52 protein-coding genes and 2 pseudogenes are annotated in these 56,987 nt (G+C 69.3%); 18 read left to right on the top strand and 36 right to left on the bottom strand.

The window, feature by feature from the left end:
• Window positions 1-64 precede the first annotated feature (64 nt).
• The gene (locus BM362_RS13700; protein ID WP_067575842.1) at window positions 65-1,222 is read left to right on the top strand and encodes a cystathionine gamma-synthase; all 1,158 of its coding nucleotides are present in this window, start codon (window positions 65-67) and stop codon (window positions 1,220-1,222) included.
• 1,144 nt (window positions 1,223-2,366) lie between these two features.
• Here the strand turns inward: BM362_RS13700 and BM362_RS13695 are convergent.
• Complete coding sequence (locus tag BM362_RS13695) at window positions 2,367-2,630, bottom strand: hypothetical protein (protein ID WP_067575844.1); 264 nt, start codon at window positions 2,628-2,630, stop codon at window positions 2,367-2,369.
• A 95-nt stretch (window positions 2,631-2,725) separates the two neighbouring features.
• Here BM362_RS13695 and ilvA point away from each other — a divergent pair, with 95 nt between their 5' ends.
• Complete coding sequence (gene ilvA, locus BM362_RS13690; RefSeq protein ID WP_067575846.1) at window positions 2,726-3,931, top strand: threonine ammonia-lyase; 1,206 nt, start codon at window positions 2,726-2,728, stop codon at window positions 3,929-3,931.
• A gap of 467 nt (window positions 3,932-4,398) precedes the next feature.
• Here the strand turns inward: ilvA and BM362_RS50890 are convergent.
• The 7 genes and pseudogenes from BM362_RS50890 to hppD form a co-directional block, all read right to left on the bottom strand.
• A pseudogene (locus tag BM362_RS50890) lies at window positions 4,399-4,755 on the bottom strand (ferredoxin); the annotation flags it as partial.
• 821 nt (window positions 4,756-5,576) lie between these two features.
• A complete protein-coding gene (locus BM362_RS13680; protein ID WP_093573317.1) occupies window positions 5,577-6,503 on the bottom strand; it encodes an immunity 49 family protein in 927 nt (308 codons plus the stop codon).
• A complete protein-coding gene (locus tag BM362_RS13675) occupies window positions 6,500-7,057 on the bottom strand; it encodes a hypothetical protein (RefSeq protein ID WP_093573316.1) in 558 nt (185 codons plus the stop codon). The genes BM362_RS13680 and BM362_RS13675 overlap by 4 nt, the downstream gene beginning before the upstream one ends.
• Window positions 7,057-11,037, bottom strand: a complete 3,981-nt coding sequence (locus BM362_RS13670) for a hypothetical protein (RefSeq protein WP_093573315.1) — start codon at window positions 11,035-11,037, stop codon at window positions 7,057-7,059. The genes BM362_RS13675 and BM362_RS13670 overlap by 1 nt, the downstream gene beginning before the upstream one ends.
• The gene (locus BM362_RS13665) at window positions 11,037-11,342 is read right to left on the bottom strand and encodes a type VII secretion target (protein WP_067575856.1); all 306 of its coding nucleotides are present in this window, start codon (window positions 11,340-11,342) and stop codon (window positions 11,037-11,039) included. Before BM362_RS13665 ends, BM362_RS13670 begins: the two co-directional genes overlap by 1 nt.
• A gap of 30 nt (window positions 11,343-11,372) precedes the next feature.
• Window positions 11,373-11,933 carry a YbaB/EbfC family nucleoid-associated protein gene (locus BM362_RS13660; protein WP_093573314.1) on the bottom strand — a complete coding sequence of 187 codons (561 nt, stop codon included), beginning with the start codon at window positions 11,931-11,933 and terminating at the stop codon, window positions 11,373-11,375.
• A gap of 200 nt (window positions 11,934-12,133) precedes the next feature.
• Window positions 12,134-13,333, bottom strand: a complete 1,200-nt coding sequence (hppD, locus tag BM362_RS13655) for a 4-hydroxyphenylpyruvate dioxygenase (RefSeq protein WP_037816724.1) — start codon at window positions 13,331-13,333, stop codon at window positions 12,134-12,136.
• 121 nt (window positions 13,334-13,454) lie between these two features.
• Between hppD and BM362_RS13650 the strand changes: the two genes are divergently transcribed.
• Window positions 13,455-13,925, top strand: a complete 471-nt coding sequence (locus tag BM362_RS13650; RefSeq protein WP_009083170.1) for an Lrp/AsnC family transcriptional regulator — start codon at window positions 13,455-13,457, stop codon at window positions 13,923-13,925.
• Here the strand turns inward: BM362_RS13650 and BM362_RS13645 are convergent.
• From BM362_RS13645 to BM362_RS13635, 3 genes are all read right to left on the bottom strand, one after another.
• Window positions 13,909-14,712 carry an MBL fold metallo-hydrolase gene (locus BM362_RS13645; RefSeq protein WP_067575861.1) on the bottom strand — a complete coding sequence of 268 codons (804 nt, stop codon included), beginning with the start codon at window positions 14,710-14,712 and terminating at the stop codon, window positions 13,909-13,911. The genes BM362_RS13650 and BM362_RS13645 overlap by 17 nt on opposite strands.
• 97 nt (window positions 14,713-14,809) lie before the next feature.
• Window positions 14,810-15,310: a transcription elongation factor GreA gene (greA, locus tag BM362_RS13640; RefSeq protein WP_037816721.1), complete on the bottom strand. Its 501-nt coding sequence runs from the start codon at window positions 15,308-15,310 to the stop codon at window positions 14,810-14,812.
• A 187-nt stretch (window positions 15,311-15,497) separates the two neighbouring features.
• Entirely contained in the window at window positions 15,498-15,917 is a 420-nt protein-coding gene (locus BM362_RS13635; protein WP_232791464.1) for a DUF4307 domain-containing protein, read from the bottom strand.
• A 216-nt stretch (window positions 15,918-16,133) separates the two neighbouring features.
• Between BM362_RS13635 and mca the strand changes: the two genes are divergently transcribed.
• Both mca and BM362_RS13625 read left to right on the top strand, forming a co-directional pair.
• Window positions 16,134-17,048, top strand: coding sequence for a mycothiol conjugate amidase Mca (gene mca / locus BM362_RS13630; RefSeq protein WP_067575863.1), 915 nt, complete (start codon window positions 16,134-16,136; stop codon window positions 17,046-17,048).
• Window positions 17,045-17,374 (top strand): hypothetical protein, encoded by a 330-nt coding sequence (locus tag BM362_RS13625; protein WP_093573313.1) that lies wholly within the window; start codon window positions 17,045-17,047, stop codon window positions 17,372-17,374. Before mca ends, BM362_RS13625 begins: the two co-directional genes overlap by 4 nt.
• A 20-nt stretch (window positions 17,375-17,394) precedes the next feature.
• On the opposite strand, the gene BM362_RS13620 is transcribed toward BM362_RS13625, so the two are convergent.
• From BM362_RS13620 to BM362_RS13590, 6 genes are all read right to left on the bottom strand, one after another.
• Window positions 17,395-18,114, bottom strand: coding sequence for an ESX secretion-associated protein EspG (locus tag BM362_RS13620; RefSeq protein WP_093573312.1), 720 nt, complete (start codon window positions 18,112-18,114; stop codon window positions 17,395-17,397).
• 21 nt (window positions 18,115-18,135) lie between these two features.
• Complete coding sequence (locus BM362_RS13615) at window positions 18,136-19,332, bottom strand: hypothetical protein (RefSeq protein ID WP_093573311.1); 1,197 nt, start codon at window positions 19,330-19,332, stop codon at window positions 18,136-18,138.
• On the bottom strand, window positions 19,332-19,946 hold the full coding sequence (locus BM362_RS13610) for a DUF3558 domain-containing protein (protein WP_244287139.1): 615 nt from the start codon (window positions 19,944-19,946) through the stop codon (window positions 19,332-19,334). The genes BM362_RS13615 and BM362_RS13610 overlap by 1 nt, the downstream gene beginning before the upstream one ends.
• Window positions 19,943-20,332: a PE domain-containing protein gene (locus BM362_RS13605; RefSeq protein WP_067575871.1), complete on the bottom strand. Its 390-nt coding sequence runs from the start codon at window positions 20,330-20,332 to the stop codon at window positions 19,943-19,945. Before BM362_RS13605 ends, BM362_RS13610 begins: the two co-directional genes overlap by 4 nt.
• Window positions 20,333-20,775: 443 nt before the next feature.
• Window positions 20,776-20,976 carry a hypothetical protein gene (locus BM362_RS48195; protein WP_208865178.1) on the bottom strand — a complete coding sequence of 67 codons (201 nt, stop codon included), beginning with the start codon at window positions 20,974-20,976 and terminating at the stop codon, window positions 20,776-20,778.
• 473 nt (window positions 20,977-21,449) lie between these two features.
• The gene (locus tag BM362_RS13590; protein WP_093573309.1) at window positions 21,450-21,692 is read right to left on the bottom strand and encodes a hypothetical protein; all 243 of its coding nucleotides are present in this window, start codon (window positions 21,690-21,692) and stop codon (window positions 21,450-21,452) included.
• Window positions 21,693-21,812: 120 nt separating this feature from the next.
• Here BM362_RS13590 and BM362_RS13585 point away from each other — a divergent pair.
• Window positions 21,813-22,646 (top strand): annotated as a pseudogene (locus BM362_RS13585) (IS5 family transposase); the annotation flags it as partial.
• 229 nt (window positions 22,647-22,875) lie between these two features.
• On the opposite strand, the gene BM362_RS50255 reads toward BM362_RS13585, so the two are convergent.
• Complete coding sequence (locus BM362_RS50255; RefSeq protein WP_093573307.1) at window positions 22,876-23,823, bottom strand: cold-shock protein; 948 nt, start codon at window positions 23,821-23,823, stop codon at window positions 22,876-22,878.
• A 235-nt stretch (window positions 23,824-24,058) separates the two neighbouring features.
• On the opposite strand from BM362_RS50255, the gene BM362_RS13575 reads away from it, so the two are divergent.
• From BM362_RS13575 to BM362_RS13560, 4 genes are all read left to right on the top strand, one after another.
• Complete coding sequence (locus BM362_RS13575; protein ID WP_093573306.1) at window positions 24,059-26,050, top strand: thioredoxin domain-containing protein; 1,992 nt, start codon at window positions 24,059-24,061, stop codon at window positions 26,048-26,050.
• Between the two features lie 94 nt (window positions 26,051-26,144).
• A complete protein-coding gene (locus tag BM362_RS13570) occupies window positions 26,145-26,699 on the top strand; it encodes a hypothetical protein (protein ID WP_093573305.1) in 555 nt (184 codons plus the stop codon).
• A 58-nt stretch (window positions 26,700-26,757) separates the two neighbouring features.
• Window positions 26,758-28,653: an acyl-CoA dehydrogenase family protein gene (locus BM362_RS13565; protein ID WP_093573304.1), complete on the top strand. Its 1,896-nt coding sequence runs from the start codon at window positions 26,758-26,760 to the stop codon at window positions 28,651-28,653.
• A gap of 19 nt (window positions 28,654-28,672) precedes the next feature.
• Entirely contained in the window at window positions 28,673-29,359 is a 687-nt protein-coding gene (locus BM362_RS13560) for a class I SAM-dependent methyltransferase (protein WP_244287138.1), read from the top strand.
• Window positions 29,360-29,386: 27 nt separating this feature from the next.
• On the opposite strand, the gene BM362_RS13555 is transcribed toward BM362_RS13560, so the two are convergent.
• On the bottom strand, window positions 29,387-30,007 hold the full coding sequence (locus BM362_RS13555; protein ID WP_067575885.1) for a TetR/AcrR family transcriptional regulator: 621 nt from the start codon (window positions 30,005-30,007) through the stop codon (window positions 29,387-29,389).
• A 134-nt stretch (window positions 30,008-30,141) separates the two neighbouring features.
• Between BM362_RS13555 and BM362_RS13550 the strand changes: the two genes are divergently transcribed.
• Window positions 30,142-30,804 (top strand): peroxiredoxin-like family protein, encoded by a 663-nt coding sequence (locus BM362_RS13550; RefSeq protein WP_093573303.1) that lies wholly within the window; start codon window positions 30,142-30,144, stop codon window positions 30,802-30,804.
• Window positions 30,805-30,909: 105 nt separating this feature from the next.
• Here the strand turns inward: BM362_RS13550 and trhA are convergent, their stop codons facing one another.
• Entirely contained in the window at window positions 30,910-31,578 is a 669-nt protein-coding gene (trhA, locus tag BM362_RS13545; RefSeq protein WP_425285701.1) for a PAQR family membrane homeostasis protein TrhA, read from the bottom strand.
• A 111-nt stretch (window positions 31,579-31,689) separates the two neighbouring features.
• On the opposite strand from trhA, the gene BM362_RS13540 reads away from it, so the two are divergent.
• A complete protein-coding gene (locus BM362_RS13540) occupies window positions 31,690-32,448 on the top strand; it encodes an isoprenyl transferase (RefSeq protein WP_093573302.1) in 759 nt (252 codons plus the stop codon).
• A 73-nt stretch (window positions 32,449-32,521) separates the two neighbouring features.
• Here the strand turns inward: BM362_RS13540 and BM362_RS13535 are convergent, their stop codons facing one another.
• Window positions 32,522-32,770, bottom strand: coding sequence for a hypothetical protein (locus tag BM362_RS13535; protein ID WP_067576545.1), 249 nt, complete (start codon window positions 32,768-32,770; stop codon window positions 32,522-32,524).
• 735 nt (window positions 32,771-33,505) lie between these two features.
• Here BM362_RS13535 and phoH2 point away from each other — a divergent pair.
• Entirely contained in the window at window positions 33,506-34,792 is a 1,287-nt protein-coding gene (gene phoH2 / locus BM362_RS13530) for an RNA 5'-3' helicase PhoH2 (RefSeq protein ID WP_093573301.1), read from the top strand.
• Between the two features lie 54 nt (window positions 34,793-34,846).
• On the opposite strand, the gene guaB1 is transcribed toward phoH2, so the two are convergent.
• Window positions 34,847-36,286 carry a GMP reductase gene (guaB1, locus tag BM362_RS13525; RefSeq protein ID WP_067575893.1) on the bottom strand — a complete coding sequence of 480 codons (1,440 nt, stop codon included), beginning with the start codon at window positions 36,284-36,286 and terminating at the stop codon, window positions 34,847-34,849.
• Between the two features lie 67 nt (window positions 36,287-36,353).
• On the opposite strand from guaB1, the gene BM362_RS13520 reads away from it, so the two are divergent.
• On the top strand, window positions 36,354-36,821 hold the full coding sequence (locus BM362_RS13520) for a DUF309 domain-containing protein (protein ID WP_067575894.1): 468 nt from the start codon (window positions 36,354-36,356) through the stop codon (window positions 36,819-36,821).
• A 339-nt stretch (window positions 36,822-37,160) separates the two neighbouring features.
• On the opposite strand, the gene BM362_RS13515 is transcribed toward BM362_RS13520, so the two are convergent.
• Window positions 37,161-37,784: an MBL fold metallo-hydrolase gene (locus tag BM362_RS13515; protein WP_067575896.1), complete on the bottom strand. Its 624-nt coding sequence runs from the start codon at window positions 37,782-37,784 to the stop codon at window positions 37,161-37,163.
• Between the two features lie 94 nt (window positions 37,785-37,878).
• On the opposite strand from BM362_RS13515, the gene BM362_RS13510 reads away from it, so the two are divergent.
• Window positions 37,879-39,099 carry an NADH:flavin oxidoreductase/NADH oxidase family protein gene (locus BM362_RS13510; RefSeq protein WP_093573300.1) on the top strand — a complete coding sequence of 407 codons (1,221 nt, stop codon included), beginning with the start codon at window positions 37,879-37,881 and terminating at the stop codon, window positions 39,097-39,099.
• Here the strand turns inward: BM362_RS13510 and BM362_RS13505 are convergent.
• The 5 genes from BM362_RS13505 to pdxR all read right to left on the bottom strand — a co-directional run bounded on the left by BM362_RS13505 (window position 39,059) and on the right by pdxR (window position 46,056).
• On the bottom strand, window positions 39,059-39,706 hold the full coding sequence (locus BM362_RS13505) for a Pr6Pr family membrane protein (protein WP_067575900.1): 648 nt from the start codon (window positions 39,704-39,706) through the stop codon (window positions 39,059-39,061). The two genes, BM362_RS13510 and BM362_RS13505, sit on opposite strands and share 41 nt — an antisense overlap.
• A 114-nt stretch (window positions 39,707-39,820) precedes the next feature.
• Window positions 39,821-41,125 carry a S53 family peptidase gene (locus tag BM362_RS13500; RefSeq protein WP_232791466.1) on the bottom strand — a complete coding sequence of 435 codons (1,305 nt, stop codon included), beginning with the start codon at window positions 41,123-41,125 and terminating at the stop codon, window positions 39,821-39,823.
• Window positions 41,126-41,282: 157 nt separating this feature from the next.
• The gene (locus BM362_RS13495) at window positions 41,283-42,854 is read right to left on the bottom strand and encodes an ATP-dependent DNA ligase (protein WP_093573299.1); all 1,572 of its coding nucleotides are present in this window, start codon (window positions 42,852-42,854) and stop codon (window positions 41,283-41,285) included.
• A gap of 69 nt (window positions 42,855-42,923) precedes the next feature.
• Window positions 42,924-44,603 carry a PstS family phosphate ABC transporter substrate-binding protein gene (locus BM362_RS13490; protein ID WP_093573298.1) on the bottom strand — a complete coding sequence of 560 codons (1,680 nt, stop codon included), beginning with the start codon at window positions 44,601-44,603 and terminating at the stop codon, window positions 42,924-42,926.
• Between the two features lie 91 nt (window positions 44,604-44,694).
• A complete protein-coding gene (gene pdxR / locus BM362_RS13485; protein WP_093573297.1) occupies window positions 44,695-46,056 on the bottom strand; it encodes a MocR-like pyridoxine biosynthesis transcription factor PdxR in 1,362 nt (453 codons plus the stop codon).
• Window positions 46,057-46,144: 88 nt separating this feature from the next.
• Between pdxR and BM362_RS13480 the strand changes: the two genes are divergently transcribed.
• Window positions 46,145-47,044 (top strand): DMT family transporter, encoded by a 900-nt coding sequence (locus BM362_RS13480; RefSeq protein ID WP_244287137.1) that lies wholly within the window; start codon window positions 46,145-46,147, stop codon window positions 47,042-47,044.
• Window positions 47,045-47,047: 3 nt separating this feature from the next.
• On the opposite strand, the gene BM362_RS13475 is transcribed toward BM362_RS13480, so the two are convergent.
• The gene (locus BM362_RS13475; RefSeq protein WP_067575908.1) at window positions 47,048-48,445 is read right to left on the bottom strand and encodes a class II fumarate hydratase; all 1,398 of its coding nucleotides are present in this window, start codon (window positions 48,443-48,445) and stop codon (window positions 47,048-47,050) included.
• Window positions 48,446-48,556: 111 nt separating this feature from the next.
• On the opposite strand from BM362_RS13475, the gene BM362_RS13470 reads away from it, so the two are divergent.
• Window positions 48,557-49,528, top strand: a complete 972-nt coding sequence (locus BM362_RS13470; RefSeq protein WP_067575911.1) for an NAD(P)/FAD-dependent oxidoreductase — start codon at window positions 48,557-48,559, stop codon at window positions 49,526-49,528.
• 1 nt (window position 49,529) lies between these two features.
• On the opposite strand, the gene BM362_RS13465 is transcribed toward BM362_RS13470, so the two are convergent.
• The 6 genes from BM362_RS13465 to BM362_RS13440 form a co-directional block, all read right to left on the bottom strand.
• On the bottom strand, window positions 49,530-50,282 hold the full coding sequence (locus BM362_RS13465) for a S1 family peptidase (protein WP_093573296.1): 753 nt from the start codon (window positions 50,280-50,282) through the stop codon (window positions 49,530-49,532).
• A gap of 19 nt (window positions 50,283-50,301) precedes the next feature.
• Window positions 50,302-51,360, bottom strand: coding sequence for a class II fructose-bisphosphatase (gene glpX, locus BM362_RS13460; RefSeq protein ID WP_167545281.1), 1,059 nt, complete (start codon window positions 51,358-51,360; stop codon window positions 50,302-50,304).
• Window positions 51,361-51,449: 89 nt separating this feature from the next.
• Window positions 51,450-51,671 carry an exodeoxyribonuclease VII small subunit gene (locus tag BM362_RS13455; protein ID WP_067575915.1) on the bottom strand — a complete coding sequence of 74 codons (222 nt, stop codon included), beginning with the start codon at window positions 51,669-51,671 and terminating at the stop codon, window positions 51,450-51,452.
• Window positions 51,668-52,123, bottom strand: coding sequence for a hypothetical protein (locus BM362_RS13450; protein WP_093573295.1), 456 nt, complete (start codon window positions 52,121-52,123; stop codon window positions 51,668-51,670). Before BM362_RS13450 ends, BM362_RS13455 begins: the two co-directional genes overlap by 4 nt.
• The gene (gene xseA, locus BM362_RS13445) at window positions 52,123-53,388 is read right to left on the bottom strand and encodes an exodeoxyribonuclease VII large subunit (protein ID WP_067575919.1); all 1,266 of its coding nucleotides are present in this window, start codon (window positions 53,386-53,388) and stop codon (window positions 52,123-52,125) included. The genes BM362_RS13450 and xseA overlap by 1 nt, the downstream gene beginning before the upstream one ends.
• On the bottom strand, window positions 53,385-54,005 hold the full coding sequence (locus BM362_RS13440; protein ID WP_067575921.1) for a lipid droplet-associated protein: 621 nt from the start codon (window positions 54,003-54,005) through the stop codon (window positions 53,385-53,387). The genes xseA and BM362_RS13440 overlap by 4 nt, the downstream gene beginning before the upstream one ends.
• A 150-nt stretch (window positions 54,006-54,155) precedes the next feature.
• On the opposite strand from BM362_RS13440, the gene BM362_RS13435 reads away from it, so the two are divergent.
• Entirely contained in the window at window positions 54,156-55,166 is a 1,011-nt protein-coding gene (locus BM362_RS13435; protein WP_167545280.1) for a 4-hydroxy-3-methylbut-2-enyl diphosphate reductase, read from the top strand.
• A 353-nt stretch (window positions 55,167-55,519) separates the two neighbouring features.
• On the opposite strand, the gene BM362_RS13430 is transcribed toward BM362_RS13435, so the two are convergent.
• Window positions 55,520-56,422: a DUF6542 domain-containing protein gene (locus tag BM362_RS13430; RefSeq protein WP_167545279.1), complete on the bottom strand. Its 903-nt coding sequence runs from the start codon at window positions 56,420-56,422 to the stop codon at window positions 55,520-55,522.
• Window positions 56,423-56,987: the final 565 nt, after the last annotated feature.

Genomic DNA, 56,987 nt, shown 5'->3' with positions numbered 1-56,987 from the left:
TCCCGCATGGTGAGTTTCCTCCCAGCTGATGGGATTGTCAGGGGTGCCCCGTACCCTGGGAACCATGGCCGACGACTACTCCGTCCTGGGTTTTGAAACACGCGCGATCCACGCCGGGCAGCAGCCCGATCCCCGCACGGGTGCCGTTATCGTGCCGATTTACCAAACGTCCACGTACGCGCAGGACGGCGTAGGCGGCACCCGCGAGGGCGGCTACGAATACTCGCGCACCGCGAACCCCACGCGGACCGCGCTGGAGGAAGCCCTCGCTTCGCTTGAGGGCGCTCGGCACACGCTGGCGTTCGCGTCCGGCATGGCCGCGTCCGACGCGGTGCTGCGCACGGTCCTGCGCCCCGGCGACCACCTGGTCCTCGGCAACGACGCGTACGGCGGCACGTTCCGGCTGATCGACAAGGTGCTCAGCCTGTGGGGTGTCGAGCACACGGTCGCCGACCTGAGCCGCATCGACGACGTACGGGCCGCGATGCGTCCGGAAACCAAGCTGATCTGGTGCGAGTCGCCGACCAACCCGCTGCTGGGCGTCGCCGACATCGCCGCGCTGGCCGGCGCCGCCCACGACGCGGGCGCGAGGCTGGTCGTGGACAACACCTTCGCCACGCCGTTCCTGCAGACTCCGCTGGCCCTCGGTGCGGACATCGTGGTGCACTCGACCACCAAGTACCTCGGCGGCCACTCGGACGTCGTCGGCGGCGCGGTCGTCACCAACGAGGACGAACTGCGCGAGCAGCTCTTCTACCTGCGCAATGCTGCGGGTGCCGTCCCCGGCCCGTTCGACGCGTGGCTGACCCTGCGCGGCCTCAAGACGCTGGCCCTGCGGATGGAACGGCACAGCGACAACGCCGACCTGGTCGCCCGCACCCTGGCGAAGCACCCGAAGGTCACCAAGGTCTACTACCCCGGCCTGCCAGAACATCCCGGCCACGAGGTAGCGGCGAAACAGATGCGCCGCTTCGGCGGAATGGTGTCATTCCGCGTCGCGGGCGGCGAGGCGGCAGCGTTGGAGGTCGCGTCCCGCACGAAGCTGTTCGTGCTGGCGGAGTCGCTCGGCGGCATCGAGAGCCTGATCGAGCACCCGGGCAAGATGACGCACGCCTCGACGGCAGGTTCGACGCTGGAAGTCCCGGAAGACCTGATCCGGCTGTCGGTGGGCATCGAGGACGGTCGCGATCTGGTGGCGGACCTTACGCAGGCGCTCGGCTGACTCTGGCTGGACGGGCCGCTGGTTTCCGGTGCCCCCCGTCCACGGCCAGCGGATTGGTCTTGCCTGACCACAGCCTGTCCCATGGTTGTGTCTAGGCCGGTCGCCGCGTGGCTGCCGACCGGCCTCCGCGCTGAATGACGGGTCGTCGCAACCAGGCTTGCCCGGCAGCGCTGTCGTGCGACGGGTTCTGAAGCGACCGCGTTTTCGCTTGCTCCCAGTCGCTGGTGCATCGGATCCCGCATAATTTGCCACCCGGCGAACCACTTCCCGGTATCGGCTGGCGGGTGTGGTGAGGTTGTCGTTGTTGGGCGAAGTGCTTATCTGTCTCGCTTGGCGAGCCTGGTGAGGTCGTCGTTGTTCGGCGAAGTGCTTATCCGTCTCGCTTGGCGGGTGTGGTGAGGTTGTCGTTGTTGGGCGAAGTGCTTATCTGTCTCGCTTGACGAGCCTGGTGAGGTCGTCGCCGTCCGGCGAACCGCTTCCGCGTCTCGCCTGGCGAAGCCCTTGCCGCCCCAAGCCTCAGCTGCTCAACTCAGCCGAAGTTCGGCCGGGCCAGGCGGCCAGGGCTTGCCCGGCCGCGCAAGTCTGCCCTCTGTCATCGCCGAAACTGCCGGGGCGAGGGCCAGTTCCAGAGCTAGGCGTGGCCGTCCTCGTCGAAGTCGCCTGCTGGCGTGGGCCCTGGGCTGTCTCGCTTGGCTTGGTCAAGCCGCGTCAGCGGTCGAATCACGCATAAACCGCCGCCCCGGCGAACCATTTCCCAGCTCGCGAACCCAGTGCCATCCCGCGAGCCGCTTCCGTGCCGCGCCTGACGAGTCCGTCGCAACCCGGCGAACCGCTTACCGGCCTCGCTTGGCGAGCCCGGCGAACCGCTTACCGGCCTCGCTTGGCGAGCCCGGCGAAATCTTTGCCACCTGGCGAGCCGTTTACCAGTCGCGCCTGGCGAGCCCGTCGCAACCCGACGAGCCGCTTACCGGCCTCGCTTGGCGAGCCCGTCGCAACAACCCGGCGAGCCGCATACTCGCCCCGCCTGGCGAGCCCGCCGAAACCTTTGCCACCCGGCGAGCGCTTCCGTGCCGTGCCTGACGAGTCCGGCGAAACCATCGCCGCCCAGGCTCAAGACCAGTGCGGCCGAAACCCGGCCAGTTGGTCAGGGCTTGCTGTCCTCCGGCAGCGCAGTGGCGTGCCGGGTGCCGGTCGTAGCGGGGAGTTCGGTGCCGTTGACGCAGCCGCCGACCAGTTCGATGTGGTTGTCGTGCCGGATGTACTGGGCGGGGCCCTCGCATCCGGCCGCTTCGACGGTCGCGAAGGCGGCTCCGGTGAGGGCCACTGCGGACAGGATGCCGGCGGCGAGCGGCAGCAGACCGGTGCGGGACTTCACCCGGGCGGTGGTCCCGTGCTGCGCGCGTGCCATGGTCGCACTCCCTGATCATGTGTGGCTGCCGTAACCAGGGTACCGGTCCGGCGGGCGGCGCACCCCGGCCGTCCGTCGGTGGCATCATCGGCGCCATGGAACTGGTCAGCGTCGAGCGCATCCAGGAAGCGCGCAAGCTTCTCGAGGGCATCACCCGCGTCACGCCGATGGAGCATGCCCGCGACCTGCGCCGGCTGCACGGCGGCCCGGTGTATCTCAAGTGCGAGAACCTCCAGCGCACCGGTTCCTTCAAGATCCGCGGCGCCTACACCCGCATTCACGGCCTGACCGCCGAGGAACGCGCGCGCGGCGTCGTCGCGGCCAGTGCCGGCAACCACGCGCAGGGGGTCGCGCTGGCCTCGTCGCTGCTCGGCATTTCCTCGACCGTCTTCATGCCGCTGCGCGCTCCGCTGCCGAAGCTCGCCGCGACCCGCGGTTACGGTGCCGAGGTCCACCTCCACGGCGCGGTTGTCGACGAAACTCTTGCCGAGGCCATCGCGTTCTCGGAACGCACCGGCGCGGTCTTCATCCATCCGTTCGACCACGCCGACGTCATTGCCGGCCAGGGCACTGTCGGGCTGGAGATTCTCGAGCAGGTGCCGGGCGCGAAAACGATCCTCGTCCCGACGGGCGGCGGCGGGCTGGTCGGCGGGGTCGCGGCGGCGGTGAAGGCGCTGCACCCGGAGATCCGGGTGGTCGGCGTACAGGCCGAAGACGCCGCCGCGTATCCGTCCTCGCTGACGGCGGGCGCGCCGGTCCGGCTTCGCGAGGTGCACACGATGGCGGACGGGATCGCGGTCGGCGAGCCGGGCAAGGTCAGCTACGCGCACGTCGAGTCCTTGGTCGACGACGTCGTCACGGTCACCGAGGAATCCTTGTCCCGCGCGGTACTGCTGTGCCTGGAGCGGCGGAAGCTGGTCGTGGAACCGGCCGGTGCCGCTTCCCTGGCCGCGCTTTTGCAGCACCCCGGCGCTTTCGAGCCGCCGGTGGTGGCGATCCTGTCCGGCGGCAACGTGGATCCCGTGCTGCTGCAGCAGATTATCCAGCACGGCATGACCGCGGGCGGGCGCTACCTGAAGCTGCACCTGCGTGTGCCGGACCGGCCGGGCTCGCTGGTTTCGGTGCTGTCGTGCGTGAAGGACCTGGGTGCGAACGTCCTCGACGTGGAGCACTCCCGCATCTCCGGCAGCCTCGCCCTCGGCGAGGTCGACGTCGCCCTCGCCCTGGAAACCCGCGGCCCGGAACACTGCAAGGACGTCGAGGCCGCGCTCGCCGACGCCGGGTTCACCATCGTCAGCTGAAGAGTCTACTGTGGACTTTCCGGCAGCCGGGCGCTGAACCACAGCGGGAGATAGTCCTCTTCGCGTGGGTAAAGTTCCTGGTCCAGCGCGTAATCCTCGGGCCGGGGCGGCGTGTGGAAGGCCGGTTCGTCGTCCTCGTTGAAGCGGGCCTGGTAGGTCGACGGCGGTTCGATGACCAGCGAGAGCGCGTACCAGGTGCCCCGTCCTTGGACGTACTTGGCGCGCCGCAGTTCCGCCAACGGCCTCGACAGTTCTCGCGCGACGGGAACCTGGTGCGTGCTCCCGTCCGCCATCCGCGCGCCGCAGGCCAGGTTCGCGTGCCTGCCCAGCGTCATGAAGTCGAAGACGATCTGCTGCCATCCCTGCGGAGCCGCGGCGATGAGGGCCGTCGAGATCTCGCTTACCAGCTGCTCTGGATCCTTCGGCGGTTCCGCTTGGCTGGGACGGCTTTCCTCGGCGGGCATGCTGGTCAACGCCGCGAGCATCCGTTCCTGGGTCGCTTCGTCCACCTCCGGCACGGCGAATCCGGCCGCCCGGATGTGCCCGACCAGCTCCGGGTCCGGCGAAATCCCGTGCTCGCGCAGGTAATAGGCGACCGCGCCGGGCCACACCCAGCTGCCGTCGGTGCGGAAGTTCAGCGGAACAGCGTCCGTGCGCGACGGGTCGAAGACGTCGGTGTCCTTGCTGCGGGACGCCAGGATGACCGGCGCGCTGTCGAGATAGCCGAGGACTCGCTCGCGCTCCTCGGCCGACAACGCTTCCCGCTCGACGACCGGATTCCCCGCCTCGTCGAACCCGTCGTAGACCCGCGGAGTACGCAGCTCGACTGCCGGGCTCGCTGAATCCTCTTCGGACGCAACGGCTTCCGGCCCGGTCGGTGGGGCTTCCGCGGGAACCTTTTCTTGCTCGGCCGGTGCTCCGCCTTCCGGTTCGGAGGTCTCGGGAGCGGTCGCCGCGATCTCGCTTGGCCCGGACTGCGCCTCGTCGCCAGCCGATACCGACGCGGCCTGCTCCAGGCCGGGCATCGGCGGCGCAGTGGCGGGCGGAGGCGAGCTGGTCTCGTCCACCGGGAGCGCGGGAACCGAGTGCTCAGCGGCCTGCTCTGGAGGAGCAGCAGGTGGATTCTCGGTGCCTGGCAACGGCGGAGGCACTGCCGGGCTCGCGCTGGGGACGGGCGGCGGGACCGGCTGCCCCGGAGCGGCTCCCGGCGTCGCCGCACCGGCCCGCTGCCGCAGCCACGGCGGCACGAACCGGTCCTCGCGCGGGAAGAACCGCAGCTCGTCCTGGAAACCGATCGGTGGCGGCGGCTGCCGCCACCGCGGTTCGACGTCCGGCTGATAGTCCGCGAACGGCGGCCGTTGCGGGGAGAACACCAAGGTCGCGGTCAGCCAGGTGCCGCGGCCCGGCTGGTACATCCCGGTGCGCAGCACGCCGAACAGGCGCGGCAGCTCCGGATGCGGCTGGACCGGGTAGGTCCGGTTGTCCGGGGCGAGCACGGCGACGTCGACTTCGACGTGTCGTCCCGCGGCGCGGCAGACGACCTGCAGCTGCTGCCAGCCCGCGGGCAGCGCGGCCGCGCCCGCCTGGCCGATCTGCTGGACGAGCTCGTGCTGCTGGGCTGCGGTGAGCGGCACCGGTGGCCGGGTCATGAGTTCAACGGCTCCTCACCGGGCGAACGCTTCATGCCGATCAACGCCTGCCGCGGCGGGAGAATGCCCGCGAGCAGGTTGGCCGGCGTGTAACCGGACTGCACATCGAACGTCATCCCGACCGAACGGGCGAGCACCGCCACCGCCAGCGGGGCCAGCGCGAGGAACCCGTCCGGGTCGGTGGCGCGATCCTCGGCGGTCCAGTACTCGCGGTGCCGCTCCAGCGCGGAGACGAACGCCTCGGCGAACTTCCCCGAGTCCCGGCGCAGCACGTAGGAGAACATCCGGATCGGCGGGTACACGAGCTGCAGCATCGCCGCCGGAGGAGTGAACTGCGCGGTGCCGGGATCGGTGCCGTCCATCGCGGGCAGGAACATTTCCGGGGTGACCTCGCGGTGCGCGAGGAACGTTCGCAGCGTCTCGACCCACGGGTACAGGTAGGCGTCGTGCTCGATGCCCGACGCGCGCAGCACGTCGAGCGGCACCGCGGCCAGCTGCTGGATCAGCACATCGTCGCGCTGGATCACGGCGAGCCAGACGGCGGTGAGCCAGGCCGCCGGGTCGGTCCGCGGCGTGGGGCCGGTGGCCGCGAAACGCCGCGGGCGGCCGACCACCGCGTCGACCTCCTGCCCCTCCGGCGCGCACGCCGCGGTGAAGGCGGCCGCCGCGGCCTGCGCGGCGAGACCGAGGTCGCCCCAGGTGTCCGGGTCCTCGGCGTCCGGGTCGACGACGCTGCGGTACTGCGCGAGCATCAGCTCCCGGCGCAGGACGTTCGCCAGCGCGCTGGTGTCCTGCGTGAGGTAGTCGAAGTAGAAGGCCGCCTGCGGCGACAACTTCTCGATCTGCTTCCACGCGACGTCGATGCTGACGGAATGCCGGGCAACGGCAATCCCGTCCTGCTGGTCTGCGAGCGGCACGGTCATCCGCCGACGACGAGGTCCTGCGCCCACGGCGGCAGGAAATCGGACCCGGTCTCGCGCATGATCTCCAGCCGCTCCCGGTAACGCTCGACGTCCGGCGTGATGGCCTTGAACCACGCGCTGACCGAAGGCCAGGCGACGCGCGCGGGCTCGTCTTCGGTGAGCAGCCAGACCTGCGGGTCGTCCTGATCGGCTTCGGCTCCGTCGACCACGTGGTAGGTGTACCCGCCGTGCGCGGCCAGCACCAGTGCGCCGTCCACATCGGACAGTTCGGCGTTCTGCGCGTTCGCGGTGGCGGCGGCGTGGTTCTTGGCCTCGCCGCGCACCGCGTCCACGCCGAGCGAACTGCCCGGCAGCCACAGTCCGTGCGTCGTGCCGATGAGGCGCAGCACTTCCCTGGCCGCGGCGGGCACCGCCCGGGCGCGCTGGTCTTCCGCCATCGCGTCGATCTCGGCATCGGATGCTCCGCGCACCGATTCCGCGCGCAAACCGGCTTCGACCGCACCGGCGAAGATCGCGCGAACCAGTTCCGCGCCGTCGCCCGGAGACGCCGTCATCACATCAACCTTTCACCGGCGAGGTTGACGACCTCGACCCGGACATTCGGGAAAAGCTGCTTGTACTGAAGGATAACATCGGTACAGGAGTCGCAGATCTGGTACTCGTTCGGAATCATGTCCCGCTTGGTCGAGGGCAGGTCCACGACCATCCGCAGGTCGCCGCTCATGTCTTCGCGCGTGACCGGCGTATAGGTCTGCCCGTTCTGGTGCGCGCGTTCCGCACCGCGCCGGTTGATTTCTTCGAGGGCACCGTCCATTCGGTCCCGGGCCCGCGCCGTGTCGCCGCGAAGTCCTTCGCGGTACATGTTTTCGTGGTTGCTCTTGAGATACGCCGCTTCCTCGCGCCGGGATTTCTCGATTTGCTTCTTGACGATGTCGTCGATCTCGCTGCGGTCGAGTCCGGAACGGGCGGCGAAATTGTGCCGCACCATTTCTTCGAGCAGCTTCGGTTCCGAGTCGTGGGTGCGGCCGAACTTGCCGTCGGGATCCGGCATGCCGAGTTCGGGCCGGTACGGACCGGCGTCCTTGGTGCCGAACAGCCGCTCGGACTTGGGCCACTCGGGACCGTCCTTCGCCGGCGCCCAGTCGTGGGACTTCCCGCTGAAGCTGTAGAGATCGACAGCGTCGCCGTTCGCGTCGCGGTACCTCGCCGTGGTGAGGGCTCGTTCGTGCGGGCGGCGCACGTCGTCGGTGAGCGGGTTGCGGTTGCCGTTCAGGTCTCGCACGTGGTCGAGACCCTCAGCACGGCGGTCGCGGTTCTCCTGCCGGAGATCACGTACGTCCTGGTCCCGCTGTTCCTGGTTGAACGGCGGCTGTCCGCGATCGACGGCGCTGTCGGCGTCGATGTCGTCCGGGTCGTGGTGCTTGCCGTCCGGGGCGAAACCGTCGTCGCCGACGTGGTGTGACGTGCCGTCCGGGCGGTGCACCGACCATTCGCCGTCCGGCGGGATCCGCGGCCGCATCCGTCCGTCCGGGCCGATTTCGTAGTCGGAGGAGAAGACGCGGCCGTGGGAATCGGTCCACGCCGGCTTGCTCGGGGCCATCACCTCGGTGTCGAGGTCGCGCGACAGCCGGTGCGCGAAATCGTTCGACCCCGCGTCGCAGCCGATCAGCCGGATCGGCCTGCCGTCGTAGTTTCCGTTGCGCCGCAGGATGTCCGCGAACTCTTCCGGCGTGTAGAGCCGGTCGCCGATGCGGGCGTGACCGTCCGCCGTGACGTGCACGTCCACCGTGTAGCGCCCGTCCGGGTCCGGCTGGACGCGGTGCGGCAGGTCGCCGAGCTCCGGGTCGCCGCGGTGGTACGAGCTGCCCGCCGGGGTGTCCTCGGCGTGCCGGTGGTTGACCTGGTCCGGCGACAGCGGCTGGTCGTGGTGCGGCGGAGTGCCGTCGTGGTCGGGGTTGTCGTGGTGGTTCGGCCCGTCCGGATCGTGATGCTTCGGGTCCTGGTGTTCCGGTTTGGGCTCCGGGCCGGCGTGGTCCGGCTTGCGCTCGGGCAAGTCGCGATCCGGTTTGTGGCCGGGCTTGTCGTTGCCCGGCTTGCCGTTCGCGTCGTCGTGCTGCCCGGGCTTCTTGTCCGGGGCGGTGTGCTCGGGCTTGCCGCCGTCCTTCGGCTTCCCCGGCTCGTCGGCGTTCGGTTTGCCGTTCTGCGCCGGGGATTCTTTCCCGGTCCGTTGTGGACTGCTGGCTTCGCCGGGTTTGGCGGGCGGCGCGTCAGTACGAGCGCCGCCGCGTGCGACGGGTTCGGGGGAGCCGTCGGGTCGCCGCGCGCCGCCTGCCTCCGGGCCGCGCTGGGCACCACCGGGACCGGTCGCGACAGCCGCCGCGGCCGGGGGTGCGGAACCGTCGCCGGACCCGCGGTTCGCCGAGGCGGGCGATCCGCCACCGGACGCCGGCGCGGGCTCCGAACGGCCGAGACCCGGTTCCGTACCAGGCCGTTTGGGCTGTCCGACGTCGCCGCCGTCGCCGGGACGCTGCGGACCGCTGCTCGATGAATCCGCCGGACGCTGCGGCGAAGACCCGCCGCCACCGGTGGAATCGCCAGTGCGCGGCTGCGTCGAACCGCCGTCCGAGGGCCGCTGCGAACCGGGCCCGCCGTCGCCAGTGCGCGGCGGCGGGGCCGAGGAACCGCCGTCGCCAGTGCGCGGCGGCGGGGCCGAGGAACCGCCGTCGCTGGGCCGCTGCGGCCCAGGCCCGGAACGATCTGGAGCGCGACTCGGCCCGCCACTGTCCGCCGGGCTCGGGCCGCCGCTTGGTCGCCGACCGGAAGGACCGCTGTCCGGAACCCGGTTTGGCGCCACGTCGGGAGCCCGCGATCCCGGCGTCCCGGTCCAGCCGCTGCCGCTGGGCCGAGGTGCCGGGCCGCCGCCGCCAGCCGGGGTGCCGCTCGGACTGCCGCCACCCTGATGAGGCATTCCGCCGCCCGCCGGACCCTGGTTCGGTGCCGAACCGCCGTCGTTCGAGCGGATGTGCTGCGGGGGAGCGGATTGCGGCGAGGGAGCGTCCGCACGAGGCGGGGCGTACCCGCTCGCGGACGTCGAATCGTTGCTGCTCGAATGATGCGGGCTCGGCTCGTTGCCACCGGAATGCGTCCCGCCGCCCGACGACGAGTGCGGGGCTCCGCTGGAGTGCGGAGAACTGGGCGGCGCGCTGACCGAGGACGGGCCATCGCTGTGCGAAGAGCTTTGCGGCGAGTAAGAACTGTCCGAGGAACTGCTTCCGCCACGGGACGTCGGGCTCGGATCACCGGCGAACGTCGACGGGCTGGGTTCGGTGTGGCTCCCGCCGGGGCTGTCGGAACCGCGCCGAGACGACGACGTCGAAGTGTCTATTGTGGACGGTCCGGTGCCGTCCGGCGACGAGGAATGCGAGCCGCCGGACGACGGGCTTTCGCTGCTCGGACTGTCGGATCCGTTGTGGCTGCTGGAATCGCCCGAGTGGTCGCCGGGTGTGTCGGAACCGTCCGAACTGTTGTGACTGCCGTCCGGGCCGTCTCCGTCAGCACTGTCCGACCCGTTGGAGCGACGCGAACCGGACGGCGAGCCGGGATCCGCGTCTCCGTCGCCGGATCCGCCGTGGTGACCGCCGCCGGCTCCGCCCGCGCCGCCGCCGGAGCCGCCGTGGTGGAAGAAGCCGCCCGCCTTGATGTTCTTCGTGCTGATCACGTCGAGGCCGGTGACCTTGCCGGCCAGCTTGCCCAGCACCTTGATGATCTTCGTGAAAACCTCGGCGAGCTTGCCGAGCAGCGGCGAGACCCGGCGCATCGTCTCGCACAGCTTCGTCAGCAGCTCGCTGATCTTCTCGCCCCACTTGGAGATCGCCGTGACGGCCTGCGCGACCACCAGCGGCGTCCCGAACCCGAGCGAGAACACCTCCTCCATGACCCAGGAGATCAGCTTGCCCACCAGGTCCGCGATGAGCTGCCGCACCAGACCGCGCACGAACGCGACGACCTGGCCCATGATCATCGTGACGGTGCCGATCGCGCTCGCGACCGTCGCCGCGCCGCCGATCGCCTCGGCCGCCTCCGCCGCGGACTTCCGGTAGGCGTCGGCGCCGTCGCCCTTCCACTCCGCGGTGCCGGTCTTGACCGCGGTTTCCAGGTCTTTCTGCCGTTCCTGCAACGCCTTCGCGACATTGCCCCAGGTGTCGGCATAGGACTGGATCACCGGCGGGTTGCCCGCGACCGAGTCCAGCATGTCCTTCAGCGGCTGCACGTGCTCCATCAGGAACGACGCCACCGACGACATCAGGTAGCCGAACGGGTCGATCGCCGCGCCCGCGATCTCGCCGGCGAGGCTCGCGACGCCGAGGCCGCCGGAAACCCAGTCGCCGTCCGCGATCCCCTTGAACGCGTCGGTCGCCGACTCGGCGATGTTGATGCCGGTGGCGTACCCGTAATCGCCGTTGCCCTCGGTGAACGGCCCCGGCCCGTCGCCGTCCTTTTTGGACTCCGCGACCAGCGGATTTCCTTCGGGCATCAGTCGCTCGCCTTCATCGAATCGGCGGCTTCGCCTTCGTAGCTGTCGTACGCCTTCGCCGCGTCGCGCACCTTCTGCGCCTGCGCGTCCATCGCGGTGACGGTGTTCTCCAGCGCGTTGATCCCGTAGTTCTCGACCGGGTCGAGCATCATCCGGAACGGCTGGCAGAGAATGCCGTACGCGTCGGTCGGCATGCTGACCTGGTTCGCGGCGTCGACAGCCTGCTTGAGCCCATCGGCGATCCCGTCGAGCTGACGGGCGTGCGCCTCGAGATCGCCGCCGATCTCATAACCCCTGGGTGCCATGGTTTTTCTTCCCCCTGGAACGGCTTGGAATCAGTGCAGGATCGATCCGCCGAAGTCGTCGTCATCGTCCGACGAGCTCCGGCGGCGGCGTTGCTGCTGAGGCGGTGGCGGGGCGGGCGGGCCTGCCGGACGCGCCGGCGGCGCTGCGGGGGCTCCGGTTTCTTCGGCGTCCTCCGGCAGGAACCGGCGCACCCGGTCGGACGCGGACTCGGCCGGTTCCTCGGCAGGAGGCGCGGGAAACGTCCGCTGCGCGTCGGCCACCAGCGTTTCCGTGGTCTCGTCGCCGCCGACGGTCTCGGCCGCGGCCTGCTGCAACAGCTCGGGAATCCGGGCCTGTGCGCGCTGCACGAGCCGCATCACCTCGGCGGAGACGTCGGCCATCTTCTTGCCTGCCGCGGAGTCCGCGAGCACCAGGTTCTTCAGCAGTCCCTTGGCGTCCACGGTGACCTCGACCGAACCGTCCTTCGACCGCTCGGTGACGGTTTGGCCCTGCATGCGCTCGGCCATCGCCTGGTAGCGGGCAGCAGTCTGCTGGAGCTGCTTGGTCCAGCCCTCGATCATCTGCTCGCTGGCGTCGACACTGTCCGGCATCGGGCCCCTTTCTCCGCGGTGGCTTCTCCAGAATGACGGACGCGCGACCCCGTCGGTTCCGCGCGGTTCCGAATTGTCCGCGCGGCGCGGTTTCCTACTCGATGTCGACTACTGTACGCGAACTTCCGGTTGCACGCCGTAAAATAAACCGGCCCGCCCGCGAGGTTCGCGGGCGGGCCGGGGAAAGGGGAGGGATCGGGTCAGAGGTTGCCGCGGCGCTCCTGCTCCCGCTCGATGGCCTCGAACAGGGCCTTGAAGTTGCCCTTGCCGAAGCCGAGCGAACCGTGCCGCTCGATGAGCTCGTAGAACACGGTGGGCCGGTCGCCGATCGGCTTGGTGAAGACCTGCAGCAGGTAGCCGTCCTCGTCGCGGTCGACCAGGATCCGGTGCTCCTTCAGCGTTTCGATCGGCACGCGCACCTTGCCGATCCGGGCGCGCAGCTCGGGGTCGTCGTAGTACGAGTCCGGGGTGTCGAGGAACTCGACGCCCGCTTCGCGCATCGCGGTGATGGTGGCGATGATGTCGTTGGTGGCCAGCGCGATGTGCTGGCAGCCCGCGCCCTCGTAGAATTCGAGGTACTCGTCGATCTGCGACTTCTTCTTCGCGATCGCCGGCTCGTTGAGCGGGAACTTGACCCGGTGGTTGCCGTTCGACACCACCTTGCTCATCAGCGCCGAGTAGTCGGTGGCGATGTCGTCGCCGACGAACTCCGCCATGTTCACGAAGCCCATGACGCGGTGGTACCAGTCGACCCAGTAGTCCATCTTGCCGAGTTCGACGTTGCCGACGCAGTGGTCGACCGCCTGGAACAGCCGCTTCGGCGCGCCCTCGGGCCGCTTGACGGTGCCCTCGCGCGGCTCGTAGCCGGGCAGGTAGACGCCGTTGTAGCGGGACCGGTCGATGAGCGTGTGCCGGGTCTCGCCGTAGGTCGCGATGGCCGCGCGGCGGATCGTGCCGTGCTCGTCGGAGACGTCGTGCGGCTCCTCGAGGATCGTCGCGCCCTCCTTGCGGGCGTGCTCGATGCACTTGTCGACGTCGGTGGTCTCCAGCGCGAGGTCGATCACGCCGTCGCCGTGGCGGCGGTGGTGGTCGAGCAGCGGGGAGTCCGGCTTCACGCCGCCGGTGATCACGAAGCGCCCGGAACCGGACTTGAGCACGAAGGCCTTGTGGTCGAGCTGTCCGGTTTCGGGGCCGGAGTACGCGACCAGCTGCATGCCGAACGCGACCTGGTAGAACCACGCGGTCTGGGTCGCGTTGCCCGCGATGAACACCACCGCGTCGAGGGCCTTGACCGGGAACGGGTCGGTCGAGGCGTCGTGGTCCACCAGTCCGACGAGCTGGCGGAGCTGGTCGTAGCTGACGTCGTCGAGTGCGCCGTGCGGATCCATCGTGGAGGTCATGCACTGAGCATGAGTTGCGCCCGGCAAGCTGCGCAACGGTTTCCGTTTCGGATGGACAATATGTTCAGCTTATCCTGGAGAAGCTCGGTCATCTTGGACAACCTGCGCAGGGAGAAAACCGGTGCTTGACTCGCTCGACGCGCGACTGCTGCTGTTGCTCACCGACTCGCCCCGCCTCGGCGTGCTCGAATGCGCGCGCCGGCTCGGCGTCGCGCGCGGCACCGTGCAGGCCCGGCTCGACCGGCTCACCGAACGCGGCATCCTCGGCGGCTTCCCGCCCGAACTCGATCTGGCCGCGATGGGGTACAGCCTCACCGCCTTCGCCGTGCTGGAAATCGCGCAGGGCAAACGCGCCGGTGTCGCGGAGGCACTGGCTGCGATCGACGAAGTGTGCGAAGTGCACGCCACCACCGGGCAAGGCGACCTCTTCGTACGCCTTGTCGCGCGCGACAACGATGATCTGCAACGCGTCATCGACGAAGTGGTTGGCGTGCCGGATGTCTTGCGTACGTCGACTTCGATCGCGTTGTCGACACCAGTGCCGCCGCGAGTGCGGCCGTTGCTCGAACGAACGGCTAGGACACGTACGTGAGATAGCGCTTCGCGGAGCGCTGTACGACGTTATGGCCGTCTGTACGCACGATGGCGTCCCACCAAGCGCCGTAGATGGCGTCAAACGCGTACGGCTCCAACAGTTCCGCGGCGTGCCGTACGACGCTCGGCCGCTCCGGGATGAGGTTCGGGTAGCTGTACATGAAACCGACGTGCGTGCGGTCCGGGACCACCTGCACGATGTCGCCGGTCAGCAGTGCGCCGCGACCTTCCTCGCCGTCCGGCCAGTGCAGGACAGTGCCACCGGCGAAGTGCACGCCGAGGTTGATCAGCTGGAGATCCGGCGAGACGTCGAGCGTCGTGCCGGTCCAGAGCTGGATCGACGGGTCCGGACGGCCGATCCACTGCTGGTCGTTCTCGTGCAGGTAGACCGGGACGTCGAAGGCGTGCGCCCACTCGGCCATCGTCGTGTAGTAGTGCGGATGGCTGATCGCGATGCCGGTGATGCCGCCGAGTTCGGTGATCTTGCCGATCAGCACGTCGTCAAGGTAGGCGGAGCAGTCCCAGAGGAAGTTGCCGCTCGCCGCGCGGACCAGCAGCGCGCGCTGGCCGATCGCGAACCTCGGGTCCGAGCCGACGCCGACGAGGCCCGGACCCTGCTCCTCGACCCGTGGCTTGAGGTTGCCCGCTGAGCGGAGCGTGGCCAGGTCGGTCCACTTCTGCCCGCCCGGCGGCACGTATTGGCGCTCGTCCTCGCAGATCGGGCAGTCCGCGCGCGGGGCGGCGTACTGCATGCCGCAGGTCAGGCAGAGCGGCTGGGTGCTCATCGGTGTCCTCCAGTGGTTTTGCTGAAAGACACGCTAGACCGCCGAACGCGCGCCGGGCCACGGAAAACCGGGCGGGCGCGCGTTCGGCGGAAACGAGTCAGGACTCGCTGTAGGGCACCGCCTTGACCAGGGTGACCTTCATGGTCTTGCCGTTGGGCAGCTCGTACTCGCGGGACTCGCCTTCCTTGGCGCCGAGCAGCGCCTTGCCGAGCGGCGACTCGGGGGAGTACACGTCGAGCGCGCCCTCCGCGCCCTCTTCACGGGTGGCGAGCAGGAACTTCTCCTCCTCGTCGTCCCCGTCGTACTTGACGGTGAGCACCTTGCCGGGGCCTGCCGTGCCGTCGTCGTCCGGAGCCTCGCCGACCTTCGCGTTGCGCAGCAGCTCCTGCAGATGCCGGATCCGGGCTTCGGCCTGGCCCTGCTCTTCGCGGGCCGCGTGGTAGCCGCCGTTCTCCTTGAGGTCGCCCTCTTCACGGCTGTCGTTGATGCGGGCGGCGATGACCGGACGATTCTCGATCATTTCGTCGAGCTCGTGCTTGAGCCTGTCGTAGGCATCCTGAGTCAGCCAGGTCACCTTGGTGTCGCTCACGGTCACCATCTCCTCGTAGGGCCTGCCAGGCTTGGGTGTACAAGCCGGCCACCGCGTACGCACGCGGTTGAGATAAAGGAAAAACACGGCCCGTCGGGGGCCGTGCTGGTGTACGAGCGTATCACGGCAGGACAGGTCGACGCCGGTCCATTTCACGCCGCGCGGACGCTCGCCGCGCATTTCACTCCGTTGGCCGCTACGGGCTTGACAGATAGCGTGGTATGGAATACGAGCAGCCGAACACGTCGGCGGTCACCGGGGTCCCGATGCTCTTCACCACTGTGTTCACCCTGCTGTGGCCGGCCCCGGCGGGAACCAGCACCTCCCGGCGGCCGCTTTCCGCGCCGGACTTGTCGCGCACCCGGACGACGCACACGCCGGGCTTGCTGTCGTCGTCCCGAGTGACGTTGAGCGTGACCTGCATCGCGTCGCCCGGCCGTTGCTCGAAGCCGATGCGCTCCGCCTCGATCGGGGTCTGGCCGAGGTTGAGGTAGTAGACGAAGCCGACCGCACCGCTCACGACCAGCGCGACGGCCACGAAAAGCCACCTCCGCCAGCGCTTCGACGGTTTGCCCTTGCCCGCGGTGCCGTACCGGTCCGCGGGCCGCGCCGGCACGGCGCCACCCTCGGCGGTCACGGTCTCCCCGCTCTGCAAATCCGGGCCTCCGGTCACACTTGTCGTACCCCTGGGGACAATAGGCAGTGCGGCCGGTCCGGGGCACCACCCTGGTCGAGTATCCGCGACCCGTTCCCGCGGCGCGGAGCCGGGGCGGTTTACCGCGGCGCAACCAGATGTCACGGAATAACAGGACAGGAAAGGGCCGTTCGGACCATGGTGGGAGCCGACGAGCTGACAACAGAAGACCGCAAGCAGCGACTGCGCCTGATGGCGGTGCACGCCCATCCCGACGACGAGTCGAGCAAGGGCGCCGCCACGATGGCCAAATACGTCGCCGACGGGCACGAGGTCATGGTCGTGACCTGCACCGGAGGTGAGGCGGGCAGCATTCTCAACCCGGCCATGGACCGGCCGGACGTGCTGGCGAACATGACCGAGGTCCGCCGCGAGGAGATGGCGCGCGCGGCGAAGATCCTCGGCGTGAGCCACCGCTGGCTGGGATTCATCGACTCCGGGCTGCCCGAGGGCGACCCGCTTCCGCCGGTGCCGGAGGGCTCGTTCGCGGTGATCCCGCTGGAGGAGTCCACCGAGGCGCTGGTGCGCGTGATCCGCGAGTTCCGCCCGCACGTCATCACGACCTACGACGAGAACGGCGGGTACCCGCACCCGGACCACATCCGCACGCACGAGGTGTCGATGGCGGCCTTCGACGCGGCGGGCGACCCGGAGCGGTTCCCGCGGGCGGGCGAGCCGTGGCAGCCGCTCAAGCTGTACTACACGCACGGGTTCTCCAAGGCCAGGATGGTGGCGTTCGACGCCGCGCTCAAGGAGGCCGGGCTGGAGTCTCCGTACGAGGAGTGGCTCAAGTCCTGGGACCCGAACCGCGCCGACATCATGGAGCGGGTGACGACCCGGATCGAGTGCGGGGAATACTTCGAGGTGCGCGACGAGGCGCTGAAGGCGCACGCCACGCAGATCGACCCGACCAGCCGCTGGTTCGCCGTTCCGCTGGAGATCCAGCGCGAGGTGTGGCCCACTGAGGAGTACGAGCTGAACCGCTCCCTGGTGGACAGCACGCTGCCGGAGGACGATCTGTTCGCAGGCATCAAGGAGAAGGTGAGCCCATGAGTTTCGGTATGCCGGCCGTCGCGGTCGTCCCGCTCACCGCGTCGGCGCTGGTGCTGGCCCAGCAGCCGGACAGCGGCGACAACGGCGGCCAGGGCGAGGACTTCGGCAAGTCCTCGCCGGTCGGCCTGCTGGTGCTGATCCTGTTCCTGATCGCGGTCGTCTTCCTGGTCCGGTCGATGAGCAAGCACCTGAAGAAGGTGCCGCAGAGCTTCGACAAGGAAGAGGCTGGTTCGGCTGAGGCTGAGCCCGCCGCCGAGGCCGAGCCGGAACCGGTGCCGGCCGCGGAGAAGGAACCGGACGCGGCGGCGGCCAAGAAGAGCGACTGACCTCCGGCGACGGGCCGGAGCTAGCCGTCCAGCCCGTCGCGGAGGGCCGCGATCTTGTCCGTGAGCAGGCGGTCCTCGCCGGGCAGCACGGTGATGTACCGGTTCCCCTCGCCTCCGGAAACCTCGAACGCTACGCGGCCGTCGGTGAGGTCGAGGTAGCTCAGCGGTCCGGCTTCCGTGCGTCCCGGCCGAGCCGGTTCGCGCACGAGGACGGTCACCTCGCCGACGCCGAACCAGCTCTGCTGCAACAGGGCGTCGACCGCGCGGGCGGCCGGGCCGCGGTCGTCGGAGTGGTCCGCCTGGAAGTCCTCCTGGGACAGGGAGAACGCGCTCAGCTGGGCCGGCCGGTACCGCGGCAAGCTCGCGACCAGCGCACCGGCCGGGGTACGGGTCCCGTCGAGCACCTTCAGCCGCACCCGGTCGCCGGAACACAACGCCTTGACGCCGGTCCTCCCCCGGACGGCGACCAGCACGCTGTAGCGGATGTCCTGATTCTCGACGTGGGCGACGTACTCGGTGTCGGCGCGGCCCAGCGCATAGAGGATGTCCTCGAACTCGTCGACGAACCGTCCGTGGTCGAGCAGGCCCAGCCAGGCCAGTTCCTCCCGGACTGCTTCGTCGAGCCGCTGGTCGCCGGGCGTGAACCGGAGCCGTCCCGAGAACACCGGATGCGGCTCGGCGAACCCGGCTTCCCGGAGCGCGCCGAGGAGGGTGTTGAGGGACAGCTCGGTCGCGCGCACCGCTGATTCCTCCCCGACGGCCTAGCGGGCCGGCCGGTCCCCGATCACTGGCGGCGTCGGTTCGCCGTCGCTCCCGCCGAACACTTCCGGATCGGTCTCCCGGAGATAGGGCGGGGCGGTTTTCTCCTTGTCCTTTTCCTTGCTTTTGCCAGGCGTTCCGCTGCCGAGCATGCCGCCGGGTTTCCCTGTGGTGCCTGGGGTCCCGCGAGCGGGCAGCGGTTCGCCGGGGAGGACGGCGCCGCCCCGGTTTCCCGCGCCGGTATTGCCGCGTGCGCCTGGCTCGCTGCCGACCTTGCCGGGGAATCCGGTGCCGTGGTAATCGATGCCTGTTCTGGGATCGCTGGAACCAGGGGAACCGGTGGGATTGATCGGCTGGCCCGACGGCCCGAATTGATAACCGGGCGGCAAGCCGGATTCGGATGAACTGGCCCGAGTCGAATCCGGTTGCGGCGCGGTTGCGTCGGGAGGCGTGGATGAAGAACCACCGCCAGTCGCGCTGTGTTCGCGGCCTTGAGTCCGCGGGGCTGGTTCGTAGCTGATCGGCTCACGCGGTCCCGGCACCGGGACGCTCGGTGCCGGGACGGAGCTTTCTGTGCCGGGCCTCGGCTCGCGTACGCCCGGGCCGTGGCTGGCGGCCGCTTTGCCGCCCGGCTCCCTGGTATTCGTGGCCGGGTGCGGTCGCGGTCCGCCGGCGAGGCGGACAGACGCGCCGAGGTAGCTCTGCTCGGTGTAGCGCGCCGGAATCCGATCGGTGTTCATGCTCGTGGCCGACTGATAGCTGGTGTAGGCGTCCACGTTGTGCTGGACATCGGCCTGCCATTGGTCGAGTTTGCCGAAGTACCCTGGTTTCCCGCTGAGTGCGTCGTAAACGTCCTGTGCGGTGATTTCCGGTCGGTTGCCGACCGGCTTCACCGCGTTCTTGATGGTCTGCAAGGCCGCTATCTGACTTTCCGCGGCGCTTTGGGTGAATGCCAGATTCGTGCTGATTTCAGCGGAGACGGCCAACAGTCTACTCGCCGAACTCGCGGCTGCCTCGGCGGAAACGCCTTGCCAACAGGCCCGCACTCTCTCCGCGAGGCTGGCGACTTCGTTGGTGCGATCCAGCAGCCGCTGAGTGAGTTCCGCCGCGGCTTGGTGGGTTTTGCCCAGTGATTCGAGTCCCTGTCCGCCAGAGAACTCGTGGTAGATCTCCGCGGCACTCAATGACTCACCGGTCATCATCGCCCTCCCCGCAGGTTCCCGAGTACTGTCTCCGCCACGCTCCGTGCCGCTTCGCACGGATCCCTCTCTCCCTTGTGCGCTGGTGATTGAGTGATCGAGACGTCAACGGTTTCCCGGTCGCTGGTTCCCAGCGCGACAGTGCATTCGCCGAAACGTGCCCGGGGATCGTCCGTGCCGTAGGCGACGACGGGGTACCCGGCGACCGGGTCGAGGGGCAGAAAGAAAGGGTAGACGCCGCCCTTGGCGCGGTAGATCGACGTGAGGCCCAGCTTGTCCACGGTAGGGAATACGATCACGACCTGTGCCTGGGAGAACCATCCGCAAGCCGGCCCGCCAGGGCCGTGCGGGTCCGGCTCGGCCCGGACATTGCCGCCGAGGAGGTCGGATACCTGCCCTGAAGCCAAGGCGTCGCACGGATTCTGCCTGAACCGGGAGACGTCGAGGGGGTTTGCCACCTTCGGCACGCCAGGGCCGGGAACCTGATCGGCCGGGGTATCGTCCGGCACCGGCTGGCTGGTGCGCCCGGCCGGAGAGGCTTGGCCAGTGGTAGTGCTCGAACAGCCGGCCAGGGTGCACAGGACGCACGCGATGAGCGCGAGGGCGGGTCTCACAGGCTTCTCCCGGCTTTGTCGATATCGGCCGAGTGCGCGTCTTCAGCGGCCGCGTATTTTTCGAGCGCGGCACGGTATTTGGCGGCCTGTTCCCGGCAGTACTGCTCGCACTGCCGCAGAGATCCCTGGAGGGATTCCCCGGAACGTTGGAACGCGGTCGCGTTGCCGGCGCTGGAAAAATCGCTGGCGAATTGCGGTGTTCGCGTGATGATGAGTGCGTGCTGCTGATCGATGCGGTATTTCTTGCCGAGACCCTCGTACCACGTGGCGAGTTCCTGGAGTGCCCCTTTGTCGTATGAGTAGCCGTCGCCCGGCGACGGCGTCTCGAACGAGGTCTCGCCCTGCCTCCGGGCTGGAGGCAGGTGGGGCTGCTGATTGTCGGTCACGATGTACGCCTCCCCTTGCGTAGATCGTCCCGGGTCCGCCGGGCCCAGACTCTTGGTCACCCTCTGGCACCGGATGGTTACTTTAGTCGCCGCGATTGAGCCTGTCTGCATTTGCGAACTGCAACTCGCAGCGGAGTTCGAGTTTTATGTACGTGAGCTGGGCGGCTGTCTTGCGGTCAACAACAAGCATCACCCGAATGTCTTAGGCCGCAGACGGCCAGGGGGCCGGATTAGCGCCGTTCGGCCAGTTGCCCGTCGTAAAGACTCTCCGGCATCAGACGATTGCCCGGCGACCCCGATGTCGCCGGTCCGATGCCCGACGGCGGCTTGCCCTGCGTTTCAGCGCAACTCAGCACCCAGTTGTGCGCGGTAGGAGGATTCTCCATGAGGTACGAGCTGCCCATCCACTGCCCGTCGGACAGCTGGAGATGCCTGACAGCGGGCTAGCGTCCCGCTGGCCAGCGCTGGTGCGGTCCGGCGTCGAGAATCCGGGAGCCGGTGTTGGTCGCGGTGCAGCGGCTGGCCACGTGAGGACCGGGCACCCTGGCCTGCGTGACCCAAGCGTGCACGTTGCTGCCGGTGACAACGCATTGCCGCACCGGGGTCTCCTGGCCGCTGATTGTGTAGTCGGCGTCCGCGGGCACCGGCTGGCTGCTGCGCGTATTCCGGCGCGAACTGCGGGGTCCGGTGCCGGAAGTGGACTTGCATGTTCAGTGCGTGCGCGAGCTCCAGTCGTCCGGCAGCGGGAACGCGGCGGCGTAGGACTGAAGGAAGACGGCTCAGTCTTCCAGGACCCAGCGAAGATGTGCTCGTCCAGCTTGCCGAAGTCGCGGAACCGGTCCGCGTACGCAGCGTGTTCGAGGACGCAGGTGATCCGCCCGTCGCGCACCAAGATGTTCGGGAGCCAGAGGTCGTCGTGCGTGAGCGCGGGGATGCTCGCGGACTCGTCGAGCTGCGCCACGGAATCGGCGAACGCGGACCGGAGGATGTCGCCTGGACCGGTCTGCTCGGCCGCCTCCCCGGGAAGCAGCGCTTCGACCTCGGCCGACCGATTCTCGCGGCACCGCCGCCTGGTTTCCGCCCAGCACGGCGCCGAAATGCGATCCGGCGATCGCGTTTAGCCACCCAGCGCGGGCCCGTGCGGCACCAGATTCCGGTAGCGCGCCACAGGAATCCCGCACTCGGCCGCTTTCCGCGCGCTGGCGACCAGCCGCCGCAGATGCGCGGAATCCCGATCGCGTTGCGGCACCTTCGCCAGCAGCCAGCGGTCTTCGGTTTCGGTCGCGCACTGCTTGCTCGTGTAGCCCTTGTCGAGGAAGCGAACCCGCCTGACGTGGCTCTTCGGGTGCTTCCTCTTCATGGCCTGCCTGATCGTAGTCGTGTCCGCCGTCGGCATGAAGATCAACTTAGACCTGGTCTCAAAACTTAAGGGTGTGTCACTGCGTAACCTGCCGGTCCTGGTCGTCGATCGTGGGCAGTCGTGGCGAAGACGACGCAGCAGCGACGGGTCGAAGACCGGCTCTGGGAGCTGATCGAACCCCCTGATCCCGTCCCGACCAGCGGCGCGCGGTCCGGGTGGGCGGCCCCGGATCGATGACCGTGCCGCGCTAGAGGGGATCTTGTTCGTGCTCGACACCGGCTGCCGCTGGCGAGACCTACCCGAGCAGCTCGGATGCGGTTCCGGGCACACCGCGTGGCGGCGGTTACGTGAGTGGCAGGACGGCGGCGTGTGGGACCGGCTGCACCAGCTCGTGCTCGACGAGCTGTCCGACATCGACGAGCTCGACTGGACCAGAGGCTGCATCGACGCGGTGTCGGTGCGGTCGAAAAGGGGGGCGAGCTGATCGGCCGCAGCCCCACTGACCGGGGTAAAGCTGGCTCCAAATACCACGTTCTGTGCGACGCGAACGGGCTACCGCTGCACATCATGTTGTCGGCGGCAAACATCCACGACAGCATGCTGTTCGAGCCGCTGCTGGACACGAACCCGACCGTGCGCGGCCACCACGGCCGGGCGGGCCGGCCACGATGCCGACCGGACAAGCTGCACGCCGACAAGGGCTACGACTACCGCCGCTACCTGACCCGCCGCGGTATCAAGGTCCGTATCGCCCGGCGCGGGATTGAGGGCAAGTCCCGCCTCGGCCGGGTTCGCTGGGTTGTCGAACGCACCATCTCCTGGCTGCTGCGGTTCAAACGCCTCGGGCTGCGCTACGACCGGACCGAATGCACCACGCTGGCGCTACTCACGCTGGCCTGCACCGTGATCAACGTCCGCCGGCTCATAAAGATCGAGCTCTGCGACCAGGTCTAACGCATCCATTCACTCGTTTGGGATACATCGGTAGCTCTGTGTCGTTGGGTGGGGTGACTGGTGAGTTTCTGAGCGCGGAGCAGGTCCTCGGGTCGGCACGGGGCCCCCGTCACCACGAGGGAGATCGATCTCCTGGAGGAGGCTGCAGCCGCGTTGCTGACGGCATCATCGACGGGGATGAACGAGCACTCTCGTCGGGAAGTGATCAGCCATCGGTGGGGCCGCCTCTTCAGAGGCGTTCGATGCGGTCGGCCTGCGGGCCCCGGTCGCTCTGACGCACCGCGTACCGGACCCGGTCGCCCTTCTGCAGCGGCTCCGACCCCATGATCACGGACGCGTGGGCGAAGAGATCGTCGCCGCCTGCGTCCGGGGTGATGAAGCCGAAGCCGCGGTCGTCGTCGTAGCGCGCGACGACGCCCTCGCCGCCTCGTACGGGCGCGTCCCGCGCCGCCGGCCCTGCGGCCGCGGCAGGTGCCGACCGCTGCGTCGCCGTCTGGGGCTCAGCACCCCGGACCAGGTGCACGTCGCGGGCCTGCGGGCCCTTGTCTCCACTAGCCACCTCGTAGGCGACGCGGTCGCCCTCCGCGAGCCACGTCAGCCCCTCGGCCAGGGCCCGGGCGTGAACGAAGACGTCCCCGGCGCCGGAGTCGGGGTTGATGAAGCCGAAGCCCTTGTCCTCGTCGTACCAGGCCACCGTGCCGTCGGCACCGTCCGCGATACCAGCCGCAGCGGGTGAGCCGGCCCCTGCTCCCAGCGGGATCACGTGCCCGGCCTGCGGGCCGCGCTCGCCTTCGACGATCAGGAAGGCCACCCGCTGCCCCTCGGTGACCACGCCGCCGGTCACGATGGCGGAGCTGTGCACGAAGATGTCGGCGCCGCCGCCGTCCGGCGACGCGAAGCCGTACCCCTTGCCCGGCTCGTACCAGTTGACGGTGCCGAGCAGGCCCACGGCGCTGCCGGTGGCCGCATCGGCGGTGACGCGAACGCGCAGCGCCTGGGGCCCGCGGTCGTTCTCGCCGACCTCGAACACGACGGCCTGACCCTCGCGGAGCACTTTCGCGCTGCCGTCCCCGACGATCTCGGAGGCGTGCACGAACACGTCCGGCGAGCCGTCCTCGGGCGTGAGGAAGCCGAAACCCCGTTCGGCGTCGAACCAGCGGACGGTCCCTTGCGGCATCAAAGTCTCCAGGTCGAGAGGGCGGGCACTGGCCCCCAGTCTCTCTGACAGACCTCCGGTCCGTCGGGCCGGGCCCACAGGCGGGCGGTGCGGAGCCAGGGGCGGGCCGTTGGTTCACCTAGCGACACGCCGAGTTTTGAGACCAGGTCTTAGGTGCCGCGGCGGCCGTTCTCCCACTCGGTTCAGGGCTGCCCGCCGCGAGTGTTCCCGACCGGGATGAGGCACACTCGGCACCATGTCGAACCGCCTCGCCGAAGCGACTTCTCCGTACCTCCTGCAGCACGCGGGCAATCCGGTCGATTGGTGGGAATGGGGTCCGGAAGCGCTGGCTGAGGCGCGGCGTCGCGGAGTGCCGATTCTGCTGTCTGTCGGGTACGCCGCCTGCCATTGGTGCCATGTCATGGCGCACGAATCCTTCGCGCACGAAGGCACCGCGACCCTGATGAACGCGCACTTCGTCAACATCAAGGTCGACCGCGAGGAGCGGCCGGACATCGACGCCGTCTACATGGCCGCCACACAGGCCATGACCGGCCAGGGCGGCTGGCCGATGACCTGCTTCCTCACGCCCGAGGGCGAGCCATTCCATTGCGGCACTTACTATCCGCCCGCGCCCCGCCCGGGGACTCCCTCGTTCACGCAGTTGCTGGTGGCGGTCGCGGAGGCGTGGGAGGAGCGGCCGGACGACCTGCGCGAGGGCGCGAAACAGATCGTCGGGCACCTTGCCGAGCAGAGCGGTCCGCTGAAGGAAGCCGCCGTCGACGCCGGCGCTTTGGCGGAAGCGGTGACGAAACTTGCGCAGGAGGCAGACCCGGTGCACGGCGGTTTCGGTGGTGCGCCGAAGTTTCCGCCGTCCATGGTGCTGGAGTTCCTGGTGCGCCACCACGAGCGCACGGGTTCGGCGCAGGCGCACACGCTCGCCGAGTCCGCGGCGGACGCGATGGCTCGCGGCGGTATCCACGACCAGCTGGGCGGCGGGTTCGCGCGCTACTCCGTGGACGCGGAGTGGATCGTTCCCCACTTCGAGAAAATGTTGTATGACAACGCGTTGCTGCTTCGAGTGTACGCGCATCTCGCGCGTCGCGGGTCGGCGTCGGCGCGGCGGGTGGCGGAAGGGATCGTCCGGTTTCTCGCGCGCGATCTTCTTACGCCGCAAGGAGGTTTCGCGGCATCGCTCGATGCGGACACCGAAGGCGTCGAGGGGCTGACGTACGTATGGACTCCCGCGCAGCTCAACGACGTGCTCGGCGAGGATGGCCCGTGGGCGGCTGAGCTGTTCGAGGTCACCGAAGAGGGCACTTTCGAAGAAGGCGCATCGACCCTCCAGCTGCGGACAGATCCGGATGATTTCGACCGCTTCGAGCGCGTCCGGCAGGCATTGCTCGAAGCGCGGGCGGAGCGTCCGCAACCAGGACGGGACGACAAGGTAGTCGCGGCCTGGAACGGTCTCGCGATTTCCGCGCTGGCCGAAGCGGGCGTCGCATTGGAACGTCCACAGTGGATCGAACTCGCTCGCGGCGCGGCGTCTCTGCTGCTGGACCTGCACGTCGTGGACGGACGACTCCGCCGCAGCTCGCGGGACGGCGCGGTCGGGGCGCCGGTCGGCGTGCTGGAGGACTACGCCTGCTTCGCCGACGGTCTTCTCGCCCTTCATCAAGCCACTGGCGAACCGCGCTGGCTCACCGAAGCGACCCGCCTTCTGGACGTCGCCCTGGCGCATTTCGCGTCCGACTCCGCGCCCGGCGCGTATCACGACACCGCCGACGACGCCGAGATCCTGGTGCAGCGTCCGTCCGATCCGACGGACAACGCGAGCCCGTCCGGTGCTTCGGCACTGGCTGGCGCACTGCTCACCGCGTCCGCGCTGGCCGGGTCTGACCAGGCGGCGCGCTACCGCGACGCTGCTGAACTCGCGCTGCGTCGCGTCGGTCTGCTCGCCGCGCGCGTGCCGCGGTTCGCTGGACACTGGCTGTCCGTGGCGGAGGCGGCGCAGTCCGGGCCGGTGCAGGTCGCGGTCGTCGGCGCGGACCGGGCGGAGCTGGTGACCGCCGCTGCGCAGCACATCCACGGCGGCGGCATCGTGCTCGGCGGCGAGCCGGACGCGTCCGGCGTCCCGCTGCTGGCCGATCGGCCGCTGGTCGGCGGCGAGGCGGCGGCGTACGTCTGCCGCGGCTACGTCTGTGCACGCCCGGTGACCGCGGCGGACCAGCTCATCGCTCAGCTCTGACGAATTCCGCCCCTGGTGAACGCGCCCCCGATCCCGCCGGAATCAGCGTAGCGTCAGTAGTGGCGTAATCATGTAATCAAGGATGGTGGTCGTCATGGGGCGAGGGTGGAAAGGCCGGGGCTGGCAGCAGGCCGAGGCACCGTCGGCGGACGACGCGGCGGCGTGGTTCGGCGGACGGCTCCCGGACGGCTGGTTCACCGGCGATCCGGAACTCACCGTGGACCGCGAAGAGATCCTGATCGTCGGCGAGCTGCCCGCGCTGACCGGCGAATACGCCGACGACGCGGCCCGCGCGGCCGCGGCGGACGGGCGGATCAGCAGGTTCCGCGAGGAAACCCGCGACGAGCGGATCGAGATCGCGCGACAGGCTGAGCACCGCTACCAGCGCAAGGTGGCCTGGGGCGCGAAGCTGGGCGGTACGACGGTGCACTTCACGACGCTGTCGGTGCCGGTGATGACCCGGCTGCGGCAGCCCGAACGGCTGGTCCTCGACACGCTCGTGGACGCGGGTGTCGCGCGGTCGCGGTCCGAGGCGCTGGCGTGGGCGGTGCGGCTGGTCGGCGAGCACGCGGACACCTGGCTGACCGAACTGCGCGAGGCGATGACCAAGGTCGACGACCTGCGGTCGAAGGGACCCGACCTGGGCTGAGCTGCGGGACTTCCTCCGCTGCGGCAGGCTGGTGGCAACCTGCTGTATCGGAGGAACCGTGGACGTCCCTGCTGTGCCCGAGAAAGTGGACCCGGACGCGTTGAGCGCAGTCCTCGATGGACGCTGGGCCGGATTGAAGCGCGACGTGCGCGCGCAGATGAGCACGGAGAAGTTCCGGGACACGATCGGTCTCGACGTCGAGGCGCACCGCGTCCAGGTGCTGGAGCAGTTGCGGAAACTCGCCGAGACAGACCGTCCCGCGCTCGGCTTCGACGCCGCGTACGGCGGACTGAGCGACGTCGGCGGGTCGGTGCTGTCGTTCGAAATGCTCGGCTACGGCGATCTGTCGTTGATGGTCAAGGCCGGGGTCCAATGGGGCCTGTTCGGCGGTGCGGTGCAGCTGCTCGGCACTGCGGCGCACCACGAGAAGTACTTGCGGCGCATCATGGATTTGGACCTGCTCGGCTGCTTCGCGATGACCGAGCACGGCCACGGTTCCGATGTTCAGCACCTGCATACCACCGCCACCTACGACCCGGCCGCGCGCGAATTCGTCGTGCACAGCCCGGATCCTGGTGCTACCAAGGAATACATCGGCAACGCCGCCCGCGACGGACAACTCGCGGTGGTCTTCGCACAGCTGATCACCGGCGGCGAATCCCGTGGCGTGCATGCTTTTCTGGTGCCCATCCGCGAGGAATCGGGCGCTCCGGCACCCGGCGTCACTATCGCGGACTGCGGGGTGAAGGCCGGTCTGAACGGCGTCGATAACGGACGGTTGACCTTCGATCAGGTCCGCGTGCCAAGGGAAGCGCTGCTGAACCGCTTCGGCGACGTAGCCGAGGACGGCACCTACACGAGCCCGATCGAGAGCGACGGCCGCCGGTTCTTCACGATGCTGGGCACGCTCATCCGCGGCCGCGTGAGCGTCGGCGGCAGCGCTGGCTGCGCCACCCAGCGAGCCCTGGCGCTGGCAGTTCGCTATGGCGACCAGCGGCGGCAGTTCCAGCGCCCGGAGGGTGACGAGGTGGTCATCCTCGATTACCTGGGACATCAACGGAAACTGCTGCCAGCACTGGCGAAGACTTACGCCCTGCATTTCGCGCAGGAGGAACTGGTCGCCGCCCTGCACGACATCGCCTCCGACGCACCGGAAGAAGAACAGCGCGAACTGGAATCCCGCGCCGCGGGCCTGAAAGCCGCGAACACCTGGCACGCGACCGCGACCATCCAAACAGCCCGCGAAGCCTGCGGCGGCAGCGGATACCTCGCGGAGAACCTGCTGGCTGGTTTGAAGGCCGACACCGACGTCTTCACCACCTTCGAGGGCGACAACACCGTGCTGCTGCAGTTGGTCGCGAAGGGCTTGCTGACGCAGTACAAAGAACACTTCGAGGATCTCAGCCCCCTGGCGACTGCGCGATTCGTCGCCGAGCAGCTCGTGGACACCGTCAAGGAACGCTCGGCCGCGTGGAAGGTCTTGGAGCGCCTGACCGAGTCTGACGACGCTTCGGTGCTCTTCGACCGTGAGTGGCAACAGCGTCTCTTCGAGGATCGTGAAGAGCATGTGCTGAGCGGTGTGGCCAACCGTCTCCGCAGCGCTGCTTCGGACCCCTTCGGCGTCTTCAACTCCGTACAGGACCATGTACTGCTCGCTGGCCGCGTACACGTGGACCGGTTGGTCCTCGACGCCTTCGCCCGCGCTTTGGACACCTGCAGCGACCCGGACGCGAAGGCGCTTTTGGAGCGGGTCTGCGACCTGTACGCACTGTCGACGATTGAAGCGGACCGCGCGTGGTTCCTTGAGCACGGCCGGATCTCAGCAAGCCGCTCCAAGGCGGTGACTGCGGCGGTTAACGCACTGTGCGGGGTCCTGCGGCCGCATGCACGGACGTTGGTGGATGGGTTCGCGGTTCCGGAGCAGTTCCTGGACGCGCCGATGCTGAACGGCTGAAATCGGTACGCTTGACGAGGTGTCGAAAATCTTCGGAGACCATGCCGAGCGATACACGAGTTTTGCCGAAAGCAGCGGGCCGAACGCGCACTACGAACGTCCGGCGACGCTGCGTCTTGCGGGCGAGGTGGCTGGAAAACAGGTCCTGGAACTGGGCTCCGCGGGCGGCGGCCTGACCGAGCAGCTGGCCGCCGCCGGTGCCGAGGTTTTGGGCCTGGATCACGACCCTCGCCTGGTCGAGATCGCGAGGAAACGGCTGGGCGCTCGCGCCAGGTTCGAGATCGCGGACCTGGACGAACCGCTGAGCATGGTGCCGAGCGCCTCGGCGGACCTGGTGGTGGCGTCGCTGGTCCTGCACTACGTGGCGGACTGGGGGCCGCTCCTCGCTGAACTGCGTCGCTGCCTGAAACCGGGCGGTGCGCTGGTGTTCTCCATCCATCACCCGATCACCGGCTGGCTCCGCTCCGACCGTGCGGACTACCACCGCGTCGAGCTGATCAGCGAGGACTGGGACTGGGACGGCGTGACGGTGACCGGGCGGATGTACCGCCGTCCGGTGTCGGCGGTCTTCACGTCGCTGCTGGAAGCCGGATTCGCGATCGAGGCGGTGGAAGAACCGCAGCCGGCCCCGGGGGTGGAGGATCCGGAACTGGACAGGATCTTGCGGACGACACCAGTGTTTCTGTACGTGCGTGCGGTTCGCTAGCGGGAGCGGTGAACGCCACCCTGCCGGTCAGGGAGCGACAGCGTGGAACGCGATGCGTTCGATCATCGCGTCCAGCCCGGCTTCCAGCGCCTCGGTGCTGCGCTGGGCCTGCGCGAGGATCAGGCCGCCCTGCAGTGCGGCCATCGTCGCCAACGACAGGCGGTGCGGGTCTGCGTCGTCGCGCAGCACACCCCGGTCGAGCATGTCTTGCAGACCGTCGCGGATCGCATCGGTCCACAGTGTGAAGCCCTCCGCCAATGCAGTGCGCGCGGCGGGGTCGTGTTCGGCGAGTTCGCTGGTCAAGCTCCCGAGCGGGCAACCGCCGCGGCAGTCGAGGTCGTGTTCGATCTGCACGATCGCGTCTCGCCAGTCCCGTAGCGCCTCGAAGCTGTCCAAGCGGGAGAGAAGCGCTCGCTGTCCGGTGAGGATGCGGGCTGTCTGGAACTCGATCACCGCGCGGGTCAGGGCGCTTTTGTCCGCGAAGTAGTGGTAGATCTGCGACGAGCTGACCCCGGCCGCGTCCCGGACGTCGGGAGTGCTGGTGCCCGCGACGCCGCGCTCGAACATCAACTGCGCGGCGGCGGCGACGATCCGCTCACGCGTGACGAGCCCACGGGTCGTCCGTCTGGTCGTGCTGGTCTCGCTCACTCCTGCAGGATACGGACGTTCGGCCAAACTGGATTTGACTATCCAGTTTTATGGCGGTACTACTGGATAGAGAAATCCAGTTTGGGGCTCGGCCCCGTGTCCGCGAAGTGCCTCCCACGCCCGAAAGGCTTGACGTGACCACCATCAACAGCACCATTGCCGAGCGTTTGTCCGCCCTGCGTCAGGGCCTCGCAGGTCAGCTTCCGGCCGAGGCCTGGGCTGCTTTTGGCGGCGAGCAGGCGGATCTGGACGCCGCCGGCTCGCCCGAGGGTGTGCTCGCCGCGGGCGCGGCGATGCCCGACGGAGAGCTGCTCGACGTTCACGGCGACCCGGCGACGCTCGAATCCGCCCGGCATGGCAAGCCCGCCGTGGTCGTGACCTATCGAGGCGCGTGGTGCCCGTACTGCACCGTGGCGCTGCGCACCTACCAGGAGCAGCTTGTGCCCGTGCTGGCGGAACGGGGCATCGAGCTGATCGCGATCAGTCCGCAGAAGCCGGACGGCTCGCTGTCCATGGCGGAGAAGAACGAGCTGACCTTCACCGTGCTGTCCGATCCCGGCAACCAGATCACCGCCGCTCTCGGCGTGCTCACCGCTCCCGCTGAAGCCGCCCGCGCCGCGCAGGCGGCTCTCGGCGTGGACCTCACCGAGGCGAACGCCGACGGCAGCCACGGCGTACCGATGCCGACGGTCGTCCTGGTCGACGCCGAGGGCACGATCCGGTGGATCGACGTGCACCCCAACTACACCACCCGCACCGAGGTCCACGAGATCGCGACAGCGCTCGATCTGCTCTGAGCGGCACGGCCTCTGGTCCGGGCCCGGTCGACTCTTCGGAAACGACTCAGGCCGCCTCCAGGCAGCGTGACGGCCTGGAGACGGCCTGAGAAAGGCAAAGGCCGGTCAGGAGTACATGGCCAGCCAGATCGCGATGTAATGCGACACCGCGGCCAACACCGTGCAGGCGTGGAAAAACTCGTGGTATCCGAACGTCTCCGGCCAGTGGTTAGGCCACTTCACCGCGTAAAAAATCGCCCCAACGGTATAAAACAGACCGCCCACGCAAAGCAGCACCAACGCCGCAACCCCGGCATGGCTCAGCAACTCCGGCAGGACGAACACCGCGACCCACCCGAGCGCGATGTAGATCGGCACGCCCAGCCAGCGCGGTGCGTGCGGCCACAGCATCTTCATCGCCACGCCGAGGACCGCGCCGCCCCAGACGATGCCGAGGACGATGTATCCGGTCGGCTTCGACATGGCCAGCAGGGTGAACGGCGTGTACGTGCCGGCGATGAACAGGAAGATCATCGAGTGGTCGGCGCGCTTCATCCACTTGTACGCGCGCGGGCTCCACAGCCTGCGGTGATACAGCGCGCTCACGCCGAAGACGCCCAGCACGGTGAGGCCGTACACGGACGTTGCCAGCGCGGCTACCGGGGAGACTGTCGACGCGGCGAGGATGATCAGCGTGGTGGCCGCGGCGACGGCGCCGAAGAACGACCAGAAGTGGATGTGGCCGCGCAGCCGGGGGCGAGTGTCCTCGGGGACGGATGGGGGCTCGATCGTCACGCTCACCGAGCCAAGGCTACGGGACCGTAGGTTTTTCGCCAGCCCCCGTGGCGCGTCACACCCTTACTCCGGGGGTGCGTACGCTCGGGCGACGTGAGCCTCCGGTCCTTCATGTCCGACGTTGTCTACAGCATCTACAGCCGCCGTCTGATCCAGCAGTCGGCAGGCCGTCATCCGCGGCATATCGCGATCATGCTCGACGGCAATCGCCGCTGGGCTCGCGAGGCCGGGTTCACCGACGTGGCCGACGGGCACCGCGCCGGGGCCAAGAAGATCGCCGACTTCCTGAGCTGGTGCCAGGAAGCCGAGGTCGAGGTCGTGACGATGTGGCTGCTGTCCACCGACAACCTCAACCGCGATCCGGACGAGCTCACCCCGCTGCTGAAAATCATCACCGACGTCACCGACGAGCTCGCCGGAGCCGAGGCGCCGTGGCGGCTGCGCATCGTCGGCGCGCTCGACCTGCTGCCGCTTGAGGTGGCGCAGAAGCTCACCGCCGCCGCGGCGCGGACCGAGAACCACTCGGGCATGGAGGTGAACATCGCGGTCGGCTACGGCGGGCGGCAGGAGATCGCCGACGCCGTCCGCAAGCTTCTCCTGCAGCACGCCGACGAGGGCACTTCGATTCGCGAACTCGCGAAAATCCTCGATGTCGACCACATCTCGGAACATCTGTACACCTCCGGCCAGCCGGATCCGGAGCTGATTATCCGAACATCCGGTGAACAGCGGCTTTCCGGATTTCTGCTCTGGCAGTCCGCGCATTCGGAATTCTGGTTCACCGAGGCTTACTGGCCGGCATTCCGGCGCGTCGATTTTCTCCGCGCGATGCGTGACTACGCCTGGCGGCATCGCCGGTTCGGAGTCTGAGCGGCGATGCCGCCCGGCCGCGAACGCCGCGAAGGCCCCGGAGCCGGGCTCCGGGGCCTTCGCGCAAGACGGCTCAGCCGTGGTGGTGCTCCATCGAGTGGGCCACCAGCGCCGGGGTCAGCGCGACACCGGTGTAGGCGCCGGCGACCAGCGAAGCGGCACCGTAGCCCAGCGCGCCGCCGCCCTCGATGAAGGTGGCGTAGGCGTCGCCGAACGTCGGGTCCGGAGCGCCCTGGGTGGCGGCCGGGGAGGCGAACGCCGTCCCGCCGATCATCATCAGGCCCGCGGCCGCACCGGCGACAATTCCAGCCTTCTTCAGCACTTCGCACACTCCTAGGTAGAGATACTGGGATTCGGGGCACCGGAGTGTTCCGGTGGTGTGTCCCGCAGTAAGGAAATTACCCCCGAATGGCCTCTAGCGAATGGTGTGTACGCCCATTGTGTGAGCGCTGGAAGGGCCAGTTCACTCGGTACGGTTCAGTGTCCAGGACGCGAAATGCATTCCGGTCTGCCCCGTGGTACAAGGCCCTTTACCGGGGAATTGCCTGCACTCGGTGATTAATTTTCCATGATCATCCATCCGTGCGACCCCCTGATCGCCGGGCCCGGTTACGCTGAGTGAGCACTGTGGACACTCTGTTTCAGGCGACCGACGGTGGGATGACGAATCGGCGAATCACCTGTGTGGCTGCCTGCACGACGGGGCGGACGTAGGTACCTTCCGGAATAGAGAGCTCGCGTTCCGTGCGGGTTCTCGCGGGAGGCCCTGGTCGTGGCGTTGATCGAGGGGGCGGCTCAGCCGCCCACGAGATGCACGAGGGGGCCGGCACCCGGCCCTCGTGGCCGTGCCGCCTGACGCAGCCAGCGTCAGGGAGTGCGGACCCAGCCAGGGAGGTGCCCGGCCCAGCGAGTGCGGGCGTGGGGTGCACACGCCCTCGAGGGAGATGCCGTCGTGACTGCGCAGCGTTCACCCCGCAAGGCCTCAGGCCGTTCTTCGACCGGTGCTCAAGCGCCGGAGAAAGCCTCGATCTCGCCCGAATCCCCACGCATCACTTATGTGCTCGACACGTCGGTGCTGCTCTCCGACCCGTGGGCGGTCACCCGGTTCGCCGAACACGCGGTGGTGCTCCCGCTGGTCGTCATCAGCGAACTGGAGGCCAAGCGCCACCACTCCGAACTGGGCTGGTTCGCCAGGGAATCCCTCCGGCTGCTGGACGACCTCCGGCTCAAGCACGGCAGGCTCGACGCCCCGATCCCGATCGGCGACCAGGGCGGCACGCTCCAGGTGGAGCTGAACCACACCGACCCGTCCGTCCTCCCGGTGGGCTTCCGCACCGACTCGAACGACCACCGCATCCTCGCGTGCGCGCTCAACCTCGCGACGGAGCAGCCGGCGGTCACCCTGGTGACGAAGGACATCCCGCTGCGGGTCAAAGCGGGCGCGGTCGGGCTCACCGCGGACGAGTACCGGGCACAGGAGGTCACGCCGTCGGGCTGGACGGGCATGGCGGACGTGGACGCGCCGCAGGAACTGATCGACGCGCTCTTCTCGGGCGGTTCGGCGGATCCGGCGGAGTTCGGTCTCGGCGAGGTGGGCGAACTGCCGTGCCACACCGGGCTGCGGCTGCTCGCGGGCAGCTCCAGCGCGCTCGGCCGGGTCACGGCGGATAAGCGGGTGCGGCTGGTGCGCGGCGACCGCGAGGCGTTCGGCCTGCACGGCCGCTCGGCTGAGCAGCGCGTGGCGCTCGACCTGCTGCTGGACTCCGACGTCGGCATCGTTTCGCTCGGCGGGCGCGCGGGCACCGGCAAGTCGGCGCTGGCGCTGTGCGCGGGCCTGGAAGCGGTGATGGAACGCCAGCAGCATCGCAAGGTCGTGGTGTTCCGCCCGGTCTACGCGGTCGGCGGCCAGGATCTCGGCTATCTGCCCGGGTCCGAGAGCGAGAAAATGCAGCCGTGGGCGCAGGCGGTGTTCGACACGCTCGGCGCGCTGGTCAGCCAGGACGTGCTGGACGAGGTCTTCGACCGCGGCATGCTCGAAGTGCTGCCGCTGACCCACATCCGGGGCCGCTCGCTGCACGACACGTTCGTGATCGTGGACGAGGCGCAGTCGCTGGAGCGCAACGTGCTGCTGACCGTGCTTTCACGGCTCGGCTCGGCGTCGCGGGTGGTGCTCACGCACGACGTCGCCCAGCGGGACAACCTGCGCGTCGGCAGGCACGACGGCGTCTCGGCGGTGATCGAGAAGCTGAAGGGGCACCCGCTGTTCGCGCACGTGACCCTGACCCGTTCGGAGCGCTCGCCGATCGCGGCGCTGGTGACGGAGATGTTGGAGGACCACGGCTGAGCTGGTCGTGAGTGGCAATCACGGGGAGAACCGTGATTGCCACTCACGAGGCCCCTACCAGCCAGACGGCAGCGGACGCCCCTCGGCGAACCCAGCCGCCGACTGCACGCCCAGCACCGCGCGCTCGTGGAACTCCTCAAGCGTGCGCGCGCCCGCGTACGTGCAGGACGAGCGGACGCCCGAGCAGATCGAGTCGATCAGGTCTTCAACGCCAGGCCGGGCCGGGTCCAGCGCCATCCGCGACGTGGAGATGCCCTCCTCGAACAGCGCCTTGCGCGCGCGGTCGAAGACGTTGTCCGTGCGCGTGCGGGCTCCAACGGCGCGCTTCGACGCCATCCCGAACGACTCCTTGTACGGCCGGCCCTGCTCGTCGTAACGCAGGTCGCCGGGGGATTCGTGGGTGCCGGCGAACCACGAGCCGACCATGGCCGCCGACGCGCCCGCGGCCAGCGCCAGCGCGACGTCGCGCGGGTGCCGGACACCGCCGTCCGCCCACACGTGTTTGCCCAGTTCACGGGCGGCAGCGGCACATTCCGCGACCGCGGAGAACTGCGGGCGGCCGACGCCGGTCATCATCCGCGTCGTGCACATCGCGCCGGGGCCGACGCCGACCTTGATGACGTCCGCGCCCGCGTGGATGAGGTCGCGGGTGCCTTCGGCGGTCACGACGTTGCCCGCCACGACCGGCACCTTCGGCGACACCGAACGAACCGCCTTGAGCGCGGCGATCATCTTTTCCTGGTGCCCGTGCGCGGTGTCGACGACCAGCGTGTCGACGCCCGCGGCCAGCACCGCTTCGGCTTTCGCCGCGACGTCGCCGTTCACGCCGACCGCGGCGGCGACGCGCAGTTTCCCGTCAGCGTCGGCGGCCGGGGTGTAGATATCCGAACGCAGCGCGCCTACCGCGGTGAGGACACCGGCGAGGCGACCCTCGGTGTCGAGACCGAGAGCGAGCCGTCCGCCGTGGCTGTGCAGGAGTTCGAAGACCTCGCGCGGCGGCGTGTCCAGCGGCACAGCGACGACGGCGGGCTCGGCAACGTCGGCCAGCCGCGCGAAGCGGTCGACGCCGGCGCAGGCGGCCTCGTCCACGACACCGACCGGCTTGCCGTCGCCGTCGACGATGACGACCGCGCCGTGCGCTCGTTTGTGCACGAGGTTGAGGGCGTCGGCCACCGCGTCGCCGCCGGTGAGGACCAGCGGCGTGTCCCAGACGGCGTGGCGGGACTTCACCCAGGAGACGATTTCGGTCACCGCGGCCGTGTCGACGTCCTGCGGGAGCACGACGAGCCCGCCGCGGCGGGCGACGGTCTCGGCCATCCGGCGCCCGGCGACGGCCGTCATGTTGGCCACCACCAAGGGGATCGTCGCGCCAGTGCCGTCCACCGTGGACAAGTCGACGCCGAAGCGGGATTCCACGTCCGAACGGTTCGGCAGCAGGAACACGTCGTCGTAGGTCAGGTCGTGAGCGGGCACGTGCCCATCCAGAAAGCGCACGAGTCACCAGGCTACGTGGCTTGCGCACGAGACGCTAACCCGGCGTGGCACGTGGGACAATGGCCAGGTGGACAGCCGTGATCGCGACGACCAGGGGCGGGCCCGCAACGCCCGCCCTCGTGATGGTCTGGGCCGCCCGTTGCCGTACGGCTCCGACGGCGTGCCGCGCCAGCCCGAAGGCGTGCAGCGGACCCCGGAGGAGACTCTCGCCGAGGCGCAGGACCTGCTGGACGCCGGCCGCCCGTTCCACGCCCACGAGGTCTTCGAGGACGCGTGGAAGGCGACGGACGGGCCGGAGCGCGAGCTGTGGCGCGGCCTGGCCCAGTTGGCGGTGGGGCTGACCCACGCGTTGCGGGGGAACGGGAGCGGGGCGGTCGCGCTGCTGGAGCGCGGTGCGGAGAACATCGCGCCGTTCCGGGAGGAGCCGCCGCACGGAGTGGACGTGGCCGGGTTGCAGCGGTGGGCGCAATCGCTTGCGGCGGAGGCCCGGGAGCGGGTTCGGGTGGTTCCGGAGGTTCCTCGGCTGGCCCCGTAGCAAGGTGCGGCCTGTTTCGGCTGACCGGGCCGAGTTGTGCCTGCGCCGATGGGCTGGCCGCTTGGTTCGGCGGGGTGGCTCACGGTGGCGGCCGGTCGAGGCCGGGCGATCGCGTGGTGCGGTTTGAGCTGCGACCGTGAAGGGAGCCGAACCAGTGTGCGGGGCCGTGAGCCGGGCGGTTGCGGCGGTCTCACGCGCGGATCCGGCGCGTGTCGGTGTGGGCAGGCGAGCGTCGAACGGGCTGTTCAGGCTAGGCGCAAACGCTTCCGGCAGTTGGTTGCGGAACTCGCCGGGCGGGCCGGCAGCCAGGTCGGCCCGCCCGGCGAGATCCAGGGGCGGTCAGGCGGCGGGCCAGTCGGCCGACGCGGCTTTTTCCTTGCCGATGGTCGTCGCTTCGCCGTGGCCGGTGCGGACGATCGTCGCGTCGGGGAGGGGGAAGAGGCGGTCGCGGATGGACTTCACGATGGTCGGGTAGTCGGAGTACGAGCGGCCGGTCGCGCCGGGGCCGCCGTGGAACAGGGTGTCTCCGGTGAAGAGGACTTCCAGGTCGGGGCTGTGCAGGCAGATCGCGCCGGGGGCGTGGCCTGGCGTGTGCAGCACGGTGAGGTCGGTGCCCGCGACGGTGATGACCTGTCCGTCGGCCAGGTCGCCGTCGGGGGCGCGGTCCGGGTGGGTCAGGTCCCAGACGACGCGGTCGGCCGGGTGCAGCAGGATCGGGGCGCCGGTGCGGTCGGCCAGCGCGGGGGCGGCGTTGACGTGGTCGTTGTGCGCGTGGGTGCAGACAATCGCGCGGACCGTGCGGTCTCCGACTACGTCCGCGATGGCGTCCGCGTCGTGCGCGGCGTCGATCACGATCACCTCGGAGCCGTCGCCGACTATCCAGACGTTGTTGTCCACGTCCCAGCTGCCGCCGTCGAGCTCGAATACGCCCGACGTGACCAGGTTCTGCACTATGGCCGTCATGCCGCAGACCCTAGTGGCCCGCGAGGCATACCGCCGGTACCTACTTTCGAGTATCCTTACTCGCGGTAAGTTAGCCGCGACGACGGGACTGCTCATGACCGACCCCCGGGATCTGCTCGCCGAACCGCTCAAGCTGCACTGCGGGGCCGTGTTGCCGCATCGGCTCGCGAAGTCGGCGCTCAGCGAGCAACTCGGCGACCGTCGGAACGCGCCTTCCGCCGAGCTCGCGCAGCTGTACCGGACCTGGGCACGCGGGGGTGCGGGCCTGCTGGTGACCGGCAATGTGATGGTCGATCCCACCGCGCTCGGCGAACCGCGCAACGTCGCGGTGCCGACTGTGCCTGACCCGGCGGCGTACCGGTCGTGGGGGCAGGCCGTGGACGGCACGGACGCGCAGCTGTGGGTGCAGCTCAACCATCCCGGCAGGCAGAGTCCTCGGTATTTGTCTCGCCAGCCGGTCGCGCCGTCGGCGGTGCCGTTCGGCGATCGAGGGGTGCGGACGGCGTTCGCCGCGCCGCGGGCGTTGACCGGGGACGAGATCGAAGCGGTGGTGGCGAGGTTCGCGTTGTCGGCGCGGACGTTCGTCGACGCCGGGTTCGCCGGGGTCCAGATTCACGGCGCGCACGGGTACCTGATTTCGCAGTTCCTGTCGCCGTTGGTGAACCGTCGCGACGACGAGTGGGGGCGCGACCGCAGCCGGTTCCTGCTTGAGGTGGTGCGCGCGGTTCGGGCCGCGGTGGGGGATCGCGTGCCGGTTTCGGTGAAGCTCAACAGTGCTGACTTCCAGCGCGGCGGCTTCGCCGAGGACGAGTCGTTGCGGGTGGTCCGCGCACTGGGCGAGACCGGGATCGATCTGCTGGAGATTTCCGGCGGCACGTACGAGCGGGCCGTGATGATGGGGTCCGGCCGGGCGAGCACGCAGCGGCGGGAGGCGTATTTCCTGGACTACGCGGCGAAAGCCCGCCAGATCAGCGACGTCGCGTTGATGGTCACCGGCGGGTTCGCCACAGCGGCCGGGATGGCGCAGGCGCTGGAATCCGGTGCGCTGGACGTGATCGGGATCGGCCGTCCGTTCACTGTGGACCCCGCGTTGCCGGGACGACTGCTCGCGGGCGAGGACGTGCGAGCCGAACGGCGTTGCCCGCACACGGGAATCCGGCTCGCCGACAGCCTGCTCGAGATCCAGTGGCACACCCAGCAGATGCACCGCGTCGCCGCGGGCAAACCGGTGGACCTGAAGCGCGGCGCGTGGCGGGCGCTCGCCCAGGCCGGGCTCAGCGATCCGCTGAACGCGTTTCGGCGGGTGCGCGGGTGAGCCGCCGGTCGGCGACCCGGGCACCGCTGGCGAGCGCGATGAAGAAGACGCCAATGAGCAGGCAGTTCAGCGCGACCTGTCCGTAGCCGAGGTCGTCGGCGTTGACGAACGGATACGGGTAGTAGCCGTCGATCGCACCGCGGACGAGCGTGAAAACCAGCCACACCAAGGGATAGCCGAGCGACCACCAGACGGTGCGCCATTCCAGCACCCGCGGAGCGAAGATCAGCCAGCCGAGCACGCACAGCACCGGGGTGACGCGGTGCAGCAGGATGTCCGCGGCAAGGCTGAGCCCGTGCAGCTCGTACAGCCCGGCGAGCGCGACCTGGTAGACGACGCCGGTGACCACGATCCCGACCAGTGCGTCGAGCCACAGCACACGCATCAGCGGCGAGGAGCCGCGTCCGCGAGCGAAGGCCGCGCTGGTGACGAGGACGAGGACGTTCGAGATGATCGTGAAATAGGTGAACAGATTCGCCACTCGTCCGCCGAAGCTGACGTACCGTCCCTGCGGCGGCACCAGCGCGACGATCTGGATCACGAGCGCGGCCAGCACAACGACCGCGGTCACCCCGAACCACAGCCGGGCCAACGCTTTCGAGGACATGCCGCTGACAGTACGGCTCCGGGATGGTCCGCCCGGCCCGACACGACCATGCTCGATCGAGCCGGGCCGGGTGAACTTGCCCGGATGCCCGCTCGCGGCGCGGGGGCTACCGCATCACCGCACCGCCTTCACCAGCGCCGGCACGAAGACCGACGCGTCGATCGTGCCCCAGCCGCTCGCGATGTCGTAGCCCGGACCGGCCTTGAAGCCTTCGACGTCGAACTGGCTGTTGTCGCCCTTGGTGACGTCGACGATCCCGGCCGCGGTGCCCTTCGGGCCCAGCTTCGAGTACAGCGCCGGGTTGATCTGGCCCAGCCGCCCGTGCTTGGCCTGCACTGCCAACGCCAGCACCCCGGCGAACAACGGTGCCGACTGCGACGTGCCCTGGACGCCTTCCATGCTGATGTCCGGATACGCCCGCATCGTGCTGCCGGTGATCTTCTTGACGTGGTTCTGCCAGGACGGCCGCGCGTACGCCTTCGACAGGCCCGCACCTTCGCTGAACCCGTTGTCGGCCGCGTTGACCAGGTCGTCCGGCTGGGTGCGGACGCCGTTCGCGTCCAGGTGCAGCTGGGTGCCGCCGAGCGCGGTGACGTTCGGGTCGCTGGCAGGCCAGCTCGCCACGCGGTACGGATACCTGCCGGGGCCTTGCAGATACGCCCCGGTCGGACCGTCGTCACCCGACGAGGCCACCAGCGTGACGCCCGCCTTGCTCGCCCGCTCCAGCGCCGGGTCGAGGGTCTTGATCGACTCGAACGACGGGAAGTTCTCCTCGGTGGTGCCGAAGCTCATCGAGACCACGTCGGCGATCCGGTGCTCGGTCAGGTAGTCGACGGCGTGCATCATTTCCGGCAGACCGGCGAAGCCCTGCGTCTCGGCGACCGGGGTGGCCGCGACGACGATCTTCGCGCCCGGAGCCATCGCGTGCATCATCGTGACGTCGAGATCGGTTTCCCCGCCCCATGACTGGCAGGCGGCGGTGTCCACCCCGGGATCGGTGCACGCGGGCACCGCACCGGACGGCTGCAGCACCTCGACGTTCGCCGGTGGCAAACCGTGCTGCCGGGAGTACTCGTCCAGCACCTGCTTGACCTTGTCGTCGCCGAACGACACCAGCGTGGCCACGGTGGACCCGGCTCCGGTGATGCCCTGGTTCCACAGCTTCGTCGCGTTGTACGCGCCGCTTTCCTTCGGCAGCTTGGCCATCGCCGCGTTGAGCCGCGCCACCCGCTCGCGCACCGTCGTCGCGCCGACGAACGACTGCGCGGCAGCCGAGAAGTGGTGTCGTGACGGCTGTGGCGGTGGGGCTGGCGCGGCACTGGCCGGTGCCGCCACCACGGTGGCGGCGAGCGCCACGCCCGCCAGCAGGGTCATCGGCCGCCCGGCTCGCCGGACGGCTGATTTCACCCGGAACGTCATGCTTTTCTCCTATCGACGCAGGCCAGTGCTCCCACTCTCGGGCACGCGGCCACGGGTGCGACATCGACTTTCGTCGGGCGTTTTCCTGAGCACAACGGGAAAAACTGCCCGATGTCCGTAATGTGCCCACTCATCCGGAGGGCAGGCGCGGCGAACCTCATCCGGACGCCTCCTCCGCACCGGGCCGCTCGGCCTGGCCGGAGTCCAGCGCCGGACGGCTGCCGCGCAGCAACCCCCGGACGGTGTCGATGGTGTCGGCCTCGCCGGGCTCCTTGTCCGGCCGGTACCGCACCACCCGCGCGAACCGCAGCGCCAGCCCGCCCGGATACCGCGTGCTGACCTGCGCCCCGTCCAGTTCGATCTCGACCACCGTCTCCGGTCGCACATGGACGGTCCACCGGTCGCGGTGCGTCTCGATCTCCTGGAACCGCTCGGTCTGCCAGGCCAGCAGTTCGTCGGTGAGGCCCTTGAACGTCTTGCCCACCATGATCGGCGGCCCGCCGTCCGGATCGCGCGCGCCGAGGTGCAGGTTCGACAGTTTCCCGGTGCGCCGCCCATGCCCCCATTCCGCCGCCAGCACCACCAGATCGATGGTGTGCACTGGTTTCACCTTCAGCCACGCGCGCCCGCGCCGTCCGGCCGCGTAGACCGAATCGAGATCCTTCACCATCACGCCCTCGTGCCCGGCGTCCATCGCCGCGTCGAGCACCGCCGCCGGCGATTCCGGTCGGACCGAGCCGGGGATCACGTGCTCGCCCGCCACCCGGCGCAGCGCCTCGTTGCGTTCGGACAACGGCGCGTCGAGCAGATCGACCCCGTCCAGATGAAGGCAGTCGAAGAAGTACGGCCGCAGCAGCAACGCCCGCACCTGTTCGTCCCGCGTGCTGCCGAACCGGCTCATCGTTTCCTGGAACGGCCTCGGCCGCCCCTCGTCGGTGAGCGCGAGGGTTTCGCCGTCCAGCACCACCGATTCGCACGGCAGCGCCCGCACCAGTTCGACCAATTCGCCTACGCTGCCGGTGATTTCCCGCAGCGTGCGCGTGTACACGCGCACTTCCGAACCCTGCCGGTGCACCTGGATCCGTGCACCGTCCATTTTGTACTCGACGATCGCGTTGCCGTGCTCGGTCACGGCTTCCTCCAGCGATTCCGCAGGCGAGGCGAGCATCGGCCGCACCGGACGGCCCAGTTCCAGCCCGAATTCCGCGAGCGCCGCCGCGCCCCCGGTCAGCGCCGCCTGCCCGGTGACCGGCAGCCGTCCGGACAGCATGAACGCGCGCCGCACCTGGTCGAGGCCCACCTCGGCCGCCGCCGCGACCGCGTCGACCATCACGCCTTCCATCGCGCCCTGCCGCAGCTCTCCGGTGACGAGCCGGAACACGAACTCCTGCTCGGCACGGGTCAGCCGGGCGAACAAAGCGGTGAGCACCTCCGCCCGTCGCTTCACCGACCCCGCGCCCGCCGCGGCCGCGACTTCCGTGAGCGCGACGTCGACCTCCGCCACGGAGACGGCAGGCGCGGCCGCGGGTTCGACGGCGAGATCGGCGAGCGTGCGCCAGCCGGCACCGAGCCGGTCCTGTGCGGTCTGCCCGGTGAGATACGCGATCACCGCGGGCAGTTCGCCGGGTTCGGCCGCGCGCAGCACGGTGGCCAGCACGGCGATCTTCGTTTTCCGTGACCGCGTGGCCGCCAGTTCGGCGGAGGCGGTGACGAGGTCGGTGAACAACACCCGGCCATCATCGCCCCCGCCACCGACAAAAACTCCCGCCCCAGCCTCGACCGGGTGAAAAAGAGCTGGTCAGGCATCCGGACGAGTGCAGTACTGGTCCAGCAGCCCCTGTTTCGTCACACACGGCGTGTACCCTGCGTCCTGCAGTTCCGCCCGCGCCGTGCTGCTGCGCAGGTAGTCGATGAACTGTTTCAGCAGCGAATCGTTCTCCGGCACGCCCTTGGTGTAGAGATACTCGACCGTCCAGAAGCGATAGCCGGCGTCGACGCTGGTCACGTCGGGGTAGCGGTCGTCGAGCTTCGCCATCGCGAGCCGGCCGTGCGCCGCGGCGATCTTGGCCGCGGGCACGTCCGCGTAGCCGATGGCGCCGGGGGTGTCGCCGACGGCGCGCAGCAGTTCGTCGGTCTTGCCGCGTTCGCAGCGCACCACTGTGGCGTGCGGGTCGCGAGTCGGCGTCCGGCAGTCGTCCGACGACAGTCCCGGCTCGGCCGCGCCCAGCACTTTCTCCTCGAACGTTTTGCGCGTACCCGATTCCTGCCCGCGCCCGACGATCCGGACCGGGATCGACGGGCCCTCACGCAGTTGTGCCCAGTTGGTGTACTTCCCGCTGAAGATCTCGCGCACCTGCTCGCCGCTCAGCCGGTCGACGCCGACGGTCTTGTTTACTACCAAGCTGTACACGAGCACTGCGACCGGTTGCGGGACCAGATCCGGCCCGGCGTCGGAAGCCTTGCCGTCGGAAAGCACTGCCATGCTGTCTTTTTGTTCCGCGGGCAACGGCCCCAGTTCGCGCACCGCGGACACGCTTCCGTCCGCTTGGGTCGTGATCGTCGCGCCAGGACACCGCTTCTGGTACTCGGTTGCGACGCTGGTCATGATCGGCGCGAACGCGCTGGATCCGTGCACTGCGAGGGATCCGTTGCCGCAGCCGGGTTCGGACCCGCGCGACACGGCGACGAGGAGCATGCTCAGCAATGCCCCGGTCAGCAGCACTCCGATCGCTCCCGTGACCACCGGCCACGACAGCCAGCGCTGTTTGCGTTCGTCTTTGATCCGCCCGCCGCTGAGCCTTCCGGTGACGTCCAGTTCCTTCGACAACGGCCCGCCGCGCCAGCTGTCCGGCTCGCGCAGCACGACGACGAGTTTGAACTTTTCCCGTCGTTTCAGCGAAAGCTGTTCGAGGCGGACGCCGTGCCATTGCGGTGCCGCGGCGGCCGGTGCGTCGGATTGCCGCAGCAGTGCGGTGAGCCGCTGCGGCAGCAACGCTCGCACGCCGGACAGTCGCGCGGTTCCGTTTTCCGGCGTAGGCTGATCATGAGTAAAGAATTCGAGCCCGTTCCGGACCACTTCACGCAAGCCGTCCTTGGCGTCGGACACGCGCGCGTCCCACACCACCCGTCTGCCAAAGGTGAACTGCAGCGGGTGTTCCCAGTCGTCGGGGCCGATGTCGAAGCTGCCGGTGTTGCGGATGCGGATCACGACCACGCTGAGCGGTTCCAGCAGTTGCACGGTCCGCACGAGTTCCGGATCCGCTTGTACCGCACCGTTGTCCGAGTCGCTGAGCGTGACCGGGTTGAGGCCGATTTTGGAGTTGTAGAGCTCCCGGTAGATCACCCGCCTGCGGCGGATTACGTAGCGGTCGATGATCGGGGCGAGGATGGTCGCGCCCGCGACGACGGCGATGGGCACGATGCCGCGGCTGGACGTGAGCACGTCGGCGAGTGTTCGCACTATTTCCCCGAAGCTCACGGTCGCCTCCCCCTTGCCCGCTCCCGAGGAGAACAACCCTAAGCGTCAGCCGGGGGACCCCTCCCTGGTGCACCAGGTGTTCACCAGCGGTTCAACCGGCCGACGCGATCCGCTCGACGGCGGCGCGGAGCCGGTCCGGCGGGAGCGCGGCGTACCCGAGCACGAGACCCGGATATCCGGCTGAAGCATGGGAATAAGTCGACAAAGCCGGAGCGTGCACGCCTGCCGTGGCGAGTTTTTCCTGCAGCCGTAGGTCATCGATGCCGTCCGGGAGCCGGACGACCAGGTGCAGTCCGGCGGCGATCCCGACCGGCTGCCACTGCGGAAGACGTTGGGTCAGGGCTTCGATAAGCGCGTCGCGACGAGCGCGGTACAGCCGTCGAGTGCGGCGCAGATGCCGGTCGTAACCGCCGGTGGCGATCAGCTGCGCGAGCGCGGCTTGCGGGAGCGGCGGGCAGCCGAGGTCATGCATTTCCTTGATCCGGGCCACGGCGTCGCGCAGTCGTCTCGGGGGAATCAGCCAGCCGATCCGCAGCGCTGGTGCGAGTACTTTGCTGACGCTGCCGATGTAGGCGACGTGATCCGGTGCGAGCGCACGCATCGCGCCCAGTGCGGGCCGGTCGTAGCGATGCTCGGCGTCGTAGTCGTCTTCCAGGATGAGCCCGCCGGTGTCCGCCGCCCAGGAAAGCAGTTGCCGACGGCGTTCCGGATGCAACGCGACGCCGAGCGGGAACTGGTGTGCGGCGGTCACCAAAACGACGGAGCAGTCTGAAGTGGTCAGTGCGTCGACGTTGATGCCCTTGTCGTCGACCGGGATTCCGGCCGGAGCCAGTCCGTGCTCGCGAAGCAGGTTCGCTTGGCCGTGGTGGCTCGGGTCTTCGACGGCGATGCGCTGGTCCGGCAAGGCGTCGGCCAGCAACGACAACGCTTCCGCGGCTCCGCTGGTGATCACGATGTCGTCCGGGTTCGTCGGCAACGCCCGGACGCGCCCGAGGTAGGCGGCCAGTTCCGCCCGCAACGCCGGATGGCCGGTCGGATCGGGGTAGCCGAGACCTAGGTCGGGCGTCGCGTTCAGGGCTTCTCGTTCGGCGGCAAGCCATTCGGCCCGGGGGAACGCCGACAACGCGGGCAGTCCGGGGCGCAGGTCGAACTCCCAGGTCGGCGTTTTCGCTGCACTGACCCGAGGATTCGGCGCAGGACCGTCGACCGGCGCGACGCGAGTGCCCGACCCGTGCTTGCTCAGCAGGTAACCCTCAGCGGTGAGCTGCTCGTACAACGCGGTGACGGTGCCGCGCGCGACCCCGAGCTGGCGCGCGAGATCGCGGCTCGATGGCAGCCGGGTGCCGGCTGCCAGCCGTCCGGTGCGGATCGCGTCGCGCAACGCGACCTCGACGGCGCGGCCCCGGTGCCCTCCGGTGGCGGCGGGCAGGAGCAGTTCGCGGATGGTTTCCACGACCTCGACAATACGGCGAAGTGGTCCAGTTGGGCCAGGGTTGAGTGGTCCTTCTGGATAGACCACTCTCGGCTGAAGACTGAGCGGCGTGAAACGGTCGATGGTGCTTTCAGGGGTGGCCGGTGCGGTGCTGGTCGGCGGATCGGTGCCGGTCACCGGCATGCTGGACGGATATCCGGTGATCACCGGGCAGGCGTTGCGGTACGCGCTGGGCGGCCTTCTGCTGCTGGGCTGGGCGAAGGTCACGCGCAGTCCGCTGCCGAGGCCGAAACTGGGCGATCTGCCAACCCTGCTCGGGCTCGCCGCGACCGGGATGATCGGGTTCCAGGCCTGTCTGCTGCTGGCGCAGCGCTACGCGGAGCCCAGTGCGGTAGCGGCGTTTCTCGGGGCCAGCCCGCTCGTGCTCGCGGTGCTCGCGCCGATGCTCGACGGTCGCCGTCCGTCCGCCGCTCCGGTCGCCGGATCGGTACTGGCCGGGCTCGGCATCGTGGTGCTGTCCGGCGGCGGATCCGCTTCCGCGCCAGGGCTGTTGCTGGCTGCGCTGGCGATGTTGTGCGAGGCGTCGTTCACCCTGCTCGCGGTGGGATTGCTGCGGCGGCTCGGGCCGTTGGCCACCTCGACGTGGGGCTGTTTCACCGCTGCGGCAAGCGGTTCCGTGGTCGGGACGGTGGTCGATCCGGGCGGGGCCTGGCGGTGGCCGGACGCACGCGAACTCGTCGCGTTGCTGGTGCTGGCCGTCGTGGTGACCGCAGTGGCTTTTGTGCTCTGGTACAGCTGCGTCGTCGAGTTGGGCGCGGACCGGGCGGGCGTGTTGATCGGGCTGATGCCGGTGTCCGGACTGGCTGTCGCGGTATTGATCGGCGCGCAACAGTTCGAGCTCAAGGATCTGGCTGGGGTCACCCTGGTCGCCGCGGGAGTCGCATGTGGACTGTGGAAACGCGAAGCGGCTCGCCCGGAAATGTCCGAACGAGCCGCTACGATCGGTTGAGCGCTACTTGCCGCCGCGCGCCATCCGCAGCACGTCGAGCGCCTCGTCCAGCTGCGCTTCGGTGAGCTTGCCGTCGCGGACGTACCCGCGCTCCAGCACGACCTCGCGGATCGTCTTGAGTTCCTTGAGCGCCTGCTTCGCCACCGCGGCCGCTTCCTCGTAGCCGATGTACTTGTTGAGCGGCGTGACGATCGACGGCGAGCCTTCGGCGTACTGCCGCGCGCGCTCGACGTTCGCGGTGACCCCGGCGAATACCTTGTCCGCCAGCAGTCGCGAGACGGCGGCGAGCAGCCGCGCCGATTCGAGCACGTTGCGCGCGATGACCGGCAGGTTCACGTTGAGCTGGAAGTTGCCCGCCGCGCCGGCGAACGCGACCGCCGCGTCGTTGCCGACGACCTGCGCGACGACCTGCAGCGTCGCCTCCGGGATGACCGGGTTGACCTTGCCCGGCATGATCGACGAACCCGGCTGCAGGTCCGGCAAAGCCAGCTCGGCCAAGCCGGTGCGCGGGCCGGAACCCAGCCAGCGCAGGTCGTTCGCGATCTTGTTCAGCGACACCGCGACCGTGCGCAGGTGCCCGGACGTCTCGACCACGCTGTCCTGCGTCGCCTGCGCCTCGAAGTGGTTGCGTGCCTCGGTGAGCGGCAACCCGGTGAGCTGCGCCAGTTCGGCCGAGACCGCCGCGCCGAAGCCGTCGGGCGCGTTCAGGCCGGAGCCGACCGCGGTGCCGCCGATCGGCAGTTCGCCCAGCCGTGACAGGCCGGACTGCAGCCGCTCGATGCCGAACCGGATCTGCGCGGCCCACGCGCCCGCCTCCTGGCCGAGCGTGATCGGCACGGCGTCCATCAGGTGCGTGCGGCCGGACTTGACGACGTCCTGCCACTCCTCGGCGCGCGCCTCGATCGCGCCGGCGAGGTGCTCCAGCGCGGGGACGACGTCGGTGAGAACGGCTTCGGTGGCGGCGACGTGGATCGTCGTCGGGAAGGTGTCGTTGGACGACTGCGACGCGTTGACGTGGTCGTTCGGGTGCACGTCGCGGCCGAGCGCGCGAGTGGCCAGCGTCGCGATGACCTCGTTCGCGTTCATGTTGGACGACGTGCCCGAGCCGGTCTGGAAGACGTCGATCGGGAAGTGCTCGTCGTGGCGGCCCTCGGCGACCTCGTCGGCGGCCTTCGCGATCGCGTCGGCGACGTCGGCGTCCAGGACGCCGAGGCGCGCGTTCACGCGGGCGGCGGCGGCCTTCAACAGGCCCAGCGCGCGGATCTGGGCGCGCTCGAGACCGCGGCCGGAGATGGGGAAGTTCTCGACGGCACGCTGCGTCTGCGCGCGGTAGAGCGCGTCGACCGGGACGCGGACCTCACCCATCGTGTCGTGTTCGATCCGGTATTCCTGTTCAGCCATACCCCGATTCTGGCCCCGATTTCGGTTTACGGCTGGGTGTTGTCGCCCACCTCGGTAAGCTCGGCTGTGTTCTCGATCACCGCCACCCACCACTGGCATGGAGCGAGCCTCATGGATTACGACCTCGTCGTCATCGGAGCCGGTCCCACCGGTCTCTTCGCCGCCTACTACGCGGGATTCCGCGGCCTGTCGATGGCCGTCGTCGATTCGCTGCCCGAACCGGGCGGCCAGGTCACCGCGATGTATCCGGAGAAGATGATCTACGACGTCGGCGGGTTCGCCGCGGTCCGCGGCCGGGATCTCGTGCAGGGCCTGGTGGACCAGGCCGCCCCGTGGAAGCCGGACTACCTGCTCGGCCGCAAGGCGGAGAAGCTGGAGAGCGTCGAGGGCGGTCTCGAACTGACTCTCGACGGCGGCGACGTGCTGCGCGCGGGCGCGGTACTGATCACCGCGGGCATCGGCGAGTTCACGCCCCGTCCGCTGCCCGCCGGAGACGGCTGGCTCGGTCGCGGGATGGTCCATTTCGTCCCGGCACTCGCGGCCCACGCGGGCCAGCACGTCGTCGTGGTCGGCGGCGGGGATTCGGCCTTCGACTGGTGCCTGGCGCTGCATCCGGTCGCGGCGAGCGTGACGCTCGTGCACCGTCGCGCGAGGTTCCGGGCCGCGGAATCGATCGTGCGGCAGGTGCGGGAGCTGGGCGTGCGGTTGGTCACGGACGCCGAGGTGGCCCGTTTTGTCGAAGCCCCGGACGGTTCCCTGGCGGCGGTCGACGTGACGGTAACGGGCGGTGCGGACGAACAGCTGCGCGCGGACGCTGTGGTCGCGGCGTTGGGCTTTACCGCGGATCTGGGGCCGATCGAAAGCTGGGGGCTGGAAATCGATCACCGCGCGATTTCGGTGGATTCGACGATGGCGACGGCGCGGCCGCGCGTTTACGCGGCCGGGGATGTGGCGGCGTATCCGGGGAAGGTGAAGCTGATCGCGACTGGGTTCGGCGAGGCGGCCACGGCGGTGAACAACATCGCGGTGGCGTTGAATCCCGAGGCGCATTTGTTCCCGGGGCATTCGAGCAACGTCGAGTGAATCAGCCGGTTTTCTCCGCCAGCCAAGGCTGATACGCCACCGCCGAGGTCGCGATCGACGGAGCCGATCCGCACGTCGACGAGCGGTTGCCCGGGCGGCTGACCATCCCGGCCAGCACCCACCGGTCGCCGTCGCGGATCAGTTCCGGGCCGCCGGAATCGCCGTAGCACGAACCGGATCCGCCGGGGCTTTCCGTGCACAGCTCGGAGGTTCCGTCGAACGCCGCCGTGCATTTCGCGCCCGCCACCAGGTGTGTGTCGAGCTGGCGCAACGTCTTCGACACCGGGCCGCAATTGGGCGTCGCGCACGTCTGGCCCCAGCCGATCACCCGGACGGCCGTGCCCGGCGACGCCGAACCGCCGATCGCGATCGGCGCGGCCTTCACCGGTGCGGTCAGCCGGATCAGGCCGACGTCGCCGGTTTGCGTTTCAGCGTTGAAATGCGGGTGCAGCACGAATTCCGCCGCTTTCGGAGTTTCGCCGCCCGCTTCCGCGTCGTTGCTGCCGACGCGCAACCCGATCGTCGCCGGGTCCTTCGCGGACAGGCAGTGCGCCGCGGTGACCACCCAGGTCGGCGTGATCAGCGAGCCGCCGCAGAACAGCGCGCCGCCCGAGGTGTGCAGAGACACCGCGAACGGGTACGGCTGGTCCGCGTCGGTCCCGCCGACGATGGACGGCCCGGCCACCGCGCTGCCCGCGCTGAGCACGACTCCGGCGAGGACAGTCAGCACCAGTGCGAACAGCCGTTTCGACACCGGGAAACTCCTTGGCAGATCAGGGAAGCGGAGGCACCGCGCGCTCGTCCTCGTCGAGGTCGAGGTTGCCGTCGAAGTTGACGGACGAGTACGCCCGCAGCTTCTCGAGCCGGTGGTAGCCGTCGATCATTCTGACCGTCCCGGACTTGGACCGCATGACGATCGACTGCGTCGTCGCGCCGCCCGCCCGGTAGTGGACGCCGCGCAGCAGGTCGCCGTCGGTGACACCGGTCGCGCAGAAGAACACGTTGTCGCCGGTGACCAGGTCGTCGTTCAGCAGGATCCGGTCGAGGTCGTGGCCCGCGGCGAGCGCCTTCTCGCGCTCCGCCTCGTCCTTCGGCCACAGCCTGCCCTGCAGTTCGCCGCCGAGGCACTTCATCGCGCACGCGGCGATGATGCCCTCGGGCGTGCCGCCGATCCCGAGCAGCATGTCGACGCCGGTGGTCGGCCGGGCCGCGGCGATCGCGCCGGCGACGTCGCCGTCCGAAATGAACCGGATCCGGGCGCCCGCCTCGCGGACCTCCTTGATCAGCTGCTCGTGCCGCGGCCGGTCGAGGATGCAGACCGTCACGTCGCTGACGCTGGAGTTCTTCGCCTTCGCCACGCGCCGGATGTTCTCCGCGACCGGGGCGGAGATGTCCACCTTGCCCGCCGCGTCCGGGCCGACGGCCAGCTTCTCCATGTAGAACACCGCGGACGGGTCGAACATCGCGCCGCGTTCGGCGACGGCGAGCACGGCCAGCGCGTTCGGCATGCCCTTCGCCATGAGCGTGGTGCCGTCGACCGGGTCGACCGCGACGTCGCAGTCCGGGCCGTCGCCGTTGCCGACCTCTTCGCCGTTGAACAGCATCGGCGCTTCGTCTTTTTCGCCCTCGCCGATGACGACGACGCCGCGCATCGAGACGGTGGAGACGAGCTGGCGCATCGCGTCGACGGCAGCCCCGTCGCCGCCGATCTTGTCGCCGCGGCCGACCCAGCGGCCGGCCGCCATCGCGGCTGCCTCGGTCACCCGCACCAGTTCCATGGCGAGGTTGCGATCAGGCGCTTCGCGTCGGCTGCGGTCACTGGCGGTGGTCATGGTGGCCTCCCGGAACACGGTTCGTCAGCGGGTGCCCAGTCTGTCAGATCCCGGAACCACCTGACCGATTCAGCCACGCATGGTGCACGTCACTCTGCGTCGTCGGTCTCCACCGAGGCCAGCGCGGCCTCGATCCGCTCGCGGGCGCCTTCCAGATGCCGTTCGCACACCTTGGCGAGCCGCTCGCCCTTCTCCCAGAGCTCAAGAGACTGCTCCAGGGAAAGCCCGCCGGCCTCCAGCTCCTTCACGACCTCGACGAGCTGATCGCGGGCTTGCTCGTAACCGAGTCCGGCGGTGTCTGCTTCGCTCACGTTCTCCGACCTTGTGGTGCACGGGGCTGTCGGCGCAGACTACCGCGCTCGGCCGACATTCCCCGGGAACCGGGTCTGGCCCGCTGTGGGCAGGCGACCACCGCGCTGGCCATCGCGTGGTCATATCCGACGAACGCCAGCGCGAACTCCTGCCCGTCACCGTCGGCGATGGCGTCCTCGAGGTTCTCCTGCGCGCTCGCCACGCGTCGCCGATGCCCGGTCCCCTCGGCGAACCACCACCGGACGCCGACGTGCTCGGACGTCGCCTCGGACAGCCGCCTGAGCTGCGGTGCCAGCCCGCGCCGGGCCGCAGTGCCGCAGCCGGCGAGCAGCGCTGTCCAGCATTCGTCGGCCGCGCGGTCGGTGACCAGGGCCTGCCGCAGGAGAAGACCGGCATCGAGCCGGGCGGCGGCGTCCACCGTGAGCGGGAGGAACGCCGGGGCCCGGTGCATCACGGCCGGTCTCCTTCCGGTACGGGTGTCGTCGGCTCGACGGACTCGGCCACCGCGTGGACCGCTCCGTCGGCGACCCGTACGCGCAGCTGCGCTCCGTCCTCGACCTGGGAGACGGAGCGGAGCACGTGGAGGTTGCCTGCGGAATCCGTGAACTGGACGACGGCGTATCCGCGCTCCATCGTGGCCGCGGGGCCGAGCGCGGCCAGCTTGCCTCGCGCGTTCGCGACTTCCGCCTGGTCCTTGGCGAGCAGGCTGAGCATCGCGCGACGGCCGCGTTCGCGGTGCATCTCGATATCGCTGAGGCGGCGTTCGATCGGACCCAGCGGATCGGCCAGCGACGGACGGCTGCGCAGCTGGGTCAGCAGCCGCGTCTCCCGGTCGACCCAGCCGTGCAGCGCGCGCCGGCCGCGGTCGCGCATCTGCCGCACCCGCGCGGTTTCCTCGCGGACGTCCGGCACGATGCGCTTGCTCGCGTCGGTCGGAGTGGAGCAGCGCAGGTCGGCGACGTGGTCGAGCAGCGGGGTGTCCGGTTCGTGCCCGATCGCGCTGACGATCGGCGTCCCCGCGGCCGCGACCGCCCGGCACAGCGCTTCGTCGGAGAACGGCAGCAGATCCTCGACGCTGCCGCCGCCGCGGGCGATGACGATCACGTCGACGTCCGGGTCTTTGTCCAATATGGACAGTGCGCGGAGGATCTGCGGCACCGCCTGCGAACCCTGCACGGCGGTGTTCAGCACCTTGAACAACACGTGCGGCCAGCGCGCCTGCGCGTTCGCCAGCACGTCCCGCTCAGCCGCTGACGCACGTCCGGTGATCAGCCCGATTCCCTTGGGCAGAAAGGGAATCGGGCGCTTCCGCTCGCGGGCGAACATTCCCTCGGCAGCCAGTAATTTGCGCAGCCGTTCAATCCGCGCGAGCAGTTCGCCGATGCCGACTGCGCGAATCTGGTCCGCGCGCAGACTCAGCGTGCCGCGGCCGAAAAAGAACGACGGCTTGGCGTGGATGACCACTCGGTCGCCTTCGCGCAGCGGCGTCGGCAGCTCGCGCACCAGCCACATCGGACAGGTGACGGACATCGAGACGTCCGCGGACGGGTCGCGCAGGGTCAGGAACGCGGTTTGCGTGCCGGGCCGCGCGTTCATCTGCGTGACCTGGCCTTCGACCCAGACGTCGCCGAGCCGGTGGACCCAGTCGCCGATCTTGCGCGCGACAGTGCGGACCGGCCACGGGTTCTCCGCGCTGGTGGCGGGGTCGTTGCTCACTGGCCTTCCGCGGGGTCGCCCGGCTGTTCCTCGGCCTTGCGCGCATTGCCGATCCGCCGCGCGAGCATGCCGACGAACGACGCGCGGTCGGCGTTGGCCTTCTCGTACTCCAGCAGCTCTTCCAGCTGGGGCACGGTCAGCCGACGCAGCCGAGCGCGCAGCTGCGGCAGGGTCAGCTCGTCGTAATTGCCCAGCCCGGCCGGGCCGGAGCTGTCGTTCTCGCCCTCGGAGTGCTCCTCGGCGAGCGCGCGGGTCTCCTCGACCCACGGATCGTCGATGGTGTCCGGCGGCTGCGCCCGGTGGCCGTTGGTGCGCGGTTCGGGCAGGTCGTCGACCGGCACGAGCGTGGGCCGGGACGGAGTGAACTCGGGTTCGGCGTCCTCGTCGAACGTGGCCCAGCTGGGCGTGTCCTCGACCGGGCGCAGCATCGACAGCGCGTCGTCGCCCTTGATGGCCAGCTCGGTGACCTGCTGCTGGACGCGCATGGACAGCTGCAGCACCTGGCTCACGACGGTGACCGGCAGGCCGGTGAGCTGCTTCGGGAGCTCACGAACCCGCTCGGCGGTGGTGACGGCGAGGCCCGCGGCGACCCGGAGGGGGAGCGGGAGTGGCTTCATGGGTCCAGCGTGCCGTATCAGGGCTGTTCTGCCCAACCGAACGGGTGGCCTGGGGCGCCGGACGTGACGCCCGGCACAGCCTGAATGGCCGCCGCCATCATCCGAACGAGGACTTCAACCCCGGATCGGCACTGCCCGTACCCTGGAGGCATGACTTCTGCGAGTCCCGGAACCGAACCCGCCGGTACCCCGACGATCTCCCGGTCCGGCGCCGCCAAACGCGTGCTGCTCGCGAAGCCGCGCGGGTATTGCGCCGGCGTTGATCGCGCGGTCGTCGCCGTCGAGAAGGCGCTTGAGCTGTACGGGCCGCCGGTGTACGTGCGCAAGGAAATCGTGCACAACCGGCACGTCGTCGATACCCTGCGCGAACGCGGCGTGATTTTCGTCGACGAGACCTCCGAGGTGCCCGAGGGCGCGCTCGTGGTGTTCTCCGCGCACGGCGTCTCGCCGGCGGTGCACGCCGAGGCCGCCGAGCGGAACCTGCGCACCATCGACGCGACCTGCCCGCTGGTCACCAAGGTCCACAAAGAGGTCAACCGTTTCGCCAAGGACGACTACGACATCCTCCTCATCGGCCACGAGGGCCACGAGGAGGTCGAGGGCACGGCGGGCGAAGCGCCGGACAAGGTGCAGCTGGTCGACAAGCCCGAGGACGTCGACAAGGTCGACGTGCGCGATCCGTCGAAGGTGATCTGGCTGTCGCAGACCACCCTGTCGGTGGACGAGACGATGGAACGCGTCGACCAGCTGCGCGATCGCTTCCCGACCTTGGCCGACCCGCCCAGCGACGACATTTGTTACGCCACCACCAACCGCCAGGTCGCGGTCAAGGCGATGGCCCCGGAATGCGATCTGGTGCTGGTCGTCGGCTCGAAGAACTCGTCGAACTCGAAGCGGCTGGTGGAGGTCGCGCTGAAGGCCGGCGCGTCGGCTTCGCACCTGATCGACTTCGCTTCGGAGGTCGACGAGGCGTGGCTGGAAGGCGTTTCGACGGTCGGGGTCACGTCCGGGGCCTCGGTGCCGGACGTGCTGGTGATGGACCTGCTGAAGTGGCTGGCCGAGCGCGGGTACGGGCAGGTGGACGAGGTGACTACGGCGAACGAGAAGATCGCGTTCGCGTTGCCGAAGGAGCTTCGGAAGGCTGTGAAGTCGGAGTCCTGAGGTTTTTTCTCTTGCCTTGCCGCGGGCTTTCGTTAGGTGCTGCGGTATTGGGCCGGGGAAGTCCGGACGGGTGCTTTTGGTGCGCGCCTGCAAAGCTTGTACCGCGGAGTCGTGAGAGCTGCTGCGCGCGCGACGGGAGAGCTTCCGGAATGCTTGGGTCGCTGAGCTGTGCGGTAATTCGTGCTGAGCCACGACCCGGGACGAGAGAATCCCTTTAGCCGCAACGAAAAAGCCGCCGACCCCCAGTGCGGGGGTCGGCGGCCTTTCTCGTTTGCCTTGTGCTGTCCGACTCCGGCGTGCCTCGCGTGCTCGCTCAGCCCTCGTCGCGTCGTCCAGTTTCCTGCGCTACTCGGTCAGCCCTCGTCTTCCCAAGGACGTTGACGGCGGGGCGGTTCCCGCCGAGGCGGACGCGGACGCCCAGGCGGCGGCTCGTCCCCACGCGGCCGACGACGCGGCGGCGGTGCGTCACCCCGCGGATCACGACGGCGCGGATCGCCCTCCGGCGGCCGGGGACGACGCCCCTCCGGCGGCTTGCGACCACCGCGCGGAGCGTTCGGGTCCATCGGCTCACGCCGCGGCCGGGCACCCGGCTCGCCAGGCGGACGCGGCCGTCGCGGCGGAGGAGCGTCGAGACCCCGATCCCGCGGCGGACGGCGACGGTTGCCCGGAGGCGGCGTCTGGCCGGACTGCCCGGCGCGACCGGCAGGCGGCCGCGAGCGCGGACGGCTGGCGGCTTTGTCGTCGTCCTCGTCCCGAGTGCGCGGAACCTTGCCGTCCTTGATCTTGACCGGCGCGTCCGGGTCGCGTTCGCGGTAGATCCGGAAGAAGCCGAACAGCAGAGTGACGCCAGTGGTGACCGCCATCGTCGGGAAGCCCTTGATCAGCGGCGTCCCGATGTTGAGCAGCTTCGACAGGGTGTCGCTCGCTTCCGGACCCCCGCCGGTCAGCAGTACTACGCCAGGCACGGTGACGGCGAGCACCAGCGGCGGCTGCACCATCGGACCGAACAGCCCGCGTCTTTGCACGGCACCGACCGCGATCACGGCCCCGAGGAAGTAGCCCGCCTTGAAAACAAAACCGAGGCTGCCGGTGGACTTCTCGTCGATGATGGCGCCGAGCACTGCCAAGCCGAAGCCCACGAGCACAGCCGCCCACCAGGGCAGGCCGCGCCTCGTGCCGACGACGAGACGCTCGTCCCACGGCACGGGGGCGTCATCGGCATCAGGATCGCTCTGGCGATCGCGTATCGCGGTCACGAGGCACACCGTAGCCCGTACTTGTCACGATCTTGTTGGCACTGCCGAGGACAGCACGAAGCAGCCACTCGACCGCATGACATTTAGTTCGGTCGAGCGGTACCCGCGGTACGGCCTGCCCGTACCGCTCCGCCGGACGGGGAACCGGTGGACCAGACCTCTGACCAGCGGTGATACCGGCGGTATGGCCTAGCTGCCCGTTTCCCGGCCCTGCGCTGACCCCAGGCTATGCCACGAGCCGACGACGGCGACGGCGGCGCCACCGGTCCTGTTCCGGAACATTCGCCGTTCTGGAACTTGACCGGGAATTGACGTTCCCGTGAGGCGCCTGAGCGTCCAGATCCTGCCCGCGCGACGTCGGAACCATGCCCTTTCGCTCGCCCCGCCGCAGTGTCCAACCTGGACTTCGCTGTTCGTTCCGGGCAATCCAGACCGTGGTGCGCGCCTGCCGCGCCTCCACGCTCAGCCGCAAGCCGCCAGCTGTCGCGGATGGCCGGCCATGACCGCTTGGGCCGTGTGACGGTCTCGGCTGCCGACGCATGATCCGGAGGCCCCCGGCCCACCG

The organism is Amycolatopsis rubida, from assembly GCF_900115345.1.
GTDB classification, from domain to species: Bacteria; Actinomycetota; Actinomycetes; order Mycobacteriales; family Pseudonocardiaceae; genus Amycolatopsis; species Amycolatopsis rubida.
The sequence above is the reverse complement of the archived record's forward strand: the minus strand, read 5'-3'. Positions and strand labels throughout refer to the sequence as shown.

Excerpts from the sequence above, each read along its gene's own strand:
- BM362_RS13700 (WP_067575842.1), top strand. The coding sequence starts at position 65 with ATGGCCGACGACTACTCCGTCCTGGGTTTTGAAACACGCGCGATCCAC.
- BM362_RS13695 (WP_067575844.1), bottom strand. The coding sequence starts at position 2,630 with ATGGCACGCGCGCAGCACGGGACCACCGCCCGGGTGAAGTCCCGCACC.
- ilvA (WP_067575846.1), top strand. The coding sequence starts at position 2,726 with ATGGAACTGGTCAGCGTCGAGCGCATCCAGGAAGCGCGCAAGCTTCTC.
- BM362_RS13680 (WP_093573317.1), bottom strand. The coding sequence starts at position 6,503 with ATGACCGTGCCGCTCGCAGACCAGCAGGACGGGATTGCCGTTGCCCGG.
- BM362_RS13675 (WP_093573316.1), bottom strand. The coding sequence starts at position 7,057 with ATGACGGCGTCTCCGGGCGACGGCGCGGAACTGGTTCGCGCGATCTTC.
- BM362_RS13670 (WP_093573315.1), bottom strand. The coding sequence starts at position 11,037 with ATGCCCGAAGGAAATCCGCTGGTCGCGGAGTCCAAAAAGGACGGCGAC.
- BM362_RS13665 (WP_067575856.1), bottom strand. The coding sequence starts at position 11,342 with ATGGCACCCAGGGGTTATGAGATCGGCGGCGATCTCGAGGCGCACGCC.
- BM362_RS13660 (WP_093573314.1), bottom strand. The coding sequence starts at position 11,933 with ATGCCGGACAGTGTCGACGCCAGCGAGCAGATGATCGAGGGCTGGACC.
- hppD (WP_037816724.1), bottom strand. The coding sequence starts at position 13,333 with ATGACCTCCACGATGGATCCGCACGGCGCACTCGACGACGTCAGCTAC.
- BM362_RS13645 (WP_067575861.1), bottom strand. The coding sequence starts at position 14,712 with ATGAGCACCCAGCCGCTCTGCCTGACCTGCGGCATGCAGTACGCCGCC.
- greA (WP_037816721.1), bottom strand. The coding sequence starts at position 15,310 with ATGGTGACCGTGAGCGACACCAAGGTGACCTGGCTGACTCAGGATGCC.
- mca (WP_067575863.1), top strand. The coding sequence starts at position 16,134 with ATGGTGGGAGCCGACGAGCTGACAACAGAAGACCGCAAGCAGCGACTG.
- BM362_RS13625 (WP_093573313.1), top strand. The coding sequence starts at position 17,045 with ATGAGTTTCGGTATGCCGGCCGTCGCGGTCGTCCCGCTCACCGCGTCG.
- BM362_RS13615 (WP_093573311.1), bottom strand. The coding sequence starts at position 19,332 with ATGACCGGTGAGTCATTGAGTGCCGCGGAGATCTACCACGAGTTCTCT.
- BM362_RS13590 (WP_093573309.1), bottom strand. The coding sequence starts at position 21,692 with ATGAAGAGGAAGCACCCGAAGAGCCACGTCAGGCGGGTTCGCTTCCTC.
- BM362_RS50255 (WP_093573307.1), bottom strand. The coding sequence starts at position 23,823 with ATGCCGCAAGGGACCGTCCGCTGGTTCGACGCCGAACGGGGTTTCGGC.
- BM362_RS13575 (WP_093573306.1), top strand. The coding sequence starts at position 24,059 with ATGTCGAACCGCCTCGCCGAAGCGACTTCTCCGTACCTCCTGCAGCAC.
- BM362_RS13570 (WP_093573305.1), top strand. The coding sequence starts at position 26,145 with ATGGGGCGAGGGTGGAAAGGCCGGGGCTGGCAGCAGGCCGAGGCACCG.
- BM362_RS13540 (WP_093573302.1), top strand. The coding sequence starts at position 31,690 with ATGTCCGACGTTGTCTACAGCATCTACAGCCGCCGTCTGATCCAGCAG.
- BM362_RS13515 (WP_067575896.1), bottom strand. The coding sequence starts at position 37,784 with ATGACGGCCATAGTGCAGAACCTGGTCACGTCGGGCGTATTCGAGCTC.
- BM362_RS13510 (WP_093573300.1), top strand. The coding sequence starts at position 37,879 with ATGACCGACCCCCGGGATCTGCTCGCCGAACCGCTCAAGCTGCACTGC.
- BM362_RS13505 (WP_067575900.1), bottom strand. The coding sequence starts at position 39,706 with ATGTCCTCGAAAGCGTTGGCCCGGCTGTGGTTCGGGGTGACCGCGGTC.
- BM362_RS13500 (WP_232791466.1), bottom strand. The coding sequence starts at position 41,125 with ATGACGTTCCGGGTGAAATCAGCCGTCCGGCGAGCCGGGCGGCCGATG.
- BM362_RS13475 (WP_067575908.1), bottom strand. The coding sequence starts at position 48,445 with ATGGCTGAACAGGAATACCGGATCGAACACGACACGATGGGTGAGGTC.
- BM362_RS13470 (WP_067575911.1), top strand. The coding sequence starts at position 48,557 with ATGGATTACGACCTCGTCGTCATCGGAGCCGGTCCCACCGGTCTCTTC.
- glpX (WP_167545281.1), bottom strand. The coding sequence starts at position 51,360 with ATGACCACCGCCAGTGACCGCAGCCGACGCGAAGCGCCTGATCGCAAC.
- BM362_RS13450 (WP_093573295.1), bottom strand. The coding sequence starts at position 52,123 with ATGCACCGGGCCCCGGCGTTCCTCCCGCTCACGGTGGACGCCGCCGCC.
- BM362_RS13440 (WP_067575921.1), bottom strand. The coding sequence starts at position 54,005 with ATGAAGCCACTCCCGCTCCCCCTCCGGGTCGCCGCGGGCCTCGCCGTC.
- BM362_RS13435 (WP_167545280.1), top strand. The coding sequence starts at position 54,156 with ATGACTTCTGCGAGTCCCGGAACCGAACCCGCCGGTACCCCGACGATC.